General features: G+C 51.7%; 47 protein-coding genes (1 of these 47 running past the window's edge). 4 read left to right on the plus strand and 43 right to left on the minus strand.

Annotated elements, in window-relative coordinates; genetic code table 11:
• Positions 1-190: 190 nt before the first annotated feature.
• The 16 genes from GT003_RS27320 to GT003_RS27395 form a co-directional block, all read right to left on the minus strand.
• A complete protein-coding gene (locus GT003_RS27320) occupies positions 191-670 on the minus strand; it encodes an LURP-one-related family protein (protein WP_161703985.1) in 480 nt (159 codons plus the stop codon).
• 238 nt (positions 671-908) lie between these two features.
• A complete protein-coding gene (locus GT003_RS27325) occupies positions 909-2168 on the minus strand; it encodes an erythromycin esterase family protein (RefSeq protein ID WP_161703987.1) in 1260 nt (419 codons plus the stop codon).
• Positions 2169-2502: 334 nt separating this feature from the next.
• Positions 2503-3249 (minus strand): hypothetical protein, encoded by a 747-nt coding sequence (locus GT003_RS27330; RefSeq protein ID WP_161703989.1) that lies wholly within the window; start codon positions 3247-3249, stop codon positions 2503-2505.
• Entirely contained in the window at positions 3246-4673 is a 1428-nt protein-coding gene (locus GT003_RS27335; RefSeq protein ID WP_161703991.1) for a sensor histidine kinase, read from the minus strand. Before GT003_RS27335 ends, GT003_RS27330 begins: the two co-directional genes overlap by 4 nt.
• Positions 4674-4675: 2 nt before the next feature.
• Positions 4676-5332 carry a response regulator gene (locus GT003_RS27340; RefSeq protein ID WP_161703993.1) on the minus strand — a complete coding sequence of 219 codons (657 nt, stop codon included), beginning with the start codon at positions 5330-5332 and terminating at the stop codon, positions 4676-4678.
• 108 nt (positions 5333-5440) lie between these two features.
• Positions 5441-7078: an acyltransferase family protein gene (locus tag GT003_RS27345; RefSeq protein ID WP_239566141.1), complete on the minus strand. Its 1638-nt coding sequence runs from the start codon at positions 7076-7078 to the stop codon at positions 5441-5443.
• A 1098-nt stretch (positions 7079-8176) separates the two neighbouring features.
• Positions 8177-8554, minus strand: coding sequence for a VOC family protein (locus GT003_RS27350; RefSeq protein WP_161703995.1), 378 nt, complete (start codon positions 8552-8554; stop codon positions 8177-8179).
• An 85-nt stretch (positions 8555-8639) separates the two neighbouring features.
• On the minus strand, positions 8640-9533 hold the full coding sequence (locus tag GT003_RS27355) for a helix-turn-helix transcriptional regulator (RefSeq protein ID WP_161703997.1): 894 nt from the start codon (positions 9531-9533) through the stop codon (positions 8640-8642).
• A 532-nt stretch (positions 9534-10065) separates the two neighbouring features.
• Positions 10066-11010: an alpha/beta hydrolase family protein gene (locus tag GT003_RS27360; RefSeq protein ID WP_161703999.1), complete on the minus strand. Its 945-nt coding sequence runs from the start codon at positions 11008-11010 to the stop codon at positions 10066-10068.
• A 252-nt stretch (positions 11011-11262) separates the two neighbouring features.
• On the minus strand, positions 11263-11886 hold the full coding sequence (locus GT003_RS27365; RefSeq protein WP_161704151.1) for a DUF6518 family protein: 624 nt from the start codon (positions 11884-11886) through the stop codon (positions 11263-11265).
• Positions 11887-12458: 572 nt separating this feature from the next.
• A complete protein-coding gene (locus GT003_RS27370; protein WP_161704001.1) occupies positions 12459-13283 on the minus strand; it encodes a carbohydrate ABC transporter permease in 825 nt (274 codons plus the stop codon).
• Complete coding sequence (locus tag GT003_RS27375) at positions 13280-14161, minus strand: carbohydrate ABC transporter permease (RefSeq protein ID WP_161704003.1); 882 nt, start codon at positions 14159-14161, stop codon at positions 13280-13282. Before GT003_RS27375 ends, GT003_RS27370 begins: the two co-directional genes overlap by 4 nt.
• A gap of 93 nt (positions 14162-14254) precedes the next feature.
• Positions 14255-15619: an ABC transporter substrate-binding protein gene (locus GT003_RS27380; protein ID WP_161704005.1), complete on the minus strand. Its 1365-nt coding sequence runs from the start codon at positions 15617-15619 to the stop codon at positions 14255-14257.
• Between the two features lie 122 nt (positions 15620-15741).
• Positions 15742-16815 carry a response regulator gene (locus GT003_RS27385; RefSeq protein WP_161704007.1) on the minus strand — a complete coding sequence of 358 codons (1074 nt, stop codon included), beginning with the start codon at positions 16813-16815 and terminating at the stop codon, positions 15742-15744.
• Positions 16812-18593, minus strand: coding sequence for a sensor histidine kinase (locus GT003_RS27390; protein WP_161704009.1), 1782 nt, complete (start codon positions 18591-18593; stop codon positions 16812-16814). Before GT003_RS27390 ends, GT003_RS27385 begins: the two co-directional genes overlap by 4 nt.
• Before the next feature lie 411 nt (positions 18594-19004).
• The gene (locus GT003_RS27395; protein ID WP_161704011.1) at positions 19005-19178 is read right to left on the minus strand and encodes a hypothetical protein; all 174 of its coding nucleotides are present in this window, start codon (positions 19176-19178) and stop codon (positions 19005-19007) included.
• Positions 19179-19558: 380 nt separating this feature from the next.
• Between GT003_RS27395 and msrB the strand changes: the two genes are divergently transcribed.
• Positions 19559-20056 (plus strand): peptide-methionine (R)-S-oxide reductase MsrB, encoded by a 498-nt coding sequence (gene msrB / locus GT003_RS27400; protein WP_161704013.1) that lies wholly within the window; start codon positions 19559-19561, stop codon positions 20054-20056.
• A 184-nt stretch (positions 20057-20240) separates the two neighbouring features.
• On the opposite strand, the gene GT003_RS27405 is transcribed toward msrB, so the two are convergent.
• Both GT003_RS27405 and GT003_RS27410 read right to left on the minus strand, forming a co-directional pair.
• Positions 20241-22091: an ABC transporter ATP-binding protein gene (locus tag GT003_RS27405; protein WP_161704015.1), complete on the minus strand. Its 1851-nt coding sequence runs from the start codon at positions 22089-22091 to the stop codon at positions 20241-20243.
• Positions 22072-23811, minus strand: a complete 1740-nt coding sequence (locus tag GT003_RS27410) for an ABC transporter ATP-binding protein (protein ID WP_161704017.1) — start codon at positions 23809-23811, stop codon at positions 22072-22074. The genes GT003_RS27405 and GT003_RS27410 overlap by 20 nt, the downstream gene beginning before the upstream one ends.
• Before the next feature lie 806 nt (positions 23812-24617).
• Between GT003_RS27410 and msrA the strand changes: the two genes are divergently transcribed.
• Positions 24618-25136, plus strand: a complete 519-nt coding sequence (msrA, locus tag GT003_RS27415) for a peptide-methionine (S)-S-oxide reductase MsrA (protein ID WP_161704019.1) — start codon at positions 24618-24620, stop codon at positions 25134-25136.
• Positions 25137-25533: 397 nt separating this feature from the next.
• On the opposite strand, the gene GT003_RS27420 is transcribed toward msrA, so the two are convergent.
• The 15 genes from GT003_RS27420 to GT003_RS27490 form a co-directional block, all read right to left on the minus strand.
• Positions 25534-27753: a golvesin C-terminal-like domain-containing protein gene (locus GT003_RS27420; protein ID WP_161704021.1), complete on the minus strand. Its 2220-nt coding sequence runs from the start codon at positions 27751-27753 to the stop codon at positions 25534-25536.
• Positions 27754-28242: 489 nt separating this feature from the next.
• Positions 28243-28659 (minus strand): YkvA family protein, encoded by a 417-nt coding sequence (locus GT003_RS27425; RefSeq protein WP_161704023.1) that lies wholly within the window; start codon positions 28657-28659, stop codon positions 28243-28245.
• A 232-nt stretch (positions 28660-28891) separates the two neighbouring features.
• Positions 28892-29932, minus strand: a complete 1041-nt coding sequence (locus tag GT003_RS27430; RefSeq protein ID WP_161704025.1) for a stalk domain-containing protein — start codon at positions 29930-29932, stop codon at positions 28892-28894.
• Positions 29933-30322: 390 nt separating this feature from the next.
• Positions 30323-31207 carry an aldo/keto reductase gene (locus tag GT003_RS27435; RefSeq protein WP_161704027.1) on the minus strand — a complete coding sequence of 295 codons (885 nt, stop codon included), beginning with the start codon at positions 31205-31207 and terminating at the stop codon, positions 30323-30325.
• A gap of 14 nt (positions 31208-31221) precedes the next feature.
• Positions 31222-31629, minus strand: coding sequence for a Rieske (2Fe-2S) protein (locus tag GT003_RS27440; RefSeq protein ID WP_161704029.1), 408 nt, complete (start codon positions 31627-31629; stop codon positions 31222-31224).
• 18 nt (positions 31630-31647) lie between these two features.
• A complete protein-coding gene (locus tag GT003_RS27445; RefSeq protein WP_161704031.1) occupies positions 31648-32730 on the minus strand; it encodes an amidohydrolase family protein in 1083 nt (360 codons plus the stop codon).
• A gap of 22 nt (positions 32731-32752) precedes the next feature.
• Positions 32753-33418 carry an MBL fold metallo-hydrolase gene (locus tag GT003_RS27450; RefSeq protein WP_161704033.1) on the minus strand — a complete coding sequence of 222 codons (666 nt, stop codon included), beginning with the start codon at positions 33416-33418 and terminating at the stop codon, positions 32753-32755.
• Positions 33419-34431: 1013 nt separating this feature from the next.
• Positions 34432-35010: a P-loop nucleotide/nucleoside kinase family protein gene (locus GT003_RS27455; protein ID WP_161704035.1), complete on the minus strand. Its 579-nt coding sequence runs from the start codon at positions 35008-35010 to the stop codon at positions 34432-34434.
• Between the two features lie 95 nt (positions 35011-35105).
• A complete protein-coding gene (locus tag GT003_RS27460) occupies positions 35106-35939 on the minus strand; it encodes a carbohydrate ABC transporter permease (RefSeq protein WP_161704036.1) in 834 nt (277 codons plus the stop codon).
• Positions 35940-35965: 26 nt separating this feature from the next.
• A complete protein-coding gene (locus GT003_RS27465) occupies positions 35966-36844 on the minus strand; it encodes a carbohydrate ABC transporter permease (RefSeq protein ID WP_249043588.1) in 879 nt (292 codons plus the stop codon).
• A gap of 99 nt (positions 36845-36943) precedes the next feature.
• On the minus strand, positions 36944-38269 hold the full coding sequence (locus tag GT003_RS27470; RefSeq protein WP_239566146.1) for an ABC transporter substrate-binding protein: 1326 nt from the start codon (positions 38267-38269) through the stop codon (positions 36944-36946).
• 80 nt (positions 38270-38349) lie between these two features.
• Positions 38350-39972 carry a response regulator transcription factor gene (locus GT003_RS27475; RefSeq protein WP_161704038.1) on the minus strand — a complete coding sequence of 541 codons (1623 nt, stop codon included), beginning with the start codon at positions 39970-39972 and terminating at the stop codon, positions 38350-38352.
• Positions 39950-41725 (minus strand): sensor histidine kinase, encoded by a 1776-nt coding sequence (locus GT003_RS27480; RefSeq protein WP_161704041.1) that lies wholly within the window; start codon positions 41723-41725, stop codon positions 39950-39952. Before GT003_RS27480 ends, GT003_RS27475 begins: the two co-directional genes overlap by 23 nt.
• A 676-nt stretch (positions 41726-42401) precedes the next feature.
• The gene (locus GT003_RS27485) at positions 42402-43028 is read right to left on the minus strand and encodes an FMN-dependent NADH-azoreductase (protein WP_161704043.1); all 627 of its coding nucleotides are present in this window, start codon (positions 43026-43028) and stop codon (positions 42402-42404) included.
• A 274-nt stretch (positions 43029-43302) separates the two neighbouring features.
• A complete protein-coding gene (locus GT003_RS27490) occupies positions 43303-43662 on the minus strand; it encodes a winged helix-turn-helix transcriptional regulator (RefSeq protein ID WP_161704045.1) in 360 nt (119 codons plus the stop codon).
• A gap of 256 nt (positions 43663-43918) precedes the next feature.
• On the opposite strand from GT003_RS27490, the gene GT003_RS27495 reads away from it, so the two are divergent.
• Positions 43919-44311: a hypothetical protein gene (locus GT003_RS27495; RefSeq protein WP_161704047.1), complete on the plus strand. Its 393-nt coding sequence runs from the start codon at positions 43919-43921 to the stop codon at positions 44309-44311.
• A 240-nt stretch (positions 44312-44551) separates the two neighbouring features.
• Here GT003_RS27495 and GT003_RS27500 read toward each other — a convergent pair whose 3' ends face one another.
• A complete protein-coding gene (locus tag GT003_RS27500) occupies positions 44552-45553 on the minus strand; it encodes a zinc-dependent alcohol dehydrogenase family protein (RefSeq protein WP_204798990.1) in 1002 nt (333 codons plus the stop codon).
• Positions 45554-45719: 166 nt separating this feature from the next.
• Positions 45720-46862, minus strand: coding sequence for a Gfo/Idh/MocA family protein (locus GT003_RS27505; RefSeq protein WP_161704049.1), 1143 nt, complete (start codon positions 46860-46862; stop codon positions 45720-45722).
• A 202-nt stretch (positions 46863-47064) separates the two neighbouring features.
• Between GT003_RS27505 and GT003_RS27510 the strand changes: the two genes are divergently transcribed.
• Complete coding sequence (locus GT003_RS27510) at positions 47065-47667, plus strand: TetR/AcrR family transcriptional regulator (RefSeq protein WP_161704051.1); 603 nt, start codon at positions 47065-47067, stop codon at positions 47665-47667.
• A gap of 97 nt (positions 47668-47764) precedes the next feature.
• On the opposite strand, the gene GT003_RS27515 is transcribed toward GT003_RS27510, so the two are convergent.
• The 8 genes from GT003_RS27515 to GT003_RS27550 form a co-directional block, all read right to left on the minus strand.
• Positions 47765-48871, minus strand: coding sequence for an LLM class flavin-dependent oxidoreductase (locus tag GT003_RS27515; RefSeq protein ID WP_420831488.1), 1107 nt, complete (start codon positions 48869-48871; stop codon positions 47765-47767).
• 319 nt (positions 48872-49190) lie between these two features.
• The gene (locus GT003_RS27520; protein ID WP_161704053.1) at positions 49191-49637 is read right to left on the minus strand and encodes a MarR family winged helix-turn-helix transcriptional regulator; all 447 of its coding nucleotides are present in this window, start codon (positions 49635-49637) and stop codon (positions 49191-49193) included.
• Positions 49638-50008: 371 nt separating this feature from the next.
• Entirely contained in the window at positions 50009-50797 is a 789-nt protein-coding gene (locus GT003_RS27525; protein ID WP_161704055.1) for a GNAT family N-acetyltransferase, read from the minus strand.
• A 139-nt stretch (positions 50798-50936) separates the two neighbouring features.
• On the minus strand, positions 50937-51416 hold the full coding sequence (locus GT003_RS27530) for a cupin domain-containing protein (RefSeq protein WP_161704057.1): 480 nt from the start codon (positions 51414-51416) through the stop codon (positions 50937-50939).
• A 50-nt stretch (positions 51417-51466) separates the two neighbouring features.
• Positions 51467-52474: an oxidoreductase gene (locus GT003_RS27535; RefSeq protein WP_161704059.1), complete on the minus strand. Its 1008-nt coding sequence runs from the start codon at positions 52472-52474 to the stop codon at positions 51467-51469.
• A 562-nt stretch (positions 52475-53036) separates the two neighbouring features.
• Positions 53037-55499, minus strand: coding sequence for a discoidin domain-containing protein (locus tag GT003_RS32310; RefSeq protein WP_161704061.1), 2463 nt, complete (start codon positions 55497-55499; stop codon positions 53037-53039).
• Between the two features lie 513 nt (positions 55500-56012).
• Complete coding sequence (locus tag GT003_RS27545; RefSeq protein WP_161704063.1) at positions 56013-56702, minus strand: DUF421 domain-containing protein; 690 nt, start codon at positions 56700-56702, stop codon at positions 56013-56015.
• A gap of 406 nt (positions 56703-57108) precedes the next feature.
• Positions 57109-57671: the end of a YjhG/YagF family D-xylonate dehydratase gene (locus GT003_RS27550; protein WP_161704065.1), read on the minus strand. It continues 1441 nt past the right edge of the window; 563 of the gene's 2004 nt are visible here — the last part of the coding sequence; the start codon falls outside the window, past its right edge; the stop codon is at positions 57109-57111.

Below are 57671 nucleotides of genomic sequence, written 5' to 3' on the forward strand. Positions count from 1 at the left end.
TGCGTATGGGCTAACCATCATTTCCTGCTGTTGTTGAATCATCTCGTCACCCGCACTCTCTCATGTTGCTTTAATTATAAAGAAAAAAAGGAGCAAGCTCCTCAAAAATGGAGAGCTTACTCCTTCTTTCACTTTTTCAGCGGCCTCCGCAACGGCGGCCCTTTTTTTATCTGCTTTTTGTTACCGGGTACTACCTCTGTCGTTTCTGTATTTCGTGCATTCCGAGAATGACAGTAATCCATTCATAGCTGTCAACGCTGCGCGTGAAGTTATCCAGGCAATACGCCGACGAATCAAACCAGCTGCTGACCTTAGCGAAGGAAGCCGCAAGCGCGCCGTTCTCATCGGTGATTTCGTATTCCTGGGAAAATGCCGGCGATAGGAGTTCATATACGCCCCGCTCAAATGCTTCATATTCGTACTTCTTGGAAAAAAAAGACATTTGTGCACGAAGCACTCCCACCTCTTCGCCGGACGGTTCCGTGATCGACCATTTGTTCGACAGAAGCGGGAAACTGCCGCTATAGACTGGGTTACCGTTGCCGTCATAAATGTCCAGACCTGAACCAAACATGCTGCGCAGATCGACTTCGCCGACTCGCTGGTTCTCCTCGTTCAAAATCTCCGTCTGCCCTGCATTAAAGAAATTATCGCGGAAATACAACTTCAAAGATACCGCCTCCTCTACGGCTCCATACGATGCGGCTTTCCAAAAAGTTTCAGCGTGCAGTCAGATCCCGTTTCTGCTTAGCGAGATGCCGCTGCCGTAACCTCTTTGTATTCTAGGTCGCCGGTTGCTGCTCCATCCTTCGAGAGGATCTCCGACTTCAATGTCTTCAATATTCCTGCGAATTTATCACCTCCGGCACAAAAGCCGCGATTATAGCGACTTGTAAAGAGGTCATGTCTCAAGCCCGCACGGATTCGATAACAAGCGGAGACAAGGCCTTCGTCCGGTCGATATAGATAAATGCATCATAGCGCTTGGACAGGCAAGTCGGAACGTAATTCCCCCTCTCGCTTTCGGGATGATACACGACGCCGATCGCGCGGTGACCCCGAATGGCTTCGTCTAATGCAGGGTCGTTCGCGGGGAAAAGAAGAAGCTTATCTTCCGGACCGAGCCGGTGAAGCAGCTCCTCCCAGCTTCCGCGCATCGCGCGCGGAACCGTCATCTCTTGGGCGGGCGCTCCCCACGAGGTTCCGGCGATAACGGTTCCTTCATACGTGCCGAACCCGACGGCGTATACGTCATCCCCGTAATTCTCTCTCAGCAGCTGGCCCACGTTGACCATGCCCTCGTCTCTCATGTCCGTCGCCCTGGCATCGCCAATATGCGTATTATGCTCCCACACGATCGTTCGTGCGCTCTCCCCATGGAAGGCCATCAACTTCTCAAGAACTTGGACCATATGGCGATCCCGGACGTTCCAGGATTCGGCATCGTAACGAATCATCGTGCGGTAATAATTCTCCGCATTATGGATGGCCAAGGCGTTTAACTCTGCGCTTAGCGCATGCTCCCGGTCTTGCATGGGCGTGACCTTCCACTTGTCTTGAAGCCGTCGCAGCAAATCAATGACCTCTTCCTCACAGCCCTCGCCATACAACGACGACGCCACGCCATAGCTTTGCTCGTCGCCGCCGTGCGGCTCGAAACATTCGAACGCGCGCTTGGCAGCCTCTAACTCCTCGCCGCCTCTTGATTCGAAGTATCGAAGCAGCTCGTTCAAGGACTCCCACAGGCTGTACAGGTCGATTCCGTAGAAGCCGACCTTCTCTTCCTCCGGTTTCCCGGCATTAGAGCTTCTCAGCCATTCCGCGAATTCGGCGATTTCTTGGTTGGCCCACATCCAGGTCGGCCAGCGGGCAAAATCGTTCAGGGCTTCCCGCGCATGGGTTCCGGCATGTCCCTTAATATAGCGATTCAGGGCATAGCATGAAGGCCAATCTCCTTCCACGGCGATAAACGTATATCCTTTTTCCTCGATGAGACGCTTCGATAAAGCCGCCCGGTGCGTATAAAATTCAGAGGTGCCATGCGAAGCCTCGCCGAGCAGCGCGAATCTGGCCCTGCCTGCTCGTTCGATCAGTTCGCTTGCGTCGAGCGGCCCTGAATACGTTTGTGCGATTTTGCGGATGTCCTTCATATACTCGTTCTCGTTCATCTTTCTCACCTCGGAAGGATAGTAGTAGTTGGCCTATACAATAGGCATAGGTTAGCTTATCCATAAATTCGGAGGGTATCCGATCGCGTATAGAAAAACCGGATCATGGGCATCGTCGAGGAGCGAGTTTCCAATGAAAATAAAGTCTTAGTCTCGAATCGTTCAGTTCGTGTACCTTGGTTTGTGCATTTGCCTTCAGCTTCCTTCAGATTCCGCCTCGCGGCGGACACCCTTACTCTTGGCTAACGGTAGGCATTCGCCACTCCCCGTTCGGGACTTTCACCCTTGAGATGACGCCCATGCTGGGCAATTCTTGTCCTATTACGGCTATTTGTTATTCTTGCATGGTAGGGACTTTAGTAGTGACTTTAGAACCCCAAGTAAGCAGAGCCATAATGCCTTTACTAAATCCCATTACCTTGTTCATCTGCGTATCAAATTCAATTACGTATTTCAAGCTATCATTTTCGATGTTTATTAAGTAATAGGAAGCCTTCCCCTCGGCAAATACAGCCGTTTCCTTAATGTCTTTTGGATTTAAACCTTCCTTTTCTTGAAGAAACTTATTTACGTTTTCAGAATCGGAATGGGAGGTCATCTCTTTGGAGTTACCGGCACTCACGTCTCCAATTTGCGATTGATTTGAGATTTTTAGCACATCGCCGGTTCTCGCGTTTAGTACAAGCTCGTATCTTTCATTATCTGGGAAGGTAATGGTTAGATAAAATAAACCTTCAGGTACTTCTTTAAGCTTCGCTTCGGCATCTTGCTTTACGTCGGGACGAATATCATGTTCGACGAGCACTCTAAGCGCATTCAGCTCAACCGTGGTCAATTCAAATTGGACATCGTCTTCAGAAATCTGTTTATCGAAATATTTTTTGACTGCATTCAAGCCAAGCGACTTGGTCGTTTGCAACGAAAGAATCTCTCCTGCTTTTAAGGGTTGGCTGCTTTCGTCGACGCCGCTATATTTTTTTACCATGACAACATTTTTTGGGACAGCTTCGAAGAAAGAGGAGCAGCCACTCGTTATGAGCAAGAGCGCAGCAGAAGCGAGAATTAATGCAAATCTGTTCATCTCGTCCCCCCTCCCGTACCGAACGTAAGCGAGAATGTTGTTCCGCGGTTTGGTTGGCTTCTTACGCCGATAGCGGCGTGATGCAAGCGAGCGATGCTATTGCATATGGAAAGGCCTAGTCCAGCCCCGTGATTTCCTCTTGTTCGTGCTTTATCCGTCATGTAGAAAGGCTCGAAAATTCGGTCCAGATGCTCGCTTGCGATACCAATCCCTTCATCCTCGATTTCAAGCACGTAATCTCCGTCTTGGCGGAATGCCCGGATTGTTATACATTGATTCTCTGTTGATGCCTTAATCGAATTGTCGACGAAGTTAAAAATTAGAACTTTTATCAGATCCTTCTCCAGTTTCAAGCGTGCATGTTCACAATATAGGCGTAATGTCATCCGTTTCTCGCTTGCTCTCAATTCCAGAGCAGGCTTGATCTCGGCAAGTATGGCGCAGAAATCCAATTCCTCCAATGGGAATTCGGTTCCCTCAAGCATGATCAAATCCATCAGCTTAAATGAGAGGGATTCCAAACGCTTCCCCTCTGACAGAATGACTTCTAATCCTTCAAGAAGCTGGGAAGGGTCTGTTTTTGCCGTTCGGAGAAAATTCGCATATCCGATAATGGAAGTTAGAGGCGTTTTTAATTCATGCGTGAAATTATCGATGAACAATTGCTTCTCCCGATTTAGGCGTTCCAGATCTGTAATCTTATCCTCTACGACCGATGCCATAACGTTGAAATTATGCGCTAATACGCCGATTTCGTCTTTCGTCATTGTCTCGGCCCGTTCGGAAAAACCTCCCGCGGCGATACGTTGTGCGGTACGATTAAGCCGGTAAATAGGGATCGTCAGTCTTTTGCTGACAAAAAACATGAGAAGCATGTAGGCTGAACAAGCAATGATATTAACCTTCAGATAGAAACTGTATTGATCCGCACGCTCCCGATAAACGGAAGAAATATCCTTCATATAAGTAAACGTATACTTTTTCTGGTTGATCTCCACCAGATTGGCTGTGAACAGAATCGTCCGTTCGCCGATATCCCGCAAAATATACTTAATTTCATCTTCCTTCAGCTGTTCCAATTCGCTTCGTTCTAGAGGCATCTCGAAATCCGTATTGTTGTCGATCGTTTTTCCTTTATCGTTGGTGATCGTCATGTAGACGCCTTGGTCCCCGACCTTTCCGACGAATCCTTTGGCGATATTGGCGAGCACGTTCTCCGCATACTCGTCGGAATCATAAATAAGAACGATAGGTATAATTGCGTCCACGCTCGAATGAATGTTCATGTTCTGGCTTAACGCGTTATTGATTTCGCGGGTCAGCATTTTGCTATGATTTCGTTCAACCACAATGAGAGAAGTCGCGTTAAAAATAAGGATAAATACCACGATCGAATACGAAAAAATTTTTAGCCAAAACTTCATGGCTAATCCTCCAGCCGGTAACCGATTTTGAAAATCGTTTTGATCCGGTCCTGAAATCCAAGCTTTTTGCGAAGCGATTTAATGTGCATATCGACAGTCCTTGTATCGCCATAATAATCGAAGCCCCATACTTTATCGAGAAACTGCTCCCGCGAAAGCGCGATATTTTTGTTTTTGAGTAGAACGACAAGCAGATCAAACTCTTTAGGCGTCAGCTCCACGGGTTCGCCTCTTAAAGTAATTAATCGCTTGTCCGGATACACGCAAACCTCATCGATGTTAATCTGCGCTTCTTCCTTGCCGTATCTGCGAAGGACGGTTTCAATGCGCGCAAGCAGCTCGATTCCCTCAAATGGTTTCACCATATAATCGTCAGCGCCTAATTTAAGTCCGTTCACCTTATCAAATACCGCGTTTTTTGCGGTCAGGAAAATAACGGGTATGTTTTTAGGCCTTATTTTCTCCATCAGGGCAAAGCCGTCAAGCTTAGGAATCATGACATCCAAGAGAACGAGATCGAACCTTTCCCGTTCCATGGCCTCAAGCGCTGCTATTCCGTCATAGACCTGCACCGTTTGATAGAGAACAAGAGCCAGATTCATTTTAATGATGTTGGAAATGTTGGGATCGTCCTCGACGATCAGTATTTTTTTGTCCACGCCGGTTTCCCCGCTTATCATTTATATAGGTGATCTCATTGTAATCTTCAAATATTAAAAAAAACTGAGATAATCCTATCAAGATATCTTCCAAATATCTCCATACAACTAACCGATCGTGTCAGCGATTAATTCCGCGTAAGATTCCGCTCCGTTCGTTTGCAGATGAACACCGTCTTTTGTGAACCAATCCGATTTTCCTTCGCTAAACGCATGCCAATCGATCAATTTCACATTCGAATGTTCGTCTGCCGCTTTGGCCAGCGTCTTGTTAACCGTATCCTGCCATTCTCTTGGAACACGCGTATTAACAAGATACACTTGCTTGTCGTCTCCGATCGCAGCCAAGAGCGCATCTAATTTATTTGAAGTAAACGGTCCATTTGTGCCCAACTCGATCACAACGGCATGCCCCAGCTTGTTTTCTGACTTCAGTGCATTAACTACATCAATCGCATCCGATAATTGCCGGCTGACTTTGCCATCCACAACGATGCCGGGGATAAGCTTTTCCAAATCCGCCTTTACTCCTACCATTACCGAATCACCAATCGCGGTCACTCCAACGGCCCCCTGCTTTTCCGGCGCAATGCTTGGCGTTGTATCGGGAGTCTCGCCAGGCGTAAGGCTCGGTGTAAGATCCGATGTCGATCCAGGATCATTTGCAGCAGCCTCAGTGGTTGGTTCAGTGGAATCCGCCGGTTGTTTGTTCGCTGCTCCCTCACATGCTGCGCAAATTAAAACAATCATAAAGATAGCCGACAATGTTATTGTACGAATACCCTTCTTCATCTTGGATTTCATGCCTTTTTTCTCCTTTTCTTTAAACTTGAAGAGCTTACCGTTACGTATCGGCTTCTCGAGGTAACGATAAGACAATGCCGATAAGATAAAAATGATCGTTAATTGAATTACTTGATAAAGAAAACCTTGCTCTTCATAAGAGTTTTTCGTGCTCATTAGCACATGTACCGGATAATGCCATAAATAGATCCCGTAGGAACGAACCCCAATCCAGCGTAGCGGCTTCCAGGACAAAAGCTTGCCCATCCTGCTGAACGGGCTTGCCGCGGCGATAATGACCAGTCCGGAGGTGACGGACAAGACAAGCAAACCACCTCTGTACAACGAATCGTCATATTTGTCCGTGCTCGCGATCATCATTAGCAAAATACAAAACCCTACGGCACCGAAGGCATCCAGTGTAACGCTCCCCTTACGGAGGGGCACGGCCAGCTTGCGGCTTGGAATAACAATGGCGAATCCTGCACCGATCAATAACCCAAACGCACGCGTATCCGTTCCGTAGTAGACCCTGCTTGGATCACTTCCCGGCTCATACATAATTGCCATTGCCGTGAACGAAACAACCGCAACAGCCAGAGTCGCTACTGCCAGCTTACCTCGCGTTGGGAAGGGAATGAGACAAATCATTCCCCACAAGAACAATGGCCAAAGCAGGTAAAACTGCTCTTCCACCGCCAATGACCATAGGTGTCCTATCGGTGACAAGGGCCCAAAGCTTTCGAAATATGAAACTTGCCGGAAGATCAGATACCAGTTGCTAGTGTAGCTTAGTGCCGACATCAGCTCCCCGCGAATATCGGATAATCTTCCGGGCTGGGTAATCGTCAGATATACAGTTACGACAAGCAGCATAAGCAGCATGGCTGGAAGCAGCCTAAGGGACCGCCTGGTCCAGAACTGACGGATATTAATCCTTCCAGTGCTCCTTTTCTCTTCCATAAGCAAATCGGTAATCAGGTAACCGGATAAGACGAAAAAAACTCGACGCCCAATAGCCCCCCTGAGGCAATGGACCAACCGAAATGATAAGCGATAACCGCGAGTACGGCGATGGCACGCAAACCGTCCAGGCCAGGCATGTATCGGGTTGTCGTTTGCGGCATATTATTCCCCTCCGTCCCCTGCATTGCACCGAGATTTGTATTAACTCGGCTTGCCTATTTTCATTAACGTGTTTTTCCAGCAGTTTTCCACAAGTTTATGAACCTTCTCTTCGCCTCTAATAGCTAGAACCGAGGCTCCATTCACTGTCTTGCCTTCGAGCAAATCCATCGGTGGCACTCGCGCAGAACCAGCCTTTTGGGATTTTTAAAACTAAGGGATACCAGTTTAACTCCTTCACCGTGTCCTTCAATGAGGCCGAGCAGAGACTGGTATTCAATAATCCGATACCTGATCTAACCTAAAATGAAAATTCAGGAAGACGTTAATAATCCAGTTGGACCATTTATATCTAGTTGATTTGCTGCGTACAATAAGTTCCTCCTTATCTTCCTCGTGCAAATACAGTATAGGACGGGGATATATTCACAATAAGGAGGAGTTGTATAGAAGTTGTAAAGTCAGTAAATTAAAACGGAAGCTGCCGCAGTTACGCAATTCATGCTGACTGATGACCGGCCCTTCGGCGGCGGGGGAAGCAGAGACGCGAACATGAGGCGGACTTTATCTCGGCGGTTACGCAGCATCAGCTTGCTTAAAATAGCCATCCGGGTATTGCGTTAACCGCAATTCCGCTGCCCGACGAGGAACCGAATCGTATCAGGGTAAAAAAAATGAACGTTGCGGTAATCGTCGTCGACGATGCCGTAGATGGTATGATTTATCCGATGCAACCAGTTCAATGGGTACAATGAGCAATGCAGTTTTTTCTGATACGTCACTTTTCGATGCTGGGTATATAGTTTATAAGTAAGCGTCAAACAGCCCACACCATGCAAGCACGGTGTGGGCTGTTTGACGCTTACGTTTATCGGCATCCGCAAAGCTTCCTATCTGGGTTCAACTTTTTTATCCTTTACAAAAGGATCATAGGAATTATGCGACAAGACTAATCAAATTGCCGTCAGGGTCCTTCACAATCGCATATCGTTCTCCCCAAGGCATGTCGCGCGGCTCGAGATATCCACCTTGTCCAAGCACCGTCAATTGTCGATACACCTCGTCCAGCGCCTCTCGGCTGTCTAACTGGAAGGCGAGCTCGATCCGATATCCGACTGGCGTTTCCCAGCCTTCAAACACGCCCTTTACCGAGTCTATGGTGTCGAAGGCAAAACGGAGTCCGTTTTGCTCCACTTCTACATGGTGCCCTACATTGGCGCTGACTGGAATAGTTAACCCCAGCATACGGTAGAATTTCAAAGCCTTCTCCATCTGTTCTACGTAAATACCGACTCGCTTTAACTGAACCGTCATGCTTTGCAGCTCCCATCATTGTGTGTTATTTTCATCCCCATTGTACCGATGTTCTCGAAGACCCAATAGTAAAAAACGGACTTCCTCACCCCAACTTTGTCAGATGTTTGAGAGGCAATCCGTAATAACGCGTAAAGGTACTGGAAAAGTGCGAATGATCGTAATAACCGTATTGAAGCGCGAGATCCGTCAAGCTGGGATAATCTCCTCTGCACAGCTCCTGCAGTACGCTCTGAAAGCGGACGATGCCCATCATCTCCTTCGGGCTCAGTCCAAGTTCTCTTTCAAAAGCCCTTCGCAGATGTCTTTCGCTGAAGTTAACCTTATCCGCCAGCTTCGTTACGGATAGGATTCCTTTGTAGTCGTATATATACCGCATGCTCTGGTGCACCAATGTGGGAGCCGGAGCATCGGCGTCTTTCAGTATGCTGCACAATCGTTGCTCGACAGTCTCAATAATGTCCGGGTTTGTCTTGGCAGCCTGCAGCTTTTCGACCCAATCCAACGCCTCACTTCCCCAAATGTCTTCCAGAAAAACACGGTGCGTCATAAACGCCGACAGGGGCGCATTTAGAATCGAGTGAGCAGACTCCGAATACAATCGTATGCCGCATACCGAGCGTGCTTCGGCAAACTGCAACACTTCGAACTGTGTCGTTAGCCCTACAACATAGGCGGCACGCCGACTTGAAGAAGCGAGCAGATCCACGACGATATCCACACAGCCATCCGGGATGACTCGATGACCTGGATTGCCCGGCACCGGCAGGAAATCCACGATCCAATAGGCAGTCACATGAGACTCCAAGCGGCGGCTCGGTGCATACTCCTGGAGACGATGCGAGGAGCGGTGTAATTGCGGCTGCAGCTGGGGAGCGTGTATTGGCCGATAGGGGGGAGACATCTTGTCCGCTCCAGACGGAAATATTGGCATGCCCGGCCGCATTGCAGCTTGTTGGTCTATATTTGCTATGTTCATGTTTACTCCTCCCTTTCTTCGCCTTACGGAAATTATCCCTAGCTGTAAATATATGTATCAACCTTTAAGGGGAGTCCCTATGCATCTATCGGGAGGTACGCGGAGGATGGACTTCTTCATCTCCAACAGCTCCTTGCTGAGTATGATCTGGCTACGGAGCAGCTGCAGGTTATCGAAGGTGAAGTGGCGGCTGCTCTGGCCCGGAACTCACCAGCCGCGCCGCTGATGGCGATCAAGGGCATAGACCCGTACCGTTTGGATAACCAGCCTTCACCCATCGGATAGCGTAACGAAGGAATGAAAGGGCATCGTCCCGTCGAGAAATGGGAGAGAAAGCCTCCGGAGTGACGTGGAGCAGCGTGCAGCAGAGCAGTACAAAAAAGGAGCGAAAACTCGCCCCTTCTGTTCCGTATGCGCTTCGGTTGCTCAACTTGACGGTCATCCCTCCTCTATCCGGATAGCCATTTTTCCATTGGAGAGATCCTGCGAATAAACGACCATTTTGTTCGATAGTTCTTCAGAAGTACTTTTTCTACAGGGTTGTCGCGGTCTTAACGGACAATATCCAATGAGCAATATCTTCTACAACGGCAGAGTCCACTGTTTGCGGGATATTATATTCTTGCCAAATATCTTTCAGTGTCCCGTATATCGATTTCATGAATAGATGGTTCAAGCCGGGATATAGCTTAAAAGAAGCGTTTTTATTGTCTCTTAACATCTCGCGGAATCGGTCAAAATCTTTTTCGACCGACACCTGCACATCTTGATCGCCCTGAATCACGAAAGTCGTTTTTTTACTCTGAGCGAAATAATCACGAACAGGATGCTGCTTCATCTCTTTAAGATACCAGCCGTAAACAGAAGCAAATAATGGGGTTTGCTGCGCCATCTCTTCTGTCATTTTATCAATGGCGTCGAACTTATCCTGTAGTTCTTTGACCTGCTTTAAGGCGATTTCTTGCTGAGCTTCTTCAAGCTGCTTGATGGAGTCTTCGTTTTGATTGAGGATCACTTCTTCAAGCGTTCTGGCGGTACCGGCTAAGAGTACGAGCCCTGCTAGATCGCCGCCTTCGGCGTCGATTCGGGGAGCGAGCATCCCGCCTTGACTGTGTCCAATCAAAAATACGCGATTTGCATCAACGCGAGGGTCTTTTTTCAACAAATGGATCGCCTTAATAGCGTCCTCGATTATTTCTTCTTTTACTGTAAGTTTGCCGCCAAGTTCAGCTATGACTTCTTTGCCATAGGTATGCGTGCGTTTATCATAGCGCAACGAACCAATTCCTTTGCTCGCTAGCCCCTCTGCCAAATCTCGAAATAATTTATTGGCACCGATGGTTTCATCTTTGTCCAAGGGTCCTGAACCATGAACGAATACCGCTGCCGGGATATTTTCGTTGGAGTCATCCGGCAATGTTAAAAGTCCTTCGAGTGGATAGGCAGGGTTTGCCACGACCGTAACTTGTTCTATCATTTTTTTACCTCCCTTAAGAATTCACATTCCATTTGCCCTGTTATTCTCGCTTTTTCACAATAGTAAATTGAAATATCGGAAGCAAACTGCCTGTTAGCGCAGCAAGGAGAACTGTTTGTCGAAGCCGCAAAAGCAGGTTACATCCTTAGTTTCCCTTAGGCGATTTAATAAGTTTTATTTTGAGATCGCCACAACGGATTGCAATCATCCCCGGTTCATGTAAAAAATGCTGTTTCCGAATACTTATAATCGTTATGTGATTGAATGCAGAATTTGATATCCGATCAATCCTAAAACAATAACAGGAACCAAAGCCAGTAAAGAAGAGACACGTTCCTTGTTCGAACGTTCTAATACCACAAGGAGAATAAGACCGAAAATGATTTTAACTGCTCCAACAGGTAACATATGACCATAGTCATCAATGTGTAAATATAAATCCAATCCTTCGGTGATAAACACTCCGCCAATCAGGGCGCTGCCGTATTTATGTTTCCTACCTTGATCCTGCCCCCACAAATAACCGGCCATTCCAAAAATCAAACCGCCCAAAATGGCCGCTCCCGTCCAAACTAGAATATAAAAGATCGAGTGAGCGATATCTTGGATCATCATGGCGTAACCGTAATAGCCTATTATCATACCGCAAAGGGATAGGGTGCTTGCTACGGCCGACTTTAATTTCGAAGGCCCCCATCCTCCTACAAAAAAAGCTGGAATCAGCCAAACAGTTCCTGAATTGGCAAGGGAACCCCAGTTTCCTGGAAGCACTCCTTGTCCTAACACCGTAAGTACTCCTACAATGATTCCGACTCCAACCGAAAATAACATATGCGTCCTAAAACCCAAGCTACTCAGCCAACCAATAATTTTCATCAGTCTCCCATTTATCTTTATCATGACACAGAATCCTTTACATGATAGGACGATTGGAATCGCGAAGATGTTTCGATTATTCCATTAAACTGCCCTTGGCTCAACGAATGAAGCTTCTAAAAAGCCGAACGCTTGAGCACAAGCTTGATACAGTCAACGAAAAAATAAACTTCTATACTTTCTGAACTGAATAGTTCGGGCTCTAACCATGCCTAGGTAAGGGAGAATAAACTTATGGCTTTTCTCAAAATAGTAATGAGATAATGTTTTTGTCACCCGACAACTATTTAATGTCATTACTTTTAGTTTAGTGTCATACACCATATAACTCTATTTTCGTTTTGTTTTTTCTAAGTTCCCTTTCTTTGATTCTTTGGGCAGTAAAAAAAGCAATTCGGATTTGATCCGAATTGCTTTTTTTCTGTAGAAGTTGCGCTATTTTGCAATTCTCTATCTTTAATAAGATTCATTTTTTAATAAGGTCAAGGCAGCTGATCGAATGACCGGCTGCCGTCGAGTCCTCACTTCACTATCGTCCCGACCTCCGCATTACGAGTGCTATACGTCCGCTGTCACCCCTTAACCGCTCCGTCCGTAATCCCCTGAATAACCCATCGCTGGAAGAACGCGAAGATCACGACGATCGGAATCGACGACAGGATCAACGACGCGAGAATGAGCGCCCAATCGCGGCTGTATTTGCCGAAAAACATGTTGATCGTCAGGACGAGCGTATATTTGCGGTAATCGTTAAGCAGCAGCACCGGCAGCAGGAAGTCGTTCCACAGCCAAAGCAGGTTCAGCACGATGATTGTAAACGTAATCGGCACGAGCAGCGGGAAGATGATCAGGAAGAAGCCCTTCCATTCGCCGCAGCCGTCCATGCTCGCCGATTCGTCCAACTCCCGGGGAATGCCTTTTACGAAGCCGTGGTAGAGGAAGATCGCCATGCTGACGCCAAGGCCCGCGCAGACGACGCCGAGACCGAACGGAGAGCCTTGCAGCCCGAGGTTCCGCGCCATCTTGGTCAGCGTCACCATGATCGTCTGGAACGGAATGAGCATGGAGGCGACGAACAGCATGAAGATCCAATTGCTGAGCCGGCCCCGCGTGCGGGACAGCTTATACCCGGCCAAGGAACTGCAGACGACGATGCCGACGATGCCCGTCACGGTGACGATGATCGTATTCAAGCCGCTGTGCAGCATGTTCGCTTTCTTGAACGCTTCCATGTAATTGTCGAACCTGAACGTAGCCGGCAAGCCCAAGACGGAGCTGTACACTTCGCCCTCCGTCTTGAACGAATTGACGATAGCCATGTAGATCGGGAAAAGGAAATAAACCGCCAGCAAAGCGAGCACGAGCCATGCAAGCGCGGAATAAAGGCGTCTGCTCATGCTTCCACCTCGCGTTTCTTCATGACCGTCACTTGAATCATGGTGATGACGAAGATAATCAGAAACAGGATGATCGCTTTGGCGCTGGCATAGCCGTACCGGTTGTTGCCTTGGAACGCTTCTTCGAAGATGTTCATCGTAATCGGCTGCGTGCCCCGTCCGGGACCTCCGCCGGTCAAGGCATAGATGAGGTCATAGACTTTGAACGAGCTGTTCAAGGTCAGGAAAATACAGATCGTCAGCGCGTGCGCGATCAGCGGCAGCGTGATGTAGCGCAGCATATGGAAAGGCGTCGCTCCGTCGATGATGGCCGCTTCCTTCAGGTGTTGGGGGATGCCCTGAATGGCCGACATGTAGATCAGCATCAGCGTGCCGACGCCGCCCCAGAGCGAGACGAGCAGGATCGACCAGAACGAGACGCTCGGATCGCCCAGCCAGGACAAATCCAGAAACTTAAAGGCAGCATGCTCGGACAGCGCCGGAAGCACCTTCGAGAAGACGAACACCCACATGAACGTGCTGATGATGACGCTGAGCATGTTCGGCATGAAGAAGATCGTCCGGAACAGCCCTTTGGCCCGCTTGCGGGATTCGATAAGCATCGCCAGCAGCAACGCCACCACGTTCTGGAAGACGACGGCGAAGAACACGTATTTGGCGGTAAACCAAATTGCCGTGCGGAAGTTGCGATCATCCCGGAGCGCCTCGACGAAATTGCGAATGCCGACGAAGTCGTAGGTCTTGTTCAGGCCGTTCCAGTCCGTAAAGCTGTAGTATGAGCCCTGCAGCATCGGGATGATCAGAAAGATGAGGTAGAGCACGAGTGCGGGCAGGACGAACAACAGCAGCGAGAAGGCCGCTTTGTAGCGTCGGGTCATGTATGCGTTCACTCCTTAGGGACCTCCCCCGTTTCCGCGCCCACTCCCGGGGGCGGCGGAAACCGGGTAGGCTTGTTGTGATCCGATTTCGGGTTATTTGGCGGCCGCGTTGGCTTCCTTCCACGCTTTGTCCAAAGCCTTGATGACGTCGTCTTTGGACAGCTTCTTGTCGAAGTAGGATTGCAGCGCTTTGCCGGACTCGTCTTTCACCGCGGAAGGAATCGCAGGGTCCCTGTAAGACTGGCCGTTGTTCACGTATACCGATGCGTCTTCTACCCAAGGATACGGTTTGAAGGTGTGGTTTTTGGAAACCGGGTTGAATTTCAGGCTTTGGTACAGGTCGTTCGACGACTGGTCATCCAAGATGAAGTTGAGCAGATCGGTCGCGACGTCCTTGTTCTTGCTGTTCGGCGGTACGGACAGGGCTGTGGACACCGATACGTTGATGCGCAGCGAAGCCGGGTCGTCGTTGATCGGCAGCGGCGCGACGCCGAATTCCATCTTGTCGTTCATTTTCAGGATGCTGTCCGCGTCCCACGTGCCCTGCACCCACATCGCCGCTTTGCCGTTCGCGAAGTCGGCCGCGCCGTCGTCGTTGCCCTTCTCGAACGCGCGGTCCGTGCCGTTCGCGTTGACGAGGTCGATGATGTCGAACATTTCCTTGATGTCGGCGAAGCTGCCTTGGTCGCTGTTCATTTTGTCCATGAAATCCTTATGGCTGCTGTTCACGAGCCCGCCGACCGTCAGCGGCAGGAACAATTGCGGAATCCAGCTTTCCTTGTAGCTCAGCAGGAACGGCGTGACTTTGTTGTCTTTCAGCTTCTGCACGACCGCTTTCATCTCGGTGAGCGTGTTAGGCGGCGTGATGCCGAGATCGCTGAAGATCTTCTTGTTGTACAGGTAACCCCACGAGAGGCTTTCCATCGGCACCGCGACGACTTTGCCGTCCATGGAAACGAGGTCCTTGATGCCGTCGATCAGCTTGCCCGCGAGCGGCTGTTCGGACAGGTCGGTCAGGTAACCGGCCTTGTAGAAGGTCGGCATGTCGTTGCCGGCATGCAGGCTGAATACGTCCGGAACGTCGCCGGTGGCGAGACGGGTTTTCAAGATTTGCGGAGCGTTGTCCGCGCCCGGATATTCGGAGTTGAAGGTGACTTCGATGTTCTTCTCGGCTTTCTCTTTCTCGGCGAATTTCTCGAAGTAGCCGTCGAACTGCTCGCGGAAGCGGTCCAGGCCGCCCAGGAAGATCTTGAGCTCGACTTTCTTCGGCGCCGCCGCCGGCTGGTTGTCCGCCGCGTTGTTCGCAGGCGCGTTGTTTGAGGGCGCGTTGTTCGCTGCCGCGTTGCTTCCCGAACCGCCCGCGTTCGCGTTAGTGTTCCCATTGCCTCCGCCGGACGAACAAGCGGTTGTCAGTCCCAGCACCGTAACCGCTGCCAAAATCGAAATTGATTTCTTCATTTCAAGTCCCCCCTATGTCATGGTAACGCTTACGTAATGAGTATAACGGGGAGGGTACGCGCTTGGCATTGGACCGCATTTGCGTGTTGTTATGGACGATATTGATATTTGGTGGCGCTTCCTTAGCGCTCCTCCGCCGCTTCCGTCCTTGCCTGCGCGGGCGTGATACCCGTGATTTTCTTGAAAACGCGGTGAAAATACGTCAAATCGGAATAGCCCACCGCTTCCGCCGCGCTCTTGATCGACGCGGAAGCCTGCAGCAGCCGGTTCGCCTCCTCGACCCGTCTCGCGATAATGTAATCCATGACTGTCGTTCCCGTGACGCCCTTGAACGTCCGCGACAGATGCTCCTTGCTGACGAAGTAAAGGCTCGCGATCGACTCCAGCGTGATCGGTTCCGCGTACGCGCGGTCGATGAACTGCCGGATATGCTCGATGTCTATCCGGCCCTTGCTTCGGCGCAGCTGGATCGTGCCTTCCAGCACGCTGACGTACGAAGAGCGAAGCATCCCGATCCACTGCTCCAGCGGGGTGAAGTCCGTCACGAAGAACGCCCCGGCTTGCGCCGGCAGCGCCGACGAAGAATCGATGCCGGCCTTCGCCATCAGTTCGTCCAACAGCAGCATGAAATGCTTGTAAAGCAGATGGTTCAACCCCGGGGCCGCGTTCGCCTGCGACCGCAGGAGCGTCTCCAGCGCATCGAACGACTCGCGGACGGCCTCGGCCTGCAGCTCCTGGAACTGCCGGGAGAGCTGGTCCTTGAATTCGGTCACGGCGCTCATGACGTCCTTGGCCATCGGCTGCGCGGCATGAAGCCCTCTCGCGGTCCGAAGCTCCGACGCGGCCTTCTCCAGCGCACGGTTCAGCTCCTCCGCCTGAACGGGCTTCAGGATATATTCATCGACCCGCGACTGGATCGCCTGCTTCGTATACGCGAAATCATCGAAGCCGCTGATAACGATCTTGCGAATGAAGGGATACTCCTCCGTCAGCTTGCGCAGCAGCTCCACGCCGTCCATGCCGCGCATGCGCATGTCCGTGATGACGATATCCGGACGGATCTCGTCGATGATCCGCAGGCCGCTCAGACCTTCCTCCGCTTCCTCGACCTGCACGATCCCGAAGCGCTCCCAGTCCGCGAGCCGCTTGATGCTGTCGCGCGTCCAAAATTCATCGTCGATGATGACCGCCTTCATTCCGTTTCCCCCTTCTCTTGGGCGGGAATCAACAGTTTGACCGTCGTTCCCTCGTTCACCCCGCTCGAGACGAACAGCCCGTACTCCTCGCCGAATAACAGCTTGATTCTCGCGTTGACGTTGCTCATGCCCATGCCTTCCCCGTTCTCCTGCGCTTCCGTCTCTTGGCTCAGCCGCCGGCGAACCTCGGCCAGGCGCGCTTCTCCGATGCCCGCTCCGTTGTCCGCGATATCAATCTCGATCTCGTCGAGCACCTTCTCGACCCGGATGGCGATCCGCCACGCGTCCATCTTGCCTTCGAGACCGTGGAAGAAGCAGTTCTCCACGATCGGCTGCAGCGAGAACTTCGGGATCCGGCAGGCGAGGCAATCCTCGTCCGCTTCGATCCGCACCTCGATCATGTTCTGGAACCGCAGCTTCTGAATTTGAAGATAGTTTCGGACATGCTCCAGTTCGTCGGCCACCGTCACCAGATCCGACTTCATCCGGATCGCGTAGCGGAACAAATCGCTGATCGCCCGGACGTGGTCGTTGATCTCGGGCACGTTGCGGGACAGCGCGATGCCACCGATCGCCTGCAGGGCGTTATGCAGGAAGTGCGGATTGATCTGCGCCTGCATCGCTTTCACCTGCGCCGTGCGCTTCTCGATCTTCGCCTTGTACTCCGTCTGGATCAGCTCCTTGATCCGGCCAAGCATGGAATTGAACCGCCGCTCCAGCGTCCCGATCTCGTCGCTGCGAGGCTCGCGGATGTCCACGTCGAAGTTCTGGATCTCGACCGCCTTCATCGACTTCGTCAGCCGGACGATCGGCCTCGTCGTGACGAAGGCGATAAGCACCGACGCCGCGATGGCCACGAACGCGAATGCGACCGCGGTGAACAGGCTGAAATTCAGCGTCGAGGACGCGCCTTCGGTGACGTACTGGATCGGAATGAACTTCACGATCGAGACCTGGCCCGAAACGCTCGGCTGGTAGAACAAGAAGCCCCGCTTCGATTCCGTGTAGCCAGGGCCGGATGGGCCGGCTAGCGCCGACTTCAGCATCTCCCGGTCGGTGGCGATGGTCGGGGAATACGGATTGTACATGACGTTGCCGTCCGCATCCGCCACGAATACTTCGCTGTTGGATTCCGAGCGGACCATATCGAGCACGCTGTTCATCATTTTCCACCGGACCTCGAGCGTGACGCCGCCGAGCACCTCCCGGTCCGCGAACCGGTTCATGCTGCGGACGATGGAGAACGTGTTCTTCCCGTTGTTGAGCAGCAGGTTCAAGCTCTCGTGCGTCCGCCCGATGGCGCCCCAGTCGGCATGCGGGGTATCCAGGTGCTCCGTCGTGATGCCCGCATCCTTGTCGACGACGTACAGCCGGTTCTGCGATTTCAAATACAGTGCGATCTGCGCGATATTTTTATTGTTGGCGCTATAGAGCGACTTCAGCTTGTCGATCGTGTACGTATTGACGAATGCGGCCGTGCCCTCGCTTTGGACCGCGCCGCCGTTCGCGTTCGGAAACAGCGTGCCGTCAAGGAGAAGCGAGTAGGACACGGCCTGCAGCTGATCGAATTTTTCGTCGAAATATTTGGCCGCCCATTCCATCCGGGATTCGTTCGAGCGGATCACCTCGGACGCGAGCGATTGCTTCGTCGTCTTCGTCGCGAACAGCGTGACCAGCGACAGCGGCAGCACGGCGATCAGCACCATGAGCAGCATGAGCTTGTACCGCAGGCTTAGCTGGAACGGACGGACGATGCCCCGCAGAACCTTACTTGCCAATATAAGCCCCATCGTCATCCCCGTTTCGTGTAGAATTGCATCTACCAGCAAGTGTGACGCCTATCGGTGCAAGTTGTCAACGCTTCCATTCTGGCTTGAAATAATAAAGTAGCTGAATAGATTGAATTCGTGCGGTGTGCCGAAATGGAAATCTAAGTTCTGAATAATGGCTTTGCAAAAAAAAACGGCGCATATTACCGCCTCCCTAAATGAAAACATAAACCCTAAGCCAGAACAAAAAGGAGCAGCTGCCGTCAGCAAACCGCTCGGCGTACGGCATATGACAATAAGAGTATTATACTTACTTGCATAGATGTTCTTGTCGACGACAGCATGGCGGAAGATTCGATTGAACGCAAAAAGTTCCGTCCCATTACGAGACGGAATCGTTCGATCTACCGGCCATACCTGCTATTCCTTCTTCGGTCGCTGCATGTCGGCAGGCTCTCCGGTCAATGTGTCGGATACGTCCGACTGCTTCTCATTTAAGAAGAAGCTCGTTTCTTCATGCGCCTCCAAATCCTCATACGAGGTATTCGGGTCTCCGTCCGTTTCGGTTTCCACATTTCTACTATCGCGGGTCACAAAGATGGCCTCCTCCGTAATGCTTTAATTCACGAATGCAGCTTGCGTTACTGCCCGTAATAACGTCAGAAACGTTCCATGAGCGTCTCGTTAATCCCGTAGATAAGGTAGCGGCAGCTTGTCCTCCGTGTCAGACTGCCCCTTATTAGACAACGATATACCTCCGGAACACGAGCTTTCCCAGGTAGGGAAACAGTTACTCTAAACTGCCCATTAACGCGAGGGAGTTGATAAAATCACGGGTATTGGGGATTCTACATACATAGATACCCAAGTAGAGCAGTAAAGTTAATTTGGCCAATAAGCTGTTCTTCATTGCAATGAAGCATGGTTTTTCTTAAACCTTCGTCATCTTGAATATTGAAGAAAGAGGTGTTGAAATGAACGGCATTAACGATAAACATGATGAAGAACAACATTGGAAGTCCGGGAAGGACCTGGCGCAAATAAAGCAGAAGTTGACGCCGATACAGCATGAAGTGACCCAAAATAACGGCACGGAGCCGGCATTTCATAACGAATATTGGGATCATAATCAAGTAGGGATCTATGTGGACGTTGTTTCAGGAGAGCCCCTCTTCAGTTCGCTGGATAAATTCGATTCGGGCTGTGGATGGCCCAGCTTTACCAAACCGATCGGAGAATCTCGCCTGACGGAAAAGATGGATCAACGCCATGGCATGATTCGTACCGAGGTGAGGAGCCAGGAAGGGGATTCCCATTTGGGCCATGTCTTTGCCGACGGACCGCAGGATAAAGGCGGGTTGCGTTATTGCATTAACTCGGCAGCGCTCCGCTTTATTCCGAAGGAGGACATGAAGAAGGAAGGATACGGGGAATACCTTCACTGGCTTGATCATGATTCCTCGGAGTACTGAGTTTTAATGAGATCCGCGGTTGATTCCCCAAAACCACCTTTTCATCAAGGTGGTTTTCTTTTATAAATCAACATTAGGATTTAAGATAGCCTAATGAAAAAAGGAGCACTCGTCGCATCGATTGCGGTACTACTAATGTCCAAAGGTTTTTTCCTGGTCTATTGTCTGATATACAGTCGCTTGCTTATTGTTTTACCGCTGACCGATGCTCGGACTGACCATGATACAGATCACTATATAGCCCCTGTTTGCCTAACAGCTCTTCATGAGGCCCCTGCTCCACCAGACATCCTTCCTTAAGCACCAGAATGCGGTCAGCCTCGCGGATCGTGTTCAGCCTGTGGGCAATGACGAAGCTCGTTCGCCCCTCCATCAACCGCTTCAAGCCCTCCTGGATTTTGATCTCGGAAACGGTGTCGATGCTGCTCGTCGCCTCGTCCAGCACGAGAATGGCCGGATCCTTCAGAATGGCGCGCGCGATGGCAATTAGCTGCCGCTGTCCCTGACTGATGCCGCTGCCATCGGCAATCAGCACCCGGTCATATCCGCCGGACAGCCGCATAATGAATGAATGGGCATTGGCGAGTTTAGCGGCTTCTTCCACCTGGCTATCGGTGGCATCGAGCTTGCCATACCGTATATTGTCGCGGATCGTTCCTTCAAACAGAAAGGAATCCTGCAGCACGAATGCCATATGGGAGCGGAGGCTTTCCCGCCGAATCGTCCGGATATCCCGCCCGTCCAGCGTGATCGTCCCCTCACTCGTATCATAGAAACGGGAGAGCAGTTGAATAAGCGACGTCTTGCCGGCCCCGGTAGGACCGATGATCGCTATCGTTTCGCCAGGCTTCGCCTTAAAGCTGATCTCCTTAAGCGTATTTCTTCCCTCCTCGTAAGCGAAGGACACCTTATGGAAGACGACCGCACCTTGTACAGCATCAAGCGTAAGCGCTGCACGCTCATCCGCGTCTTCTTCCTGTTCATCCAATACTTCGAACACCCGCTCTGCCCCGGCAATAGCGGACAAGAGCGTATTCCATTGGTTCGCCAAATCATTAAGAGGCCTTGTAAACTGCCGGGCATACTCGACAAAAACGATAATAACCCCAACGGTTATCGCCCCCCGGATGGCCAAAATGCCGCCGACACAGGCAATAATCGCAAAGCTCAGATTGTTGAGACCGTTCATCAGCTTTGGAATGAAGCCCGATATTGTCTGCGCCCAGAATCCCGAATGCTTGATGCGCACATTGCGTTCATGGAACGCTTGGATAACCCGCTCTTCCTGGGAGAACGCTTTGATAATCCGCTGACCGGACAGCGTTTCTTCCACAAATCCATTCAATTCTCCCAAATTCCGCTGCCGCTCCCTGAAAAGCGCGCCTGTCCGCCGCGTAATCCACCGCATGCCGAGCGCCATCAGCGGAACCACCACAAAGGTGAGCAGCGTAAGCAGCGGACTGAGCAGCAGCATGACAACGACCGTGCCCGCCAGCATCAGCACGCTGGACAACAGCTGGATCGCCGAGCTGTTGAGCGTAGAGCTCACGCTGTCGATATCGTTGGTCATGCGGCTCATGAGATCGCCCTGCCGGTTTCTCCCGAAGAACGGGATCGGAAGGCGGTGCAGCTGCGCGAAGAGATCGGTGCGCATCCTCAGCACGGTTTCCTGGGCGATCTGGATCATCCAGATATTTTGCAGCCAGCCCACAATGGACTGAAGCACGTAGACACAGGTCAATCCGAGCAGAAACAGCAGCCATGGCCTGCCGCCCGGTCCCTCCAGATAATCGTCAATCGCCATTCCGATCAGATACGGACCGAGCAGCGTGAGCCCGCAGCTTACAATAACCAGCAGCATGACCAGCGACAGCCTGCCTCTCCGGCGGGACAGATAATGCCATATCCGTCTGAGCGTTCCCTGCCAGTCCTTAGCCTTGGCTTTGGCCCGCCTGTCCGCTGGAGAAGCGTCGGGATCGGCATCTTTCACGCGCGGCCCGGGATACCGGAAGGGTTCACGTAAAGCTTCCCACATGCGCTACCCCCTCCTTCCCGAACTGGGATTCATAAATACGCCGGTACAAGTAGTCGCTGGCCAACAGCTGCCCGTGGCTTCCCTGCGCAATGAGACTGCCCTCGTCCAGCAGCAGAATCAAATCCGCCCCAATCGTGGAGCTGATCTTCTGCGTAATCAAGAGCGTCGTGCAGGACATACCCTTGAGCGCCTGCAACAATGCCGCTTCCGTTTGGACGTCAAGAGCGCTGGTGCTGTCATCCAGCAACAGAATAGCCGGCTTGCGGATCAAGGCGCGGGCGATGGACAGCCTTTGCTTTTGCCCCCCGGAGAGATTGATGCCCTTCTGTCCAAGGAGGGTATCGTACTGATCCGGCAGCTTCTCGATCGTCTCGTGAATTTGCGCCAGCCTGGCCGCTTCCATCACCTGCTCCATGCTGGCATCCTCCAGGCCCCAAGCGATATTATCGCGTATAGTGCCCGAGAACAGCAGTACCTCCTGGGACACATAGCCGATGGAGCGGTGCAAATATGCCATATCCAGCTCGCGGACATTCCGTCCGTCGATGCGGATGATCCCGGCGGTTTCCTCATACAGGCGCAGAACAAGCTGCATCAGCGAGGATTTCCCCGAGCCGGTAGCCCCCAGGATCGCCACGGTATCCCCCGGACGGACCTTAAAGCAAATATCAACCAGCACGCGAGTTTCTGAGTGCGGGTATTGGAAGGAAACATTTTCGAACTCTATGCCCCCTTCACACTGCCCTTCGGTATTCCGGCCCGGCCTGACCGGCGCTTCGCTGTCCGTGCTGAGTGCTTCATCAACCCGCTGGGCAGACGCACGGGCTCTGGAGAAGGCCGCCACGATCATGGAGAAGGCCGACAGGGCACCCGCCGTGCGGAGCGAATAATTCACGATCGCCACCACCTCGCCCGCAGTCGCTTTCCCCATGCTTATTTGCTTATGCCCAAACCACAGCACGGCAATAATTCCTGCGTTCATGATCAGCAGAATAAAAGGCATCGTAATCTCCGTCAGACGTAAAGCGGAAACCGTGCTCCCCATGAGTTCCTGGCTCAGCCGTGCAAAACGGCCCGCTTCTTCCTTACGCCGGACAAACACACGAATCAGCCGCATGCCGCTCAGATTCTCCTGCATCACGCGGTTCAGCGTATCCAGTTTCATTTGAACCCTTTTGAATAAAACGGAAGCTCTCTTCATGATCCAAATGACGAATACGAGCAGTGCGGGAACGGTCAGGGTAAGCAGGAATCCCAGCTGCACATGTACGACAAGCGCCATAATGATGCTCCCGATGACAACAAGCGGCATGCGCAGCATAAACCGTAATCCCATGAATACCGTATCCTGAAGCTGCGTAACATCATTTGTTAACCGAGTGATGAGGGATGAGGTGGCAAAGCGATTGAAAACCGGATAAGCGAATCCCTGCACCTTGGTGTAAAGGGCCTCCCGTACATCGAACGCAAACCCCTGACTGGCATGCGAGGCAAAAAAAGAGCTCAGAATACCGGCGATGAATGCGGCAACCGAGCCCCCTACCAATATTCCGCCCCACAGCAGCACCACCGACGTATCCTTTTGCGAAATACCTTCATCAATAATGACCGAAATCAGATAAGGCTGAATCAGCTCCACCGCCAGCTCGACCAGCACCATAACGACAGCCATGCCGGCTGCAATTCGGTATTTCCCTAAAAAACGCAAAATATTGGTCATGCCTGTGTTCCTCCGCCAAGTTATGAACTTTTTACCTTTGCACGCCGTTTTTCCAACGTCATTCCACCATCGCCTCGTTGTCAGCTTCCTCTGAGCGGCCAGTCCCTGCATTCGTTTCTTTCGTTCATTATAAACAAGTTATATGCCTTATGGCGATTGGCAAATCGATAAACTTGCGGTCGATAGTAATATTAAAAGCCGCTTTCAGACGGCCGGAGGGGAATTATTACTTTGTACAAACGTATGAGGAACAGTTTCGCCGCATCGGAGTCACGCAAAAAACGGTATAAGCGCTCCATTCTCTGCACTATGTCTGTTTCGCTTATATTTCCATATCCGTGCTAGAGTTGATTAGAACTGTGCCCTCTAACCAGGCAATAATCTACTGCACTATGAACGCCGAGAGCGTCTTATTGGTTGTGATTGCTTTTATGAAAAACCCTGAAGAAGCGCTCTTAAGGTCCATGCGGGGTGTAGGCAATACCGTTTTTATGGTTTTTGCCTCCACTCTTATGGTGCTTATGGTTTTTGGACCGGATTTAGCAGCCAGAATGAGATTTTCTTATTTTTTGTATGTAAGAACCATACGCACGAGATACCGTGTTGACCATCAAGTGCATTCTAATGTGAGTAGAAATACTGAACAATGACATAATATACATGTCAACAAAAGAGAGACATTGCCATTCCAATGCGGATATGAGACTCCTAGACATGGAGTTCGAGGATGACCGATATGCAGCTTGGTTCTAGTCCTCCTTTGTGCGGCTACGGCAGTTATCTCGATCAGATTGAGGAGGTTTAACATGCATCAACGCGCTGTACTCGCTGGGGGATGCTTCTGGGGAATGCAGGACTTGATCCGCAAGCTTCCCGGCGTCGTCTCGACTCGCGTCGGCTATACTGGCGGCGACATTCCGAACGCGACCTATCGCAACCATGGCACTCATGCGGAGGGGATCGAAATCGTCTTCGATACAGCGGAGACGAGCTACCGGCGCATCCTGGAGTATTTCTTTCAAATCCACGATCCTACGACGCGGAACCGTCAGGGCAACGATATCGGCACAAGCTACCGTTCGGCGATCTACTATACGAGCGACGAGCAGAGAAAGGTGGCGGAGGAGACGATCGCCGACGTGAACGCGTCGGATCTGTGGCCGGGCAAGGTCGTCACCGAAGTGACGCCTGTCGGCGACTTCTGGGAAGCAGAGCCGGAGCACCAGGACTATCTGGAACACTATCCGAGCGGCTACACCTGCCACTTCCCGCGCCCCAACTGGGTCCTTCCCAGGCGGGAGGCCGGTGACGCCCCCGTCAAGTAGACAACAATGAAATAAGAGCTCAAAGCAGCCTTAGTTTGGTACTCCACCGGACTAAGGTTGTTTAATTAACTTCTAAAACTGCTTATGGGTGTTAAAGTGTAAATGCACCAATGAACCTCATCGATGAGCTGCTTCTGAAAAATCCTCCCTCGGCTGTACATTTATCTTCATCTGTTCATCTTCGATATATCATCGAACATATATCCCTTGACCAGTAAAAGATTCCTCACGAAACGAACAAGTTCTTCTCAATTTCGGTAATGGGATCAAGTTCTTGTCAATGAATGTCGACAAGAACTTCATCCATAAAAGTTGGTGGCTTTGGTTGCTTACGCGTTCGGCGCCGGCGCGGGAAGGCCAAGGGCGCGAAGTCCGCATGGCCTCGAGGCACCGGAGATCAATCCAGCACGGTCACGACGAAGTTGTCGAACACGGCCGTTTGCTCGAATGTGCGAAGGCCCGCGTAACCGGATGTCAAGCCGGCATCGGTAACGGCGAGCTTCCGGATGCCGTTGACGTATCCGCTGATCGAGCCGCCGCGCAGCTCGAGGCGCAGCTGGTACCAGGCTCCCGGGCTGGCTATCAGCCCAGCCTCGCCGAGCTTCGTCCAGCTGCCGTTTATTTTCTTGTACAGCTGGACTTTGTTTTGCCCGTAATTGATGCGCAGGGTGTAGTAGCTGGAGAAATCGGCGCTCGCCCGCGCGATCAGTCCCGACGAGGAGTCCGCGTCTGTGCGGTCGTACGCCTTGACGGAGGCCGTCACGGCGACGTCGGCGTAGGCGTCCCCTGCTCTCGTTTCCGCGATTCCGCGCGCGGACTGCTTGAGCGTCTGCGAGAGAAGCGTTTTGGCGACGTCGACCGCTGGGGACCAGGCGCCGCCGGAGGCGGTCCAGCCGTCCGTGCCGGTCCCTTGGAAGCGATCGCCGTACGCGACCGGTTCGAGCATGACCGCATCGGCCCGCGTCACGTTGCCGGAACCCGCGACGGTGCCTGCCGTCAGCTTCACGTATTGGTCGGCCCCCGCCGCGAAATATGGGGTGTCGATCAAGCGCCACTGCCCCGTGATCGTGGTTTGGTTGACGGCGGGGATCGTGTCGGTCACGCCGTTGTGCCGCACCGCGTACGCGACGCTCTGCGATGACGTTTGATGATACGGATAACGCACATAAACGTTGTAATAGCCGGGTTCGCCAACCTCTAGCGTCCATGTCGCCGTGCTTCCCGCCGAGTTGCTGTAACGGGAGCCGCCGCCGTAGCTGCCGGACAGCGTGCTGTCCCCCCATGTTCCCGTCTCCGCATAACCGCTGCCGCCGTTATCGGCGACGATCGCTTCCTGCGGCTTTATCGGCCCGATCACGTTGGAATACGGCGAATAGCCGCCATCGGGGCTCTTCGCCTTCACCCGGTAGTAGTAGCTGGTTCCCGGAAGCGCGGACGCATCGTCCGCGATCGGCACGGAAGCATTGTAGTCGTCCGGCGCCGTTACGTCGTCCGTCACGTCGGCGGTAACGACGCTCCACGGGCCGGACGGCGAAGCCGCGCGTTCGAGGTCATACGCCGCCGAGGTCGAGGCGCCTAACCAGGAGAGCGCGTGCACGGAATCGGCCGGGAACAGAATCGGCGCAGTCGGCACAGTCCATGCCGGGACCGGTATGCCTTTGATGGCATACGCATACTGACGGAGCTGATTGAAGATCGCCGTTTCGTTCGCCCAGTTGCCGCTCGGGAAGCCGGGATAGCGCAAGTACGACCAGTCGCCGACCGGCGGCCAATGCCATCCGCCCATTTTATGGTGGGACATGCTGCCCCAGACCATCGCGCCGGCCGTGCCGTTGCTTTGTACGGTTTGCAGCAGCCGCTCGTTGACCTCCGGCGTGAAATCGCCGAATTCCCCGATGAAGAGCGGCTTCTTGCCCTGGGTCGTCGTTCGCCATTCGTTCAGCTTGGCGATGGGATCCGAATAATTGTGGTATAGATAGATATGCGGATCAATAAAATCAATATTAGGGTCGTTCAGCGCATTGGCCCTGATTCCTTGAGCGCGTACATATCCGCCGTCGCCGACGAGGTGATTGGCATCCAGGCTTTTGACATAAGCGGCCATTTCGCTCGTCCAGGCGTCGGTGGACCGCAGTTCGTTGCCAAGCTGCCAAGCCAGAATGGCTTTATCGTTCTTGTACGGCACCTGCGTATACGTGTTGACTCGGTTCAGGACGAACCGGATGAAATCCTTGAAGTCCTGCCGGATGACCGGATCGGTCCAGAAATCATCGGCGCTTTTGCCGCGGAAAGCCGCCCAATCCGGCGTGCCGCCGACATAGTTGTAGCTGTCCACAAAAGGTACGATCAGCCGGACGCCGTACGCGTTCGCCAGCTGAAGCATTTTGTCGAACAGCTTAAAGGCGCTCTCGTCGTACAAGCCGGGTCCCATGACGTGGCGGAAGGCTCCCGGTGGGTCGCCGGCCATTCTCACCTCGAATGGATACAGACGGATGACGTCGATGCCCGAACGGCTCGCTGCCCGAATCTCATCCTCGATTTCGGCCGGATCGGCCCATGCCCGTTCCAGGAACGGAGCGTTCGTGCCGATGAAACGATACTCGGCGCCGCCGTCCATGAGTTTATCGCCAGATCGCGTAATATAATTCTCGGCGCCTCCCCAGGCCCTGTCCGCGTTACTTGACGACAGGCAGACGGCGAGCACGATAACGAAAAAAGCGCAGTACCCGTTTCAATCCTTTATTCATGTGCATACCCCTCCAGTTGTAAGCGCTTTATATTTTGCGCGGCATCGTTCCGCGCTGATCGTCCGAACTGCCGCATCCCTCCCCCTTTCGAGATCCAAAGCCGAAGCGTCCGCACCCTATGGTATGCGCTTCCATTAACGATATATGCTGGATGGGGCGAATAAATGAACGGCGAATGTCCCGAGTACGGTTGGCGAATCTGGCGCTTGGGGAAATACGAGTCAATTGAAGAGATAGCGAGTAATCAGGGGGAGCGGGTCAATAGCGATTAAAAGCGTTTTATTTGCGATGGCGCAGCCAATAGCGGCTACCGTTTCTTTTTGCCTTTTCAGCTAGCGTCCTCCGTTAGGGTTCAATAGTTATTTGACCAGTCCGTAGAAGTACCAGGCACACCAAATTGCTAATGCAAACCAAATAACAATGATGAAAGTGCCTGCGATCCAATTCTTAGGCTTTCCAAATTTTATTTGCTCCTCTGCCTTTGCTCGGAATTCTTCAAGCACTTCTTTAGGGAAAAGTCGAAGTGCTATGTAAACACCTAATGGCACAATAATTAAATCATCTAGGTATCCAAGAATCGGTATAAAGTCCGGGATCAAATCCACGGGACTAAACGCATATGCAACTACACAAATGGCAGCTATTTTCGTGAACAAAGGTATTCGCGGGTCACGATATGCAAAATACATGACCATCAAGTTTGATTTTAGTTTCTTCGCCATAGTCTTCAATCTATTAAATAATGATTGCTTTTTAACATTCGCTTTAGCGTCCATTGACAAACATCCTTTTGAGAGTCTAAATAATACCGTCCTTTATTCGGTTTCTTCATTGATGAATCCTACCCGTCCCTCGGTTTTAATAGTTTATCTCTGCGGAGCAGCTGCGGTTACCTCCCTTTTCTCCTGATAGAACGTAAGCATGAAACATACGGCAAACAAGGCTGGCGCATGCGCCAGCCTTCGAACCGCTTAATTACATGGGCTAATATAAAGGATTAGAATACGTTTAGAACACCCTTCGGGCCGTCACGAACCGGTCCTTCCACTGCCCGTCGAAATCCTCGATATGGACCCCCAGCTTGTCCGAATAGGTATGCAGAATTTTGCCGTCCCCGGCATAGATTCCGACGTGGCCGATATCGAGACCCCTCGCGCTGAAAAAGAGCAGGTCGCCCTTCCGCAGTTCTGCGAGCTTGACTTCTTGGCCCTCCTTTGCCTGCTCGTACGAGATGCGCGGGAGATCGATTCCGAGCACTTCCCCGAACACGCGTTTCACGAACGAAGAGCAATCGAAGGCATCGGTTTGATCGGTAGCCGCGCCGAAATGATAATGCGTCCCGATGAAGGACGCCCCATACTCGATAAGCTCGTCCGCCTGCTGCATCCTCAATTCCGGACTCGCATAATTCGAATACTTGAGCTTGGCCGACATGAACCCGATCTTCCCGTCCTCCGTCTGCACCTCGAGCCACTTCGCGTTGAGGGCGCGGATGACGTGGATCCGCTGTCCTTTCGCGAGCATCCGGACGACGGAGGCATCCGTTTCCGAACCCGGTTCGGTTCTCAGGTTAACGCCGTATGTAATTTCGGTTTCGAGCGTATGTATGGACGATATGCTGATGGACCGGTCGTATGCGTGCCATTGAACGACGTTACCCAGCAATTCGCTGACGAACCGCAGCGGTACCATGGAGAAGCCATTGATTAATTTCCCGGGATTAGCAAGCGCCAGCTCTTCCCCGTTCTTGTAGGCCAGCTTGTCACCCAACCGGTAAGTAATCAGCGTATTGTCTTTTGTCGCGGTAATCGTTTGCGCCTGCTCGTCCCAGTTTACCTTTGCCCCTTCCGCCTCGAAAATCGGGCGCACGGGCACGAAGCTGACTCCGTGCTCGATCACGGGCGGCGCGGCAAACGCCAGCGAACGGCCATCCAGCAGCAAGGATGGCGGCTGTGCCGCTTCCGCATGGGCGCGATGGGCTTGGACCGTCGTCGTCGTCGTCAGCATCAGCAACGCTAAGGCTGCGCATTTGATTGTACTTTGTTGCATCTATTGGACACCCTTTCCAAGCGAGATACTCTATAGACGCGATTCGATTCGATTTGTTCTGACTTTTGGAAGGATGGTCGATTTTTCCAGTCCCCGGCAGCTTATTTTTTATCTCTTATCTCCCGAAGAATAGCTTCAATTCCTTCCATCTTCCTTAACGTTTGACCTCCATTTTTGGAAATGGAATCAAGTTTTTGTCATTTGGTTTTGACAGGAACTTGATCCCATAAATAACACGATTTTCGCGGCTTTTTATGACCGACAGAAGTCAACAACGCATTGATTTAACGCAGCATGTTGTCCGGATATCAATGCAAAGAACCCCGTCAGCGAATGACGGGATTCTTGCTATCTTATCCAATGATGCTGTTTCAGCCTGCCATCATTCATTCACAATCCGTTAAATGCATCGTCGGTTTGATAAATTTTCGCCGTTAATCTCGGGAGCTCGGCGATATCGAAGGACGGCTCATACCGGTTGACCAGCTCCACGTTCTGCTGAACCTCATGCGGCCAGCGCATGCCGACATTGATGACGCCCACCCTTGAATCGGACAGGACGAATTTCAGGCATACTTCATACGGATCCGCCGCTTCGATCCATCTCGGTTCCAGCTGTCCGAGCAGCCTTTGCAGGATACCGGATGTCATGGGCCTCATGACTGCAACCCCGATACCCTTATCCTTGGCTTGGTCTAACAGATGCAGCGAAGCGGACTGATATATGAGGCTGTAGTTGACCTGAACGAGGCTGAACATCCCCGTATCCATCAAATCCAGCGCCGAATAAGCGTCCTCCGTCGTGAGGCCAAGCCAGCGTACCTTTCCTTGTTCCCTAAGGGTCAGCAGCGCGTCTAGCGGGCCTTCGTTCAAAATATGCTTCGTATCCGTACCGGAATACGTGCCGCCATGAAATTGAATGACATCGACATGGTCGCATTGCAATCGCTTCAGGCTCTCCTCGACACTCCGGATGACAGCCGCCTTGTCTTGACCGTGCGCCGTCACCTTCGTTGCCAGGAAGCATTCATCCCGCCGGGTTCGCATGACTTCGCCGATGATCGACTCGCTGTGGCCGTTCCCATAGCTCGGGGCCGTATCGACATAATTGATGCCCGCATCCAATGCGGCATGGATCGTGCTTATCGCCGTCTGCCTTCCCTCCATGCCGTAGGGGTCCCACCCTCTAGCCTTGTTAACCCCTGCAAATACATAACCGCCGACTGCAATCCGGCTCACGTTAAGCCCTGTTTTCCCCAAGACCGAATATTTCACAAGCCTGCCCTCCCCTACATGTGCACGACGATTTTACCGGATTCTACCGTGACGGGATACGTTTCCAATTCCCCGGTTTCGCCGGCTTCCTCAGCTTCAACCGTCACATCGTAGGTTTTGACCAGACATTTGTGCGGGTCGAAGATCGACTTGCCATTCGTAATATCAAACTCCCAACCGTGCCACGGGCAGATCAGGATCTCGCCCTCCCGGCCGTAGACGTATTCGCCGGGCCGCGATGGCAGCGTCATGCCGGTTACGGTACCGACGCAAAGCGGCGCACCTTGATGCGGGCAGCTGTTCTTGAGTGCGTAATACGTATTGTTCACATTAAATACGCCGATCGGGCGCCCTTCTACGACCATCGTTCTTCTTGTTCCCGCCGGAAATTCGGCGACTGCTCCGATAACATGCTTTCCCATGTCAAGCGCCTCCTTGATCTAGAGCTTATAGAATTCAAGCGCATTTTCAAAAAAAATACGACGGCGCAGTGCTTCCGGCAGCTTAGGAAATGCGCGGGTCGGGGAGTCGAAATCCCAGTGCGGATAATCGCTGGAAAACATAAGTAAATGCTCGGCGTCCATCATGTCGAAGATTTGCAGCAGGTGGTCGTCCTTGTCCGGTCTTTCCAGGGGCTGCGACGTAATCCGCACATGATCGCGCAAATATTCGGTCGGCCGGCGTTTCAACCAGGGGACCTCGGAGCGAAGCGCCTTGTATTCCGCATCAAGCCGCCACATTAAGGGAGCTAGCCAAGAGACGCCGCCTTCGACAAGGACGATCTTGAAGCCCGGAAACCGCTCGAATACGCCTTCCGTCATAAAACTCACCAGATGAGACTGAAAACCAAGCGACAAACAAGTATGCCATTCAATGTAATGGGTCGGGTACCCCGGAGACGGCTGCGTGTTGATTCCCATTCCATCGGTACCGGGATGAATGGCGAAGGGCAGCCCGAATTTCTCGCAAGCCTCATAGATCGGATAGTACTCCCGCTGCCCGAACGGGGATCGGGCGCCGGAATCAGTCATCACCTGCACGAAATGCGGATGTCCCGCCCAACGCTCGATTTCGCGCGCGGCAGCCAGCGGATCCTGCGTGTTTACGGTGATCGAACCTTTGAATACGCCATCATGATTGTATTTGCTCAACCACGTGTCCGCAAGCCAGTCGTTATAGGCAGCTGCGATTGCCGTGCCGAAATCGGGATCGGGGTGCAGATTGCAGAAAGCGCGCGGCATGAGTATCGCATACGCATGGCCGTATTCGTCAATGAGCTGTTTCCGGAGGAAGTCCGGGTCGGAGCCCGATGAACCTCCCTGCGGCGGTCTTGCGTCCACGCGGTCTCCCTGCACGGGATTTCCGAAAAAGCCGCGTCCGCCACCGTTATAGCGGTCCCGCCAAGGCTTCTTCATGTAGGAGCGGATTTCCTCCGTGCTTCTGGGGTAAGGGTGCACGTCGCAGTCGATGAGTCCTGTCCGAATTGTCTTCTGTTCGACCTTCGTATCCGTCTGCTGCTCCATCTTTCCGTTCGCCTCCATTATGTTATGATCGCTTATTCATAAAATAATTGTCATGGCCGGGAACTATGATATCCGCAATCCGCGCGATGCCGTCAATGGACTTTACTGCCGCTTCCGGATCGGTCGTATTAAAGTAATAATCGCGCGCCAGATAAAAGTCCTTGGTCATTGCCGCATCTCCGGCCACGACCACCGTCAACCCCTCGCACGCAAAGACAAGCGAGCCATGTCCCTTGGAATGTCCGGGCGTAGGCAAAATTTCAATTCCGGGCATCAAGCTTCGATCCACCGGAATCAATTTCGTCAATAAGAGGGACTCGGGACTTTCCGCCGGAACTTGCCCGCGGCAATGTTCGATTTCACGCTCGGGCATGAACCACTTTGCATGCGGAAAAGCTTCGATGCCGTAGCGGTGATCGCCATGAAAATGCGTAAGAAACACATCCGTGATTTGCTCCGCCTTCAAGCCTGTACGCTGGTCCAAGACCTGGAGCATTTCTTCAGGCGGGCAGCTCGGATCCACGATGATGGTTCTTCCGTTCGTTCTGATCAAAGTGCAGGTACAGCGGGGGGAACGGTATCCCTTATCGGACGATTCGCCCCAGAATTTGTTTCGGCTTAAGTAGCCGATCGTCAATACGTCCCACTTGATTGGTCCATCGAAGCCTTGACCGTCTATCGCATCCATTTTCCTCAGCTCCCGGAGATCGGTCTTCTTCTAAAATACGGCCTGCAGCTCGCCACCTGGTTGAATGTTCATCAATTGCATGCTTCACATCGACTGTTCGTCACGCTCGAGAAAGCGCTTTAAGTTCTATGCACCCCGGACTTTGTCATCGCATTCAATCAGGGGCATCGCTCCTTTCGCAATTCTATTCATTTAGTATACAAGAAACGGGAGAATTCCTTAAGAAGTGAAATGTTTGTCAGTTACTTACCTTTAGGTTACTAAGGAAGTCATGAATCCGTCTTTATTTATCGTAGTTATCATGTGACGTTAAACCATTGTCCAAACTAAGCTTCCTGTTAGCATAATGAAAAAGAGCAGCTGCCGGCGGCAAACTGCTCGATAGTCCGTTCAACTAACGTCTCCTGTTAGTTTAATAAAGCGCGTCATTTAGCTTCTGGCAATTCCCTCCGGCCGACCATATAAAACGGCAATGAGCAGGCATGCGTACAGTCAAGCGGTTAGTCGCCTACATAGTATGAGGTACACTTGCATGTAAAATCATAACTATCTTTTGCCAGGAGCGATGAGATGGCCTATTCGGGAAATAAAGGATCCATGAGGCAACCGCCGCAGTCTCCTCCACCAACATTCATCCCGCCGAAACCTCTAGTTTCTTATATCGTCGACTGTTTGTACCAGTACACCTATGTTTGGCTTAGGTCTGGCGAAAACTTCTGGTTTTATCCGACATCTGTCGACATGGACGGTGTTGCAGGGTTTAGATGGAGCGGATCATATTGGTACTTCTATGGTATCGATCCGCGATTCATTGATGCCTCATCATGTCCTCCGATTCCTACCCTTTTCTGAGCATTAAAAACAGAGTGCCGGTGGTTCTGTTCACACCGCACTTTTTTAGTGATATTTAGGACAAGGCTGGGGTTCATGTTTGGTACGAGCGTAAACTGCTGCCCGTTAATTCAATGAACAACGGCAGCCGATCGAATGACCGGCTGTCGTTGAATATTCATTCAACTATAGTTTTCTTGTGTCAAAAGAATTCGCTGGCGTAAGTCAACGTAATTCAAACTGTGGGGCGTGGTGGCGTCGATGCTCAAGACTGTACCGCCAATGGCGAGCGGCGTAAGATTTCCGTGTAAGAGTCGTTCTTTGTTTTCGTCTTGTTGAATCCATTCCAGATCACGATGACCGATGTGTCGTTCTCTTGTCCCTATACGAGCAAGAAAACGCTCCAAGAGCACTTGTCCATCCACGTTGCACATGATTTGAAATGGCTCAAAATCGTAAGCCTCTTTCAAACTAAGAAACTCTGCGCTTCTTAGTTCCGGTCGACCAAAAAAACCTTCGATTATGACAGACTTTCCGGCTGATAGCAATGAACTTGCGACTGAGTATAAGAGGGTAAACGTTGCAGGTGCTATCAACGGCGGACACCCATTCTCTTGACATGCTAAGGCATCGTACAGGGTCTCATATAGTCCGTCTCGGGAGAATACGGGTAATCGAAGGTCATTCGAAAGTCGCTTTGCTAACGTTGTCTTTCCTGAGCCAGGCAGTCCATTGACAATAACTAACAACGGTTTCTCCATAATAGCAGCATTGCCTCCTATATTCGTCATTCTCGCTCTGCAACCGGGAAAGGAGCCCCGAGAGGCCCCCTTGCTTCCGAATGCGATTTCAAACTTCAGCCTTTGATGCCCGAAAGCGTTACGCCCTCGATGATATACCGCTGCCCGACGATATAGACGAGGAGCACCGGAATAAGCGCGATCGACGCGCCCGCCATCATCAGGGTCCAATCCGTCGCGTACATGCCCCGGTACAGGTTGAGCATCATCGGAACGGTGAACTTATCCGGGCTGTTGAGGAAAATCAACGGATTAAAGAAGTTGTTCCACATGCCGAGGAAGGTGAATATCCCCAGCGCCGATAATGCCGGCTTGATCAGAGGCAGCATAATCCGCAAGTAAATCGTCCAGCGGTTGGCCCCGTCCACGATTGCCGCCTCTTCCATCTCCTTGGGAATGCCTTTGAAGAACTGGCGGAGCAGAAACACCCCGAAGGCATTCAGCAAAGCAGAGGGAACGATGATCGACAGATGGGAATCCAGCCAGCCGATGTTCTTCATAATGAGATACAGCGGAATAATCGTAACCTGTCCGGGAACCATCATGGTGGCCAGAAACATCAGAAACAGCGGCTCTCGCATGGGAAAACGGATCTTTGCGAACGCATAAGCGGCCATGGAACAGGTTAGCAGCTGCGACAGAACGACGATCACATTAATATAGAAGCTGTTGAAGTACGCCCGGCCAAACGGCAGCGCCGTCAGAGAGTCCTTGAAGTTGGACCAGACGAAGGGGCTTGGAATCCACTTCGGCGGCACGATGAATACCTGCGATAAATCCTTCAGCGCGCTAAGCACCATCCAGACGAAAGGGAGTGCCATTACGCAAGCCCCGAGAATCAGCACAAGATGGAGAGCCAGGGTGGAAATACGGAAGCCTTTGAGCTGCATATCGCTGCTCCTCCTTACCGAATCTATTAGTCCTCGTAATGCACCCAGCGTTTGGATATGCCCATTTGCACCAGTGTCAGCGACAAAATGATCAGAAACAGGATTACCGCCGCCGCCGTACTTTTGCCAAATGTAAAATCTACAAACGCGGTCTCGTAAATATGGTACACAATGGTATAGCTTGCCTTGGCCGGTCCTCCCGAGGTCATGACGAAGGACTGGTCGAATACCTGAAAGGAACCGATGATCGACATGATGGTGACAAAAAAGGTAGTCGGCGAAATCAAAGGAATGGTAATATGGCGCAGCTGCTGCCACTTGCTTGCTCCGTCAATCTGGGAAGCTTCGTAATAGCTTGCCGATATGCCCTGCAGACCCGCAAGAAACAGCACCATATTGCCGCCAAGCCCCATCCAGATGCTGAGCATGGCGATGGACGGCATGACAAAACGCGTATCCGTCAGCCACATCGGCCCTTTGATCCCGAACCATTCCTTCAAATACAGGTTGATGAGTCCGAAATCCGCGTTGAACAACCACATGAATACGACGGCTACCGCAACCGACATCGTGATGTTCGGCATGAAATAGATCAGCCGGTAAATCACCTTCCCTCTTACCCGGTTGAGTCCGATCGCGACGAGCATAGCCAGCAGAATGCCGGTCGGCACCGTCAGCAGGGTGTAATAAAGCGTATTGACAATGGCGGTCCGGAATTCCTCATCCTTGAATTGGGAGATAAAGTTATCCAATCCGGCAAATGACCGCTTTCCGAAGCCGTCCCAATTCATCAAACTCAGCGCAAATGCCATCACGAGCGGAAGCAGCGAGAAACAGAGCAGCCCGACGAATTGCGGGAAAATGAAGAAGTATCCCCAGAAGCGGTCCGCTGTCTTATTGTTCAAGGGCTGCCGTCGCGGGCCGATTTCCGGGCTGATGGCGCCTGCTGCCCGTGTTTGCCTGGTATTCACATCCATCGTCATCCCAACTTTCTTTTGCTGGCCTTATTTCTTCTTGTACTCGTCGATTTTTTTGTTGGCAAGATCCTGAATTTCCTGCATGGCCGTATTCAGATCCTCATTTTTGAGCCATAGCGCTTCAAAGCGAGAGTTAATGTCCGCGCTGAGTCCGGGAATGCCGGCTTCGGCAGGCGTCAGCGCATAGCCGACTTCCCGGGCATCGAGAAACAGCTTCGCATGCTCCGGCAGATTGCCTTCCAACACCACATCGTCCGCTCCTTTGACGGACGGAACAGCGTTGCCGCCGCCCTGCAGGCGATAGATCTGGCCTTCTTTACTGACGAACTCCGTCAGGAACTTGTAGGAGGCTTCTTTTTGCTTGGAAGCTTTATTCAATACCATATAAGCAGTGGGGATACCGGCTGGCTCTATTTTGTTGCCTGTATTGGTCGGCCAGGTTACCACGTCATATTCGAGAGTGGCATTTTTCTTGAACAGCGGGAGGTACCAGCGTCCGGCGCCGACGAATCCGACCTGATTGGACATGAACATGGCATCGCCGCCTTGACCTTTGGGAAGCGTACCCGAGAAAGTAATGTTTTTGGCCTTCACATTGTCATAGAGGAACTGGAAGGCTTCCTTTGCTTTGGGATCGGAGTTGCCGACATAGGCTCCGGACTCGTCATATACTTTACCGCCGTTTGCGGTTACCCAGCTGTGGGTGCTGTTCCAGGAATTATCCAGCACATAGCCGTATTTGCCGGTTGTGCGGATTTTCTCCGTCATCAGCTTGAATGCGTCCCACGTCCATTCGCCCTTCTCCTGAAGGTCTGCAGGCATATCCGTGACCCCCGCATCCTTCAGCACCTTCTTGTTGTACCAGAGAACCATGGGATTACAGTCCACCATGATGCCATAAATTTTGCTGTCGCGCTGCGCTGCGCCCCACAGTCCTTCATAGTAATCCTCCTTCTTCAGCGTGCTGCCCGACACTTCCATCAAGGGCGTTAGCTCTTCAATGCTGCCATTCTCAATCAGCTTCACGATGAAGGCATCGCCCGCATAAAAGATATCCGGCGCTTTGCCGCCCGTGAGCTGTGTGAGGATTTTTTGATCGTATTCGCCGGGAATCGGAATGAGCTCGGCTTCGATATCGGGATGCTTGGCGTTAAAATCCTTGGTAAATTCCTGAAATCTTGTCAATTCGCCAGGATTCCCCCATGTCGCCCAGGTAATTTTCACTTTCTCCCCTTTGGGCGGCGATGTATCTCCCCCTTCGGTCTGGCCTTCATTATTGCCTGACGAACAAGCCTGCAGCAGAATCGATAGCGTAAGAACAAGAGCCAGCAGCGACCATTTTTGCTTTTTCATTCGAATTCCTCCTTTAAATTGTCCACCCATGCCGCCACCTCTACTAATGGAAGCGCTTTTATTATAAAATGCGAGATTTTTCAAGAAAACGGCTTTTGTTCCGATAGTGTGTCTTGTTTTCCGCTGTTTGCTTCTCCTCCCGGTTTATGGGGCTGTCCGTGATATTCACCCGGCGAGAGGCCGACAATTTTCTTGAATTGCTTGCTGAAGTGCTTGACGTCGTTGAAACCCGACTGTTCCGCGACCTCATAGACCCTCAGCGTCGACTCCGCCAGCAGCTCCTTGGCCCTGTTGACCCGCAGCGCAATCAGATAATCGATAAAGTTCTTCCCCGTCACCTTCTTGAACATTTCGCTGAAATAATTCCGGCTGACATTGACTTCATCCGCCACCTGCTGAAGGGAAATCGCCTCGGTAAAACGCTCCGTGATGAACTGCACCGCCTGCATCACGATTCGCCCGTGAAGCGTGGTGTCCGGAATTCCGGAGTCGTCCGGTACCGGCATGCTGCTAAAGCACGCCTCCACATGCTTCGCAATATCTGCCGCAAAATCAAGCTTGCTAAGCTTGCGGATATGATGCACCATCGCCGTATTGTAATGCTTGCTTAACGTGAGCAGGCTGAGCATCTGCTCGGCTTCAACGATGACCTGCTGCTTCGTCTTGAATCGGCGGCTCCAATAACCGGTGATCCGCTTCAGTTGGAGCAAGGCTTCGGAATGATTCTCCGCAACCAGCGCTTCCTTGAGCAGATGCAGCATATCGCCATGATCGGGAAGAGACTGGGATGCTGGCTGAGGCCTTTCCTCCGCCATCACGATGCTTCCCGGACCGTAAAAGAATGTATCCTCGAGCGCCTGCTGCGCTTCTGCAAAAGCAGCCTGAAGTTCCCGCAAATCCCCATGCAGCCGGCTGATCCCTGCCGCATACGCATCATCGGCCAGCTCCCCGTTCCGAACGGCTTGACCGACAACCTCCTCCGCCCGCCCCGCCGACAATACCCGTTCAGGAATAACCGCTAGCAGCAGATCCGGGTGGATTGCGGCGGCGGCGGGAGCTTCCAGTCTTTCGTATAAAAAGGTCTTCATGGATTCGATCGCCCGTCCCAGCCGGACTTCAGACTCCAGAGAATGCGCCTTGATGCCATGAACCCGAAGAACGGCCATGCCGTAACGATGCGGAATATCCGTTAGATTCGCGATCAGCGAAGCGCTGGCCTCCTCATTGCCGCGAACGGCCTGAATGAACAGCTTCTCCAGCTCTTCCTGCTGCTCGGCAACCTGTTTGTCCCGATACTTCTCGAGCAGCTCCCGGTTCGCCTGCTCCTCCCGGAGCTTCACCCGCATCTGGTCCAGAATCGTCTTGAGCGAATCGGCGTTCAACGTCGGTTTCAGGATATAATCGGACGCGCCCAGCCTGATCCCTTCCCGCACATAATCGAAATCGCTATGGCAGCTGAGCAGCAGAACCTTGACCCAGGGACACAGCTCCCGCGCCCGGCGCGTCAGCTCCAGTCCGTCCATCACCGGCATGGCGATATCCGTAATCAGAATATCGACCTCCCCGTTCTCGAGCCACTTCATCGCACGCATGCCGTTTGCGGCTTCGCCCACCAGCCGGTAGCCGTTTCCCTCCCAATCGAACGTTGCGCGAAGTCCGGCCCTGGCCATGAATTCATCGTCAACGAGCAGCACTCTGCACATAGTGGTCCTCCTTTCTCCGCGAGAACGTAATCAGCACCGAAGTGCCTTCCCCTTCTGCGCTGGCCACTTTCACCCCGTAGGCATTACCGTAATACAGCTTGATCGTTTGATCCACATGCCGCAGCCCGATGCTCGTCATCCCTTTCGTCATACGCTCCTTGCTGCTGATCAGCAGCCGGCCGATCAGCTCTTTGTCCATGCCGACTCCGTCATCCTTGATCCGGATAAGCAGATCCTCTCCCAGCTGCTGCACCTGGATGGCGATCGTCCCCTTCTCTTCCTTGGGAGCAATTCCGTGGAAGATGGCGTTCTCCACGATCGGCTGCAGCAGCATGCGGGGGATCGGAACGTCGAGCAGCTCTTCCGGACAGTCGGTATACAGCTCAATCTTGTTCTCGTAGCGGTATTCCTGGATAATCATATATTTCTCCAGGAGCTCAAGCTCGCCGCCGATGGTGCCGAATACGCCTCCCCGTTCCAGGCTCCCTTCCAGCAGCTGAACAAGCGTCGTAACGGCACTATCCACATCATTCGTGCGGTTGAGCTTGGCCATCCAGCGAATGGAGTTCAGCGTATTGTATAAGAAATGGGGATTGATCTGGTAGCGCAGCGCGCGGATTTCAGCCTTCTTCTTCTCCGATTCCTCTTTCGAGATACGCTCGATCAAGAGCGCGATCTGCCCGATCATTTTGTTGAAGCTGCGCCCCAGCTGACCGATTTCGTTTCGTCCGATGTGACCGCTTCGGACCGTCAAATCCCCGGCTTCGCCCTTCTTCATCAGCCGGCTGAGGTTGACGAGCGGATTGCCGATTTTGCGAATTCCGAATACCCCCATGCCGACCGCAAGCACGATGGAGCCCAAAGCGATCCAGAGCGTAAAATTGCGGATGCTAGCGGAGTCTGCGGTCAGCTCCTTCAGCGGAACGACACCGACTACATGCCAGCCGTTATCCAGTTTCTCGGGAATAACCAGCGTTTTCTTCTTATCGCTATCGCTCTGCCGCATCTTCTCCGGCAGCTCGATCCTTGAGGCTTGTCCGTATTCCGCCGGGTCGGGGTGATAGAAATATCGGTTCTCGTCATTGGTCACATAGATATAGCCGGTATCTCCGAACTGCACGCGATCAAGCTCGTCAATGAGCAGATCGGCCATGATTTCATAGAACATCACGCCGATGATTTCCCCCGTCTCCCAGCTGCGGATGGCGCGGCCCAACCCGAATACGGGAAAGCCCGTTTCCGTTTTCTTCAGGTACGAGGTTTGCGAAATTCCGAACCATACCGTATTGCCGTTCGCCTTCAGAATGGCTTCATACCAGTCCGAATCCCATTGATCGGGGACGGACATCAGAGAATCCCCGCTGAACACGGAGTTGTTGCGCTTTACATCGAAGATGTAGATGTCGAGAATTTCCGTGGAATTGATCATAATGGATGTGAGCAGCTCTTTGCTGTTCTTCACCATCTCATTGAGTTCGTAAGGAGTGGTCTCCGACTTTTGCTCCAATACCGCCTGAATGAGCTTGCTGTTCAGCACCATCATGGAAGAGTCGTCAAGCTTCTTGAAGAACAGATTCAGTTTGTCGCTGACCTGCGTGATGGTAAGGGACGCGACCTTGCTGACTTGTTCCTCCACGATAGCCGAAGATTTGTTATAGGACAGGAAGCCCATCACAAGTACTGGAAGCGTCATGCCGATAAAACAAAACAAAAACAGCTGATTAACGATCGAATGCAGATGCCGAAACCGCATGAGGATTTATCCTTTCCTGCAAATTTGATTATCCGTTTACAGCTCTGAAACTTTACCTCCCTTCTGTGATAGCAATGGTGATGGCGGCAAAATAAATCCCCTCACCGCCTCATTGCTAAGGATTGACCCCTTAAATTCGCCAATAGCTGGATTTCCCCCTTCTTTGTTTTCCATTTTCAGTAAAACAGGATGAACAAGCTTCGCCGCTCTGAAGGGGTAAAACCCCTATCCATTCCGGGGAAAATTCATAAAAAGCAATCAAAGGCGAAACGCAAAATATCAATTGGGCGAGAAAATATCAGAGTGGTTAAAGTTTTGAGGATTATCGCGGGAGACGGAGCAAGAAGCAATTCAGTTCCATTGAAGAAGAGAATGCTCGCTTAAAAGCGCAGGTTGAATACCAAAAAAAGCGCAATCCAAATCTGTACGGGGAGGGAAGCTGGCTATGCAAGCCCGGTTCGATTATTCCAGATCGGCTATTCACCGTTTACGGCCGTATTTTGGCTATTCTCGCTATGCATATGGGAATATTACCTTTTGTGGAATTTGCTATTCCGCTAGACGGCCCTACGTTATTACTTCAAGCTCCTTAAGTGAAAATGCAGCCCTTATCCGTTTAGATAAGGGCTGCATTTCGTTTAGCGATGCGAATCGCATTCGCGGGATTGAGTTCCTGTTAGAACGCTGCGGCAACCTCGGCCGTTTCCTTCAAGCCCTTCTCGATAATGTCCTTCGCGCGATCCGCATATTGCGCGTGACCTTCGATAACGACGACCTCCGGCTGATGGATTCCCCAGAATCGAAGGATCGCTTTCATGTAATTTTGAGCCATTTCGAGCGCCTGCATCGCTTCCGACGAATAATCGCCGCCGCGAGCGCTGAGCAGAACGACTTTTTTATCGCCGACCAAGCCTACCGGGCCTTCCGATGTGTACTTGAATGTTTTCCCAGCCTGCGAGAGATAAGAAACATAGTTGATCAACGGAGCCGGAACCGTGAAATTCCATAGCGGGAACGCGAACACGATTTTATCCGAGTTGAGGAACTGACTCATATAGGTATTGGCGGTATCCGCCGCGATTTTCTCGCCGTCCGTCGCATCGATTCCTTTTGACTCTTTATAAAGCCCCGTTAATACGTCATTTCCGAAATAAGGAAGGTTCTTCTCGAACAAGTTCAATTCCGTGATCGTATCGTTCGGGTTCGCTTCTTGATAGCTGGTTAGAAACCGATGATACATTTGGTTGCTGATCGCTACGTCAGACGGGCGATCGTTGGATTTTACGAATAATACGTTTGCCATTTCATCTGCCTCCGAAGGGTGTTGGTATCCGGCGGAGCTTGCGGCATGCGGCCTTTCCGGACAGGCCGATCCAGCACTTCCGCCAGTAATAAGTCCTTTGTTTGGACACTGTAAGGAGTGCCTGCATGAATTATACGTTCGAATCCGTTCGGCGGGAAGACGTTACATTTTTATGGACTAAGTCACTTTTATGTAACCATGGCCGGAGCATAAAGAAAGCTGCCTCGATGCGCGGGCGCCGAGACAGCCTATATGAAAAAAAAAAGGTGCGCCGTCAGGAAAGCGTGGCGGCTTCGCTGCTTCGTTTGCGCTTCAAGTGCTCCTCGTGCTTTTTCCCCCATTGATGCATCAGTTCGAGAATCGGCTCCAGACTCTGTCCGGCTTCGGTAAGCGAATAGTCCACTCGAGGCGGAACGCTGGGATACACGACGCGCTGAATGATATCTTGATTCTCCAGATCCCGCAAATGCGAGATCAGCATTTTTTTCGTAATGCCCGGGATGTTTCTTTGCAGCTCGCTGAACCGCTTGGTGCCATGAAACAATACATAGAGAATGGACGTTTTCCATTTTCCGAAAAGCACGTCCAGCGCCGGGTCAACCGCGCAAGCTTCGTCGTATGGATTCGCAGTCATCCTTAACTCCTTCGCAGGTAAATTGTGATTTTTTTCCTTATCGGGTATTTCCATACTCTGTATTTCGCTTCATGATATGTCCACATATCCATTTCGAGAAGAAGGCGCAAGAGCGTGACTTTTCCTCCAAATGAAACCTTAGGCCATAGATCGTATCTATCGCAAATCTAAAATATATGAATTACGCATATGAGCCATTTTCGTATTATAGTGTACCTATCAGATAAGGGATGTGAAAATTGAAGGAGAGATTCATATGGAATACGTTTATAAAAAAGCGCACATTTTTTGGGATGACGTCATTGAATCGGTTGTCATTCGGTGGCATTCCTTTGCAAAAGGGACCGAGCTCCGCGAACCTTTGGATAAATTGATCGAATTGGCCGTCATTAAGAAGGCAAAGAAGGCTTTATTCGATAACAGCCACATCTTGGTCTTGGATTCGGACATGAAATGGTTGTCCGACGAGTGGCTCCCCAGGCTGTTGAATGCCGGCATTCTTTACACGGCTACCGTCAATTCAAAGAATTCGGCTGCCGACCGCGAGTTGAACAGAGAAGCGATTAAGAAAGATACAGCGAAATTGCTGCACTACGAATTCGAAGGTGTTCACAACGCAATCGTATGGTTATCTGAAATAGCTGCATAATCATCGAGGCAAGAACGATACATACGGCGGTTTATTAAGACTAACAAAGCTCAGAATATAAGAAGGCTTGAGCCCTTTCGCTTCCCAATACGAAGTGCGGAGGGCATTGTTTATGTGGAGGAACGTTTCCCATGCTCATGCTCCTCTTCCGGAATCGGCCATTACGAAGCAAGCCCATTCTCTTACGCCAAGTGACCACCTAAACCGTCGCCGGCATTCTCGCTGCAGGCGGCACGTTTTTTATTCGTTATCGATACTCACGACGATTTTGCCGATTGTCTTGTTGCCCATGGCCCGATGAGCTTCTTCAATTTGATCGAACCGAAATATCTGTTCGTTCAATATCGGTTTTAATGCTCCTTGCTCATACAGAGCCGCGATTTCACGAAGAATTTCACCATGATGCGAACGTCCTTTTCCCGTCAGCAGAGGCATCAGCGTAAACACCCCCGAATAGGTTCCTGCCCGAAAAGATAAAGGCGCTAAGCTATGTGTCCCCCAGCCCAGAATACTTACTACGTGCCCTGTATATCGTTTCACGGCTTGGAAAGACGCATCCAACGTCGAGCCGCCGACATTATCCAGCACAACGTCGAAGCCATCCCCGTTCGTATAAGACTGTACATAGTCTTCAACCGAAGAGTCCGCGTAATCTATAGGCGTCGCGCCCAGTTTCTTGATGACGTTTCGACTCGCCTTAGACCCTGTCGAGAATACGTTCGCCCCCCGCGCCTTCGCGAGTTGGATGCCGATATGGCCAACTCCGCCTGCACCGCCGTGAATGAGCACGTCATGACCTGGAAGAACGTTGGCTTGATCGATCAGTGCTTCCCATGCCGTAATTGCGATCAACGGCAATGCCGCGGCTTCTCGCATGGACATGCTCTTCGGCATTATTGCGAGCAAATCCGGGTCTACTGCTGCATATTCCGATAACGAGCCCTGGATTCCCCCTATGCCGCCAGTCAAACCGAACACCGCATCGCCGGGTTTGAATCCGGTGACCTCGGATCCTACCTCTTCTACTATCCCGGCCATGTCCAGTCCCAAAATCGCGGGAGGCACCGTCCTTGTATGGGGGGCTGAGCCGTCCCGCGTTTTTAAATCGAGCGGATTTACTCCGCTCGCTTTGATCTTAACGAGCACCTCATTATTTTCCGGAACAGGACGGAGCGTTTCCTGGAATCTGAGCGGGGCTTTAAATTGCTCCAATATCGCGGCTTTCATCATCACTTGTTTCATACGTGCTTGTTCTCTCCCTTTTGTAGTAAAATGACTGCCCACGCTCTTGCAATGCAGATAGAATGCAGTTGTGAGGCAGCTTGAACGGGATTGGTAATGAGCTGTGAAGGAAACCGGACATAAATAAGATTCCCAGCGGAACGTTCAGATAAAACAAGGATACCGATTATTGCGGATCCGCGTTATCCACTTTTTGGGCGATGCCGGTTTCGTTAGCTTTGACAATCGTATCCGCCAGCCGATGGCGTTTAACGGCATGCGCGAAATCAGGCGTTATGTTCGTGCCCTCGCGCAGATCCTTCGCGAAGCTCGCGTATACGTAACCGACGTTACCGAATTTAGCCGGGCTTTCCGGAATATCTTTGACGATATCGGTGTACCGGTCTGGCACTTCCATTTCGGACAACGACGTTTGTTCGCCGGCTCCCCCGAATAGTTTAAGGGCCGTATTCTGAATATTGCCGTTATTTTCGGCGATAATGACCAGTTGTCCCTTGCTTCCGTTGATTTCCCAACGCAAGTCGACGTCTCTCGATGTTTCGCCGCGATATACGACGGTGGCAAGCGCTCCGCCGGTAAGCGTGCCCGTAATCGCCAAGTGGGTCGGCGCCGTTACTTTCACGGTCGACTCGTCTTCCAGCACCTTTGCTTCGGGGAAACGAATGGCGAACTTCGCGGCAACGTTCTCGAAATCGCCGAGCACGTAGTTCAAACCGTCTATCGCGTGCAGCGTCGGCGAGCTCAATAAAGTCGCGCCTTTGGTTACATCGTACGTATAAGCGAATTTCTTAGGCGTAACCGGACCCCAGATCAGAGATGTACCGTTCATCGTCGTGGACATGACCTCGCCGATGTAACCTTCCCTGATCAGGTCGCGGGCATATTGAATCGCCGGAGAAAATCTCGCTTGCATACCGACCATGGTACGAACGCCTTTTGCCTTCGCTCGAGCTGCTAACTCCTGCGCTTCATCCGTCGTTACGCCTAACGGCCATTCGCTGAAAACCATTTTGCCGGCTTCGATCGCGGCGAGGGCGATATCATAATGAGTATCCACGTTCGTGGCGATAACGATAAGATCCACGTTTGGATCATGAATCATGTCGTTATAGTTGTCATAACCGGCTACGCCGAATTCCTTGGCCGCCGCATCGGCTGAATCGCGTCTGCTGGTGCTTACGGCTCTCAATTCGTAGTCCGGCAAATTTTGAATGGCTGGCAAGTGGGCAAATACGGCCCAACCTGGATTTGCAGAACTTGCACCGACGACGCCTACCCCGATTTTTTTGTTCTCTTGTTGATTCGACATGATTTCTTCCTCCTCAAGTGATTTACTTGCTATCGTTCCCGCTTACCTCCGCTTTATTGACCCGATTTTGCTAAAGGGGTAACATGAAGTCAAGCAATCGGACTAACTTTTCGCATAACCGGACCATGATCCGGATGCCACTTAATATAACCGGAACGTGGTCCGGTCGTCAATAGCATTTCTTTAACGGAGGGAAATCGATATGCTGGAACGCACGCTGCGCAAGGATGCGCAGGAACGCAGGCAAATTATTCTGGAAAAGGCTGCCCAACTGTTCGGTCAATATGGGGTCGAAAACGTCAGCATGCGTCAGATCGCAAGAGAAGCTGGCGTTGGACAAGGAACCTTGTACCGCAGCTATACGAACAAAGGCGAACTGTGCTGGGACTTGATCGGCGAAAGCTGTATTCAAAATAAGGATATTATGGAGCGTTATCTTCTAGAGCATTCTTCTGCTTCACTTAAAGAACGGTTGAAAACCGTGCTGTCTTATCATTTGGAGTCGCTGGAAACCCATTCCCCGCTCCTGGCTGCCATGCAAAATAATTACAATGCCGAAGAGGAATCGCGGGCTTCTGTCTACAAGGAGCATTATGAATCCATTCATGCCATCCTTGTAAGATTGCTAAGGGAATACAAGGAATCGAATGCATCCTCGCGGATAGATCCTGTCTTTAGCGCGGATGCCATTATGTCTACGATGGCGCCGGAAGTGTATTTGTTCCTAAAAGAACAACGGCATTACACATCCGAGGAAATAAAAGATCGGCTTTTCAACACTTATGTCGAACCGCTTATTCTGTAAAGATCGTTAAAAAGGGACGGTGCGGGTGAACATCCTGCATCGTCCTCTATTTATTCGCGACACAGTCTAATTATTTTCTGCTGCGCAGGCCGTATGTTTAAACCCTCTGTTTCTGTTTCGCAACCTCTCGCCGGACGATAGGAGCCACTTGACCAGCCAGCAGCTCGATGGCTTTCGCCACCTTGGCATAAGGCATGTTCCCGATGTCCAATTGCAGAATATGGCGGCTGTGGCCGAACAGCTCGTACTGCCGCAGGATCTTTTCGGCGACTTCCTGAGGACTGCCTACGGGGATGGCCATTGCGGGACCGACCATTCCCTCGAAATCGGAACGGGAGATAGGCGCCGCGCCTCCGGATCGCTTCCCGAGGAAGTGACCCATGTAGCTTTCGTAATGCGGGTAAAATTCATCCTTGGCCTGCTGCGAAGTCTCCGCCACATAACCATGACTGGTGACGGCAACCTGCAGCTTCGAAGCATCGTGTCCGGCCTCGATGCCGGATTGGCGGTACAAGTCGACAAGCGGCTTGGCCCGTTCGGGAGAACCTCCCAGAATCGCGAGAGCCATTCCCAAGCCGAGCCGTCCTGCATAAACGGCGCTTTGCGGCGTCCCGCCGACTCCGACCCATAGAGGGAGCTCTCGCTGATGGGGACGCGGGGCTATCTCCGAGTCGTGGATCATACTGCGAAATTGGCCGCTCCAAGTGATCCGTTCGCTCTCGCGAAGCTTCATTAGCAAGTTCAGCTTCTCCGAGAACAACTGGCCGTAATCTTCTAATTTGTAGCCGAACAGAGGAAAGGAATCCACGAATGCGCCTCTCCCCGCGATAATTTCGGCCCGTCCTTCGGACAGCAAATCGAGCGTGACAAAATCTTCGAACAATCGAACGGGATCGACGGTGCTGAGCACTGTCGTGGCGCTGGTCAAACGGATGCGTTCCGTGGCCCGGGCGATCGCCGCGAGCACGACGGCATTCGACGATACGGCGAAGTCCAAGGTGTGATGCTCCCCGATCCCAAAGATGTCTAGCCCTGCTTGATCGGCCAAGATTGCGGCATCAATGATTTCCTTCAATCGCTGCTTATGGTTCACTTGGACGCCATGCCGGTTAGGAACGGTATCGCCGAACGTGTACAATCCGAATTCGAATGCCGGTTTCTCTTTTTTAGCGGTTACGATCGATTGCTTCTCTTGCATTGCCATGTGATACCCTCATTTCTTTTAACGGTTACGCCTGGAAAGAGCTATGCGTGTCCATTGTTTCTGTGACCGGCCGACTTAGCCGGCTCAAGACAGCAGGGTTGACAAGCTCTTTGTCGGCATCGTAAATCTTACGGTTTTATGGAGACCGTCTCCTTATTCAGCAGTATATTGGCGCACTGCCGTCACGATTTGTCGGGCGACGATCCCGATGTTGCGTTTCTAGATGATAAGTTGCGGGCTGTCGTCCGATCGTGATGCGCTCCTATTTAAATGACTTCGCGTTGTCAGTTGACTAGTCAAGTTATGGGGTAAAAAAAATTTACTCCTGAGGCACGCTTTTATTCGTACTATGCTTTTGCAGCCGCGTGACGAGCTCGTACAACGTTCGCTGTTCTTCTTCCGTCAACGTTTCGTCGAAGAACGAGGTTTGGAACGCCAGCTGCGCGGGGAAAGCTTGCGCCATAACAGCCTCCGCCCTGGTTGTTAAACGGATCGTTTTGGTCTTCCAACCTTGCTTGCGTTCGATATAACCGTCCTTCTCCAATCTGGCCAGCATTCGAGATATGCCACCCTCCGTCACCGTGAGCTTGCCGGCCAGCTCCAGCTGGTTCAGCGGCTGAAAGGTTCTCACCTGTACGAGGACATCGAACTGCGCGGTCGTTAATCCGAATCGTTTCAGAAAATCGTTCGTCATCTGGTGGCTGCGGTTCGTGAAACGGACTAGGCGGAGCCAGATCAAGGATCCCAGCGTGTGGTTGTCGCTCATTCAGACCCTCCCTTCTATCATGCGATAAAATCACTTTACTACTCAACTGATACGAATTCAAGATTTCGAATGAGGTAATTTTTTCTATTCAAACATCCAAGCCCCCCGACCACTACCCAGATGCGAATAGAGGTTTCTTGAACGGATCGTCTGCGTCTCCGGCTTTAAGCTGTCAAATAACTGAAGCCCTAAGGTATGACCGCATTAGAAATCCGTTCATTGGGGCCTCCATGTGTAATAATAAATAATTGAAAGAAACTCCACACCAAATAATTGATTTTCTCGCTATTTGGCCGCTCGCCGCGCAGTGTCGGGAAAGCCAATCGTTTAATCGGCGTCTTATCTGCAACAAAGTCAACGATCACATAACTTTACCCCTGGAAGAGTTCAATCGCCATATCAGCGCTAAAACCGAGGTCCCGATACACGCTTTCACCCATTTTGCTCGCTTGCAGCACCGCAAGCCTTCCGCCAGCTGCTTGTCCTTGGCGCACGGCATGAGCAGTCATTGCGCTTCCGAAGCCTTTGCGCCGGTAAGCTTCGCGTACAGCCACGTTATAAATGCCTATTGTATCCCCTTGTTGGACCGCAGTCACCGCTGATACAGGCTGACCGTCCAGGAAGCCGATATAATGCCGGAATACGGCGTTCTCTCCGAAAGCGGCCGCTTCGCAGATCCGCACGAAGATGTTGCCGGCTTCTCCGATTAAATCAAACACGGGCGGCACGATATCCTGGAACCAATCCATCTCCGATCGATTTTGGATAGGTTTGATGACAAAGCCGGGAATATCTGGAGCATCATGCCTCCAATCGGTAAGGGAAAGCGACATGCCAGACATGTCGCCGACCTTTTTAAGCCCGTTCGCCGCTAAGCCGAACGTCAAATCCGCGACGTCTGCGTCATGAGACCAGGTCAGCCAAGTAAAAGGGACGTTGTTCGTACGGTAACTGTTCGCAATTCTTGCGATGTCGATTAATGTGTCTTCAGTCAATCCCCCTTGATAGGCTATGACCCGATTGTACATGGAATGAACGATATCCGATTCATACCGAAACACCCGTGACGTCCGTTTCAGGATAATGCGGGGACAGAAAATGCTCATTTGTTCCATCGTGTACATCATGTTTTCCTTAATCTTTTCTGGAATTCTTGTCATGGTCCGGCCTCGCTTACGTATGGATTGATGTATTCTTTGTTCCAGTTTAACAGAAATAAAATCAGCAAGCTAAACGGGGCAGCCAGAAGTCCTGGACTGTCCCGGTTCATGTAATGATATGAAGTGCAGCTTTCGGGTTCTAAATGTTAACGGGAGTACTGAACATTGGGGGTCCAATAATTAACGTATCATTCTGCTCGGCAAGACGCCCGATTTCCTCCATTGAATGACGGCCGATTTCAGGAAAGAAATCGTCTATACCGCCTGGTACGAAGGTGAAAAGGATTCGCCCCCTATTGGACCCGACGTTTGCCCATGTATGAGGTACTCCGCGAGGAACTACTACGCTCGTTCCAGGGGGAGCTTCAAATTCCTCGTCACCCAATTGGAAACGGAAAGTTCCTTCAAGAATCTCGAAGATCTCTTCCCTTTCTTGATGAATATGCTTCGGTGGCCCAATCAAAGCCGGTACACGCGCTTCAATGACGGTTATCGCTCCGCCGACTTGATTGCTGTGAATGCGAATGGTCATTTGTTCGCCTGGCATCGTGTCGAACCATTCGAGATCCTTGGCGAAAGCGACAACTGCCCCGGTTACGGCCTTATTTGTTTGTTCCATCTGTCATTTCTCCTTTCTGTATGCTGTCTTTCTGCATGGACGCTTGTCTTTTATATTGTGAATTTTAAATTTGTCAGCTGTTCGCTAAGGCTCCAGAGCCGATCGGCCGACTCAGAATCAACCGCATATGGCATCACGCCGGAATCCGTTAAGGTCGATTCGTTGTCCAAATAGAAGTCCGATTCAGCGTCATGCCCCAGAGGAGCGATATCACAGTTCTCACAGTAGACGCCGCCCATATCGTTAAGCTGCGGACTCGTCGCGCACCATATGCTGGTGGCAGCCCCTTGTCCTATCGTTTTGAGATTTTTCGCGGGGTCGAGAACAGGCCGTCCGTGCTCGTCAATGACACCGGCCGCTCGAAGTTCCTCCTCCGAAAGATGTTTTTCGAGACCTGTGCCGACAATGCTGCCCGGATGAAGGGAGAAAGCCCGAACGCCGTCGGCCTGACCGCGTTTATCCAGTGCGACAGCGAAGAGAATGTTGGCCGTCTTGGACTGGCCGTAAGCTGCCCAACGATCGTATTCTCGTCGATCGAAGTTGGGATCCTCGAATACGACAGGCGAAAAGTGATGCCCCCAAGACGAAACCGACACCACCCTTGCGCCATTAGCCTTGCGCAGCGCTGGCCATAGCTTTGCAACAAGCTGGAAATGGCCCAAGTGGTTCGTCGCGAAATGCGATTCATATCCCCTCGAATCGCGGGACAGCGGAGATGCCATGATGCCTGCGCTGTTCACCAGGATATGCAGTGCTTGCCCGGTGGCAAGAAACTTGTCCGCAAAGGCATTAATCGAAGCAGAGTCCATCAGGTCCATCACTTCAATGTCAACGCCGTCGATGTTTGCAAGAGCCTTCACCGCTTTATTGTAGTCACGCGTTGGTACGGTAACTTTGGCGCCAGCCGAACGTAGCACGCGTACGGTTTCAAGACCGAGCCCGGAATAACCTCCGGTAACGATCGCATTTTTGCCGGAAAGATCAATCCCCTGAATAACGTCTTCGGCTGTTACAGAAGCTTCAAAACCGGAGCCGATCGGTGTTTGCATGGTTGTCATCATAAAGTTCTCCTTTTGAAGGTTAATATAATAAATGGCTTACCGTGCGGCTGCTATCCGTTTCAGAACGATAGCCGCAAAGTCCAGTTCATTCCATCGTCAAACTATACGGGGACTTTTTATTTGTGCGTGATCATCATAGTTAGACTCCTTATTTGATATTTAGACAAATGACGTTTAATGTCTATGTGCATATATTATACGACTAGACAAAGTTTGTAAAGTGTATAAAATTGCCCGTTCAACGACATAAAGAGCAGCTGCCGCGGCGGCAAACTGCTCTTGGATCATCGAACTCTAGTTCTCCGTTAGTTAATTGAAGTTCAGTTGGTCATTTTCTGGCTTGCTGCCTTTCATTAATGCGCTTTCCGGGCTTTTCGGGAATGAGATCAATTTCCTGCCGGATATTTAATTGATCAATAAAACAGCAGCAGGTCTTGGACTTTGTTTCTCATCCAAGGCCTGCTCTGTTTTTAGGATTTATTTGCTCAACATAATGACGGTACGCAGCTCCTGCTTCGTTGGAAAAATGGCGTTCTTATTTGCGCTCACTTCAGCTCCACTAACCTGAAGTCGGAGCAAATACCTCAAGCCTCCATAACGAGTACCCGTAAGCCGAACCCCGCTTCAGACCCAGCATCCGTACATATCTTGCGCTCTTGGCTGAGAACGAGATATCGTCGATCCCCCCGTCCCCGGAAGCGGTCGCGAATACATCCGTCCAGGTCTTGGCATCATTCGAGACTTGAATCTTGTAGGCTTTCGCATAGGCTGCCTCCCAGCTCAGATATACCCGGTTCACCGTCTTGACCGCGCCGAGATCGGCATAGATCCATTCGTTGTCGGTATAGTTCGAGCCCCAGCGCGTCGCCCCGTCGCCGTCGACCGCGTTAGCGGGCGCAAGCGTTGCAGCATGGGTCGAGCTGGCGGCGACTGAAGTACCGGCGGCGAGGTTAATGCCGTACAGATGGATGTTTTCCAATCCCGCGTGAGCCATCTTCATGATGCTGACCATATCCGTGTATGGCTGATCCTGCTGATTGACGAGTCCGATATTGTAGCTTTCTCCGTCCACGCGTCCGGTGACGGCCTGATCGAAATAGGCATACCAGCCTGAGCCGACGAACAGCGGATTCCGTGCCTGGCTTTCCGCGAATGCCCGGTAGGCCGCTCCCCGCTCAACGGTACTGGTCGTCTTCGTAGGGGCGCTGATATATGACAATCCGCGGTCGGACGAGCCGAAGGAATGCTCGAGATTGAGCAGCGGCTTCCCGAAAGCCTCGTATTCGTCCATCCAGCTGCCATCCCTCGTATAACTGTCCACCGAGAAGGCATCGACATACGGCATCGCCCCCCGATCCCAATCCAAGCTCGTTCGCCAAGTCGGGACGATCGTGGAGCCGAGAAACAAATGATTCGGGTCATTCCGCTTCAGAATGTCGCGGATCATCGCGTAATACGTCTCGGATGCCAAGGTGATAAAGCCGGATACGTCCGCAGCGGATACCTGGGTGATGGCGATCGGAGTGTCCTTGAGCGCGTTGAACGATACGGCGTTCATGCCGAGCAGCATATTGACGTTATCGAGACTGCCGTGCCGCGAGGCATAATAATCGACGAAGGCGCTCTTCGCCGGAGAATCCGCCCCGTACATCAGCAGCTCTTTCACGATATCGGTTGTCCAGCCGGCTTCGTTATCGTAGGTGTAGCCGATTAGCCACTTGCTGGTGCGCGCGTTTTGCAGCTGCGCCTTTAGCGCACTCTCGATGGTCGGCGCGGTCTGAGGATCGAACACGTCGTACGACCATAGGATTCTTCGCAAGTTAGCAGGGTCCTGCAGCACCTGAACGTACGGAAAAGCGATGCCCTTCGGCTTGGTCCACTTGCTGAAGCCGTTGAACCCCCACTGAATCAGGCGTTTTCGCGTGATATCCCCCCATTTTGCCTCGTAATCGCTGCCGTACTTCTTCATTACATTCGAGACGATGAAGTTGACGTACTCGCCGTTCTCGTCCTTGGTATAAGCCGGCGCGTAGAGCGTCCGGTCGGGCAGCTGCTCGAAAATATGCCTCGGCGTGCCGTCCGGCTTCTGCGTCGGCGTCTTGTAGCCGGCTTCCCATAAACTTGCGGCATCCACCCCCTTCAATAAAAAAGGATACCCGTCCGGCGTAATGAACCACCATTTGCCGTTGACCTGCTGCAGCCTGAAATAGCCGGTACTCTCGTATTTCCCAATCCGCTTGATGCCGCCGTAGGGATCGTAGATGGCCGGGTCATATGCGACGTCCGCCAAGGCCGCGGCTTCGTCCGTATAGTTCTGACGCAGCTGCGCGTCGGAGGTGATTTTCCCCGGCCAATCATCGTTCATCCATTGGCCGTAACGGTCCGCCAGCAAGGCGTCCTTGTTCAGCTCGGCCTTTAGCTGCTCCGCGGTGAACGAGGGCTTCGGATTTTGCCCCGGCGTGCCGCTGCCTTGCGTGATTTCAACTTCCGTCAGAGGGATATGCTGAAAGGCTTGCGTACGCGTGATGTCCAGCACGATGAACCTGGCCGTTACCCCCGCCATCGCAACGTTGACCGCATAGTTCAGCTCCGTGCCTTGTCTGATATGCCTGGTTGCGACGTAATAACCCGTCGCCGCTTCCGGGCGGTATTTGACGGTCATATCTTTGAAGCCCCAGTATTTGTTCGGTGAATTCATCACCACACGCAATTGATCAAGGGGATAGTCCCTGAGCAAGTCGATCACCACATGCACCGTCATCGGCGATTTCGCTTTCCCCATCCAAACTGCATAGGCGGCTGTGCCGTCGTACAATACGCCTTTCGCCGCCGCCATCAGACCGGTCGATAGCAGATCCGGCGAATTGCCTCCATCCGGAGAGACGCTATAGACATAATTGCCCGTTTTGAGCAACGTTCCTTCACCTCGAGCATGATCAAATGGAATAAATGCCGCCAAGGCGGTCATTGCCATTAGGATCGCCAACACGATTCTTGTGTACGTCATTGCCCAGTTCTTCATCCGTTTCAACCTCCTTTCTTCCTGTATCGTCCCCTGCAGCGGATATGCTTAGAATTATTTAACATAATTTACCTTAAATCAGAAAAGGGTACCCCGGACCCAACGCTGCTTGAGTCCGAGGTACCCCAATGGCTAGGATGGCATGCGAGACGCGGAACCTTCCTTACCTAATTATCCACGTCCGCGAACTTCCACTCGCTGCCAACGGGGCGATCCCATAATACAAAAAGGCCGCGATTTTCGCGGCCTTCACTGAGATCATGTTATTGTCACCCGACAATTTTTGTCGGATGACATCCTAGTATACACGAAAAAGAGCGCCGCAAGGACGCCCGGTATAAAGACTATAAGATGAATTCTTCAAACACCCGCGACCGGAGCATGCCGCTCCGAGTCAGTTGCGGGTTTTGATGAGCCGTTTGAGATGCACAGCGAACCTGGCTTCTTTGTAGGTAATCTTGCCCTGAACGTTCCGCAGTACATGCTTGTGGTCCTCTTCTTGGCCAAGCACATTTATGGTATCGCACGGTCACCGGTTTGTATCGTGATTTTGCCTGTGTCATCCACTTGTGCAAGATAGATCTCATCGAGATCCACGCCATTTTCGGATAACTGTTTGCTGAGCCATATCCGATTGAATCCCGAACGGCGAAGCGTGTCTTCGATAACGAAACCGTCCATGACTACGCTTTGCGGCTCACGTTCAGGCTGTACCGTTAAGCCAAGCGTTTTAGCAGTGAGCGGCTGCTGTTCTTTCGTAAGCAGAAACGTGATTTCGCCGTTGGCTTCCATTACTGCATACTCCACATCGGCGAGCTGTTGAATACTGTTGCTGCGCATTTGCATCATGAACTCGTCGAGCGTTACGCGAACCTTCTTCATATTTTTCTTGATTAAAGTCCCCTTCTCAACCAACACTGTGCCTTTACCATCTACGATGCCTCGAACCCATCTGCTCCAAAGCGTTGCGTACTCTATGAGTACCGCTACAAAAACCCATGTAGATAACGCAAGTACACCCAGATACCATTTTTGATCGCTATCCAGCGCGATGTATGCCGAGATATTACCGAGAGAAGCACCCGTAATGTATTCAAACAGGGACAGCTGCGAAACTTGCCGTTTGCCGAGTATCTTCGTCATAATGAACAGTATGGATACGGCAGATAGCGTGCGTAGCATGATTTCAATCCACGTTGGCAAAAGAAGACACCCCTTTCTTCATGGGTAAAATGCCCATATTGTCTGTTCACTATGCAAAATTCAATAAATTGCATGCTGGTTAGGAAACATACTAGCATGCTGTGCGAACTCAACATTTTTTTAGAGCCTCATGACCTGCCTTCAATATTCAATTCCTTGTCTTATGTCGGGAATGAGAGCAAGTTCCTTGTCAATTTCGGAAGTGGGAGCAGGAACAAGTTCTTGTCACTTGGTTTTGATAAGAACTTGACTTCATACATAAAAAAGCCGCGAGTTTCGCGGCTCCTAATGAAATAATGTTCTTATCACCCGACAACTATCGATAGAGGACAAGAAGTTGATCGCATTTTCTCACAAAAAACGATGCCCGCTTCTATCGGATTCCGAAACCTCCAATATTACTTATTCAACCGCCGTCCTTTACTTCGCCGGTCTCGACCTGCTGCAGATACTTATGCCCGGCATTCAACACTTCAATAATACGGTCGACATCATACACGCTGCCACGCCACGTGCCGCCGCTTGCCGCTTGCAGTGCCGCCCAGAGCCGGGTGTCGTCGGGTAGTCGAGGATCCGGCTTCAGTTCCGGATGAGAATCACGCATGGCAAGAATGATGGCTCCTTCCTCTGGATTGAATCGTTCCTCGTCTTGTCCGATAAAGTTGAGACTCCCTTCAAGTCGATGGAGATCGATCTTCACTTCGATCAGATCGCCGTCACGAAGCTTGCCGATTGGCCCTCCCGCAAGCGCTTCCGGACCGATATGCCCGATGCACGCTCCCGTAGACACGCCGGAAAACCGCGCATCGGTGAGTAAAGTAACATATTTGCCAAATGGCAGGTACTTTAGCGAAGAAGTCAGTTGGTACGTCTCTTCCATGCCGGTACCGGACGGTCCTCTGCCGATGAGTACCATGATGTCCCCTTCAACGATATGTCCGTCTTTGATCGCTTTGACCGCCGATTTCT

It is taken from the genome of Paenibacillus sacheonensis (genome assembly GCF_009909195.1).
Classification (GTDB): Bacteria; Bacillota; Bacilli; order Paenibacillales; family Paenibacillaceae; genus Paenibacillus_Z; species Paenibacillus_Z sacheonensis.

What these genes read in the sequence shown, in the direction of transcription:
- GT003_RS27325 (WP_161703987.1), bottom strand. Translation starts at nt 2,168, where the DNA reads ATGAACGAGAACGAGTATATGAAGGACATCCGCAAAATCGCACAAACG.
- GT003_RS27330 (WP_161703989.1), bottom strand. Translation starts at nt 3,249, where the DNA reads ATGAACAGATTTGCATTAATTCTCGCTTCTGCTGCGCTCTTGCTCATA.
- GT003_RS27335 (WP_161703991.1), bottom strand. Translation starts at nt 4,673, where the DNA reads ATGAAGTTTTGGCTAAAAATTTTTTCGTATTCGATCGTGGTATTTATC.
- GT003_RS27345 (WP_239566141.1), bottom strand. Translation starts at nt 7,078, where the DNA reads ATGGAAGAGAAAAGGAGCACTGGAAGGATTAATATCCGTCAGTTCTGG.
- GT003_RS27350 (WP_161703995.1), bottom strand. Translation starts at nt 8,554, where the DNA reads ATGACGGTTCAGTTAAAGCGAGTCGGTATTTACGTAGAACAGATGGAG.
- GT003_RS27355 (WP_161703997.1), bottom strand. Translation starts at nt 9,533, where the DNA reads ATGAACATAGCAAATATAGACCAACAAGCTGCAATGCGGCCGGGCATG.
- GT003_RS27360 (WP_161703999.1), bottom strand. Translation starts at nt 11,010, where the DNA reads ATGATAGAACAAGTTACGGTCGTGGCAAACCCTGCCTATCCACTCGAA.
- GT003_RS27365 (WP_161704151.1), bottom strand. Translation starts at nt 11,886, where the DNA reads ATGAAAATTATTGGTTGGCTGAGTAGCTTGGGTTTTAGGACGCATATG.
- GT003_RS27370 (WP_161704001.1), bottom strand. Translation starts at nt 13,283, where the DNA reads ATGAGCAGACGCCTTTATTCCGCGCTTGCATGGCTCGTGCTCGCTTTG.
- GT003_RS27375 (WP_161704003.1), bottom strand. Translation starts at nt 14,161, where the DNA reads ATGACCCGACGCTACAAAGCGGCCTTCTCGCTGCTGTTGTTCGTCCTG.
- GT003_RS27380 (WP_161704005.1), bottom strand. Translation starts at nt 15,619, where the DNA reads ATGAAGAAATCAATTTCGATTTTGGCAGCGGTTACGGTGCTGGGACTG.
- GT003_RS27385 (WP_161704007.1), bottom strand. Translation starts at nt 16,815, where the DNA reads ATGAAGGCGGTCATCATCGACGATGAATTTTGGACGCGCGACAGCATC.
- msrB (WP_161704013.1), top strand. Translation starts at nt 19,559, where the DNA reads ATGAACGGCATTAACGATAAACATGATGAAGAACAACATTGGAAGTCC.
- GT003_RS27405 (WP_161704015.1), bottom strand. Translation starts at nt 22,091, where the DNA reads ATGTGGGAAGCTTTACGTGAACCCTTCCGGTATCCCGGGCCGCGCGTG.
- GT003_RS27410 (WP_161704017.1), bottom strand. Translation starts at nt 23,811, where the DNA reads ATGACCAATATTTTGCGTTTTTTAGGGAAATACCGAATTGCAGCCGGC.
- msrA (WP_161704019.1), top strand. Translation starts at nt 24,618, where the DNA reads ATGCATCAACGCGCTGTACTCGCTGGGGGATGCTTCTGGGGAATGCAG.
- GT003_RS27420 (WP_161704021.1), bottom strand. Translation starts at nt 27,753, where the DNA reads ATGGACGGCGGCGCCGAGTATCGTTTCATCGGCACGAACGCTCCGTTC.
- GT003_RS27425 (WP_161704023.1), bottom strand. Translation starts at nt 28,659, where the DNA reads ATGGACGCTAAAGCGAATGTTAAAAAGCAATCATTATTTAATAGATTG.
- GT003_RS27430 (WP_161704025.1), bottom strand. Translation starts at nt 29,932, where the DNA reads ATGCAACAAAGTACAATCAAATGCGCAGCCTTAGCGTTGCTGATGCTG.
- GT003_RS27440 (WP_161704029.1), bottom strand. Translation starts at nt 31,629, where the DNA reads ATGGGAAAGCATGTTATCGGAGCAGTCGCCGAATTTCCGGCGGGAACA.
- GT003_RS27445 (WP_161704031.1), bottom strand. Translation starts at nt 32,730, where the DNA reads ATGGAGCAGCAGACGGATACGAAGGTCGAACAGAAGACAATTCGGACA.
- GT003_RS27450 (WP_161704033.1), bottom strand. Translation starts at nt 33,418, where the DNA reads ATGGATGCGATAGACGGTCAAGGCTTCGATGGACCAATCAAGTGGGAC.
- GT003_RS27455 (WP_161704035.1), bottom strand. Translation starts at nt 35,010, where the DNA reads ATGGAGAAACCGTTGTTAGTTATTGTCAATGGACTGCCTGGCTCAGGA.
- GT003_RS27460 (WP_161704036.1), bottom strand. Translation starts at nt 35,939, where the DNA reads ATGCAGCTCAAAGGCTTCCGTATTTCCACCCTGGCTCTCCATCTTGTG.
- GT003_RS27470 (WP_239566146.1), bottom strand. Translation starts at nt 38,269, where the DNA reads ATGAAAAAGCAAAAATGGTCGCTGCTGGCTCTTGTTCTTACGCTATCG.
- GT003_RS27475 (WP_161704038.1), bottom strand. Translation starts at nt 39,972, where the DNA reads ATGTGCAGAGTGCTGCTCGTTGACGATGAATTCATGGCCAGGGCCGGA.
- GT003_RS27480 (WP_161704041.1), bottom strand. Translation starts at nt 41,725, where the DNA reads ATGCGGTTTCGGCATCTGCATTCGATCGTTAATCAGCTGTTTTTGTTT.
- GT003_RS27485 (WP_161704043.1), bottom strand. Translation starts at nt 43,028, where the DNA reads ATGGCAAACGTATTATTCGTAAAATCCAACGATCGCCCGTCTGACGTA.
- GT003_RS27490 (WP_161704045.1), bottom strand. Translation starts at nt 43,662, where the DNA reads ATGACTGCGAATCCATACGACGAAGCTTGCGCGGTTGACCCGGCGCTG.
- GT003_RS27495 (WP_161704047.1), top strand. Translation starts at nt 43,919, where the DNA reads ATGGAATACGTTTATAAAAAAGCGCACATTTTTTGGGATGACGTCATT.
- GT003_RS27500 (WP_204798990.1), bottom strand. Translation starts at nt 45,553, where the DNA reads ATGAAACAAGTGATGATGAAAGCCGCGATATTGGAGCAATTTAAAGCC.
- GT003_RS27505 (WP_161704049.1), bottom strand. Translation starts at nt 46,862, where the DNA reads ATGTCGAATCAACAAGAGAACAAAAAAATCGGGGTAGGCGTCGTCGGT.
- GT003_RS27510 (WP_161704051.1), top strand. Translation starts at nt 47,065, where the DNA reads ATGCTGGAACGCACGCTGCGCAAGGATGCGCAGGAACGCAGGCAAATT.
- GT003_RS27515 (WP_420831488.1), bottom strand. Translation starts at nt 48,871, where the DNA reads ATGGCAATGCAAGAGAAGCAATCGATCGTAACCGCTAAAAAAGAGAAA.
- GT003_RS27520 (WP_161704053.1), bottom strand. Translation starts at nt 49,637, where the DNA reads ATGAGCGACAACCACACGCTGGGATCCTTGATCTGGCTCCGCCTAGTC.
- GT003_RS27525 (WP_161704055.1), bottom strand. Translation starts at nt 50,797, where the DNA reads ATGACAAGAATTCCAGAAAAGATTAAGGAAAACATGATGTACACGATG.
- GT003_RS27530 (WP_161704057.1), bottom strand. Translation starts at nt 51,416, where the DNA reads ATGGAACAAACAAATAAGGCCGTAACCGGGGCAGTTGTCGCTTTCGCC.
- GT003_RS27535 (WP_161704059.1), bottom strand. Translation starts at nt 52,474, where the DNA reads ATGACAACCATGCAAACACCGATCGGCTCCGGTTTTGAAGCTTCTGTA.
- GT003_RS32310 (WP_161704061.1), bottom strand. Translation starts at nt 55,499, where the DNA reads ATGAAGAACTGGGCAATGACGTACACAAGAATCGTGTTGGCGATCCTA.